This window comes from Kocuria coralli, from assembly GCF_008831305.1.
In the GTDB taxonomy this organism is placed as follows: domain Bacteria; phylum Actinomycetota; class Actinomycetes; order Actinomycetales; family Micrococcaceae; genus Kocuria; species Kocuria coralli.
In genome coordinates this window covers 1-57211 of sequence record NZ_ML708624.1, presented here as the reverse complement: position 1 = coordinate 57211, position 57211 = coordinate 1, and the positions used below count along the sequence as shown (strand labels likewise).

Annotated in this window: 49 protein-coding genes, 4 tRNA genes and 1 riboswitch (1 of these 54 cut by a window edge); of the genes, 33 read left to right on the top strand and 20 right to left on the bottom strand. The window is 70.1% G+C overall.

Annotated features, from left to right (window positions below):
• Positions 1–129, top strand: partial view of an MFS transporter gene (locus FCK90_RS12350; RefSeq protein WP_246180315.1) — the 3' portion only. 1122 nt of this gene lie to the left of the window's left edge; only the last 129 of its 1251 coding nucleotides appear in the window; its start codon lies off the left edge, out of view; its stop codon occupies positions 127–129.
• Between the two features lie 70 nt (positions 130–199).
• On the opposite strand, the gene FCK90_RS12345 is transcribed toward FCK90_RS12350, so the two are convergent.
• Positions 200–1306, bottom strand: a complete 1107-nt coding sequence (locus FCK90_RS12345; protein ID WP_246180308.1) for a BMP family lipoprotein — start codon at positions 1304–1306, stop codon at positions 200–202.
• Between the two features lie 190 nt (positions 1307–1496).
• Here FCK90_RS12345 and FCK90_RS12340 point away from each other — a divergent pair, with 190 nt between their 5' ends.
• Both FCK90_RS12340 and FCK90_RS12335 read left to right on the top strand, forming a co-directional pair.
• Positions 1497–2855: a DUF4192 family protein gene (locus FCK90_RS12340; protein ID WP_158034597.1), complete on the top strand. Its 1359-nt coding sequence runs from the start codon at positions 1497–1499 to the stop codon at positions 2853–2855.
• A 199-nt stretch (positions 2856–3054) separates the two neighbouring features.
• Positions 3055–4653, top strand: a complete 1599-nt coding sequence (locus FCK90_RS12335; protein ID WP_158034596.1) for an RNA polymerase sigma factor — start codon at positions 3055–3057, stop codon at positions 4651–4653.
• Between the two features lie 82 nt (positions 4654–4735).
• Here the strand turns inward: FCK90_RS12335 and FCK90_RS12330 are convergent, their stop codons facing one another.
• Complete coding sequence (locus FCK90_RS12330) at positions 4736–4936, bottom strand: DUF7455 domain-containing protein (protein WP_158034595.1); 201 nt, start codon at positions 4934–4936, stop codon at positions 4736–4738.
• 379 nt (positions 4937–5315) lie between these two features.
• On the opposite strand from FCK90_RS12330, the gene FCK90_RS12325 reads away from it, so the two are divergent.
• The 3 genes from FCK90_RS12325 (at position 5316) to FCK90_RS12315 (ending at position 10547) form a co-directional block, all read left to right on the top strand.
• On the top strand, positions 5316–7424 hold the full coding sequence (locus FCK90_RS12325; protein ID WP_158034594.1) for a DNA gyrase/topoisomerase IV subunit B: 2109 nt from the start codon (positions 5316–5318) through the stop codon (positions 7422–7424).
• Between the two features lie 250 nt (positions 7425–7674).
• Positions 7675–9291: an L-lactate permease gene (locus FCK90_RS12320; RefSeq protein ID WP_158034593.1), complete on the top strand. Its 1617-nt coding sequence runs from the start codon at positions 7675–7677 to the stop codon at positions 9289–9291.
• Between the two features lie 203 nt (positions 9292–9494).
• Positions 9495–10547 carry a malate dehydrogenase gene (locus FCK90_RS12315; RefSeq protein ID WP_158034592.1) on the top strand — a complete coding sequence of 351 codons (1053 nt, stop codon included), beginning with the start codon at positions 9495–9497 and terminating at the stop codon, positions 10545–10547.
• Positions 10548–10583: 36 nt separating this feature from the next.
• Here the strand turns inward: FCK90_RS12315 and FCK90_RS12310 are convergent, their stop codons facing one another.
• Positions 10584–11159: a GNAT family N-acetyltransferase gene (locus tag FCK90_RS12310; RefSeq protein ID WP_246180303.1), complete on the bottom strand. Its 576-nt coding sequence runs from the start codon at positions 11157–11159 to the stop codon at positions 10584–10586.
• Between the two features lie 59 nt (positions 11160–11218).
• Complete coding sequence (locus FCK90_RS12305; RefSeq protein ID WP_158034591.1) at positions 11219–13759, bottom strand: DNA gyrase/topoisomerase IV subunit A; 2541 nt, start codon at positions 13757–13759, stop codon at positions 11219–11221.
• Between the two features lie 148 nt (positions 13760–13907).
• On the opposite strand from FCK90_RS12305, the gene FCK90_RS12300 reads away from it, so the two are divergent.
• From FCK90_RS12300 to FCK90_RS12285, 4 genes are read left to right on the top strand one after another with little or no spacing between them, the layout of a single operon-like run.
• A complete protein-coding gene (locus FCK90_RS12300) occupies positions 13908–16574 on the top strand; it encodes a bifunctional acetate--CoA ligase family protein/GNAT family N-acetyltransferase (protein WP_158034628.1) in 2667 nt (888 codons plus the stop codon).
• 3 nt (positions 16575–16577) lie between these two features.
• The gene (locus tag FCK90_RS12295; protein ID WP_158034590.1) at positions 16578–18251 is read left to right on the top strand and encodes a serine/threonine protein kinase; all 1674 of its coding nucleotides are present in this window, start codon (positions 16578–16580) and stop codon (positions 18249–18251) included.
• Positions 18252–18302: 51 nt separating this feature from the next.
• A complete protein-coding gene (locus FCK90_RS12290; protein WP_158034589.1) occupies positions 18303–18896 on the top strand; it encodes a DUF5998 family protein in 594 nt (197 codons plus the stop codon).
• A 38-nt stretch (positions 18897–18934) separates the two neighbouring features.
• On the top strand, positions 18935–20131 hold the full coding sequence (locus tag FCK90_RS12285) for an alkaline phosphatase family protein (protein WP_246180301.1): 1197 nt from the start codon (positions 18935–18937) through the stop codon (positions 20129–20131).
• A gap of 19 nt (positions 20132–20150) precedes the next feature.
• On the opposite strand, the gene FCK90_RS12280 is transcribed toward FCK90_RS12285, so the two are convergent.
• Together FCK90_RS12280 and sepH are read right to left on the bottom strand one after the other, a co-directional pair.
• Complete coding sequence (locus FCK90_RS12280; protein WP_158034587.1) at positions 20151–20804, bottom strand: hypothetical protein; 654 nt, start codon at positions 20802–20804, stop codon at positions 20151–20153.
• An 81-nt stretch (positions 20805–20885) separates the two neighbouring features.
• Positions 20886–22634, bottom strand: a complete 1749-nt coding sequence (gene sepH / locus FCK90_RS12275) for a septation protein SepH (protein ID WP_158034586.1) — start codon at positions 22632–22634, stop codon at positions 20886–20888.
• A gap of 380 nt (positions 22635–23014) precedes the next feature.
• Between sepH and FCK90_RS12270 the strand changes: the two genes are divergently transcribed.
• Positions 23015–23314, top strand: a complete 300-nt coding sequence (locus FCK90_RS12270) for a DUF4193 domain-containing protein (protein ID WP_158034627.1) — start codon at positions 23015–23017, stop codon at positions 23312–23314.
• A gap of 88 nt (positions 23315–23402) precedes the next feature.
• On the opposite strand, the gene FCK90_RS12265 is transcribed toward FCK90_RS12270, so the two are convergent.
• Positions 23403–23951 (bottom strand): DUF3093 domain-containing protein, encoded by a 549-nt coding sequence (locus tag FCK90_RS12265; protein ID WP_158034585.1) that lies wholly within the window; start codon positions 23949–23951, stop codon positions 23403–23405.
• 159 nt (positions 23952–24110) lie between these two features.
• Here FCK90_RS12265 and dut point away from each other — a divergent pair, with 159 nt between their 5' ends.
• From dut to FCK90_RS12245, 4 genes are all read left to right on the top strand, one after another.
• Complete coding sequence (dut, locus tag FCK90_RS12260) at positions 24111–24545, top strand: dUTP diphosphatase (protein ID WP_158034626.1); 435 nt, start codon at positions 24111–24113, stop codon at positions 24543–24545.
• An 86-nt stretch (positions 24546–24631) separates the two neighbouring features.
• Positions 24632–25483: a DUF3710 domain-containing protein gene (locus tag FCK90_RS12255; protein WP_181954310.1), complete on the top strand. Its 852-nt coding sequence runs from the start codon at positions 24632–24634 to the stop codon at positions 25481–25483.
• A complete protein-coding gene (locus FCK90_RS12250) occupies positions 25480–25875 on the top strand; it encodes a hypothetical protein (protein ID WP_246180299.1) in 396 nt (131 codons plus the stop codon). Before FCK90_RS12255 ends, FCK90_RS12250 begins: the two co-directional genes overlap by 4 nt.
• Entirely contained in the window at positions 25872–26621 is a 750-nt protein-coding gene (locus tag FCK90_RS12245) for a DUF3159 domain-containing protein (protein WP_158034583.1), read from the top strand. The genes FCK90_RS12250 and FCK90_RS12245 overlap by 4 nt, the downstream gene beginning before the upstream one ends.
• Here the strand turns inward: FCK90_RS12245 and FCK90_RS12240 are convergent.
• Both FCK90_RS12240 and FCK90_RS12235 read right to left on the bottom strand, forming a co-directional pair.
• Entirely contained in the window at positions 26600–27256 is a 657-nt protein-coding gene (locus FCK90_RS12240; RefSeq protein WP_158034582.1) for a potassium channel family protein, read from the bottom strand. The genes FCK90_RS12245 and FCK90_RS12240 overlap by 22 nt on opposite strands.
• Positions 27253–27981, bottom strand: a complete 729-nt coding sequence (locus FCK90_RS12235; RefSeq protein WP_158034581.1) for a potassium channel family protein — start codon at positions 27979–27981, stop codon at positions 27253–27255. Before FCK90_RS12235 ends, FCK90_RS12240 begins: the two co-directional genes overlap by 4 nt.
• A 56-nt stretch (positions 27982–28037) precedes the next feature.
• Here FCK90_RS12235 and FCK90_RS12230 point away from each other — a divergent pair, with 56 nt between their 5' ends.
• The 5 genes from FCK90_RS12230 (at position 28038) to FCK90_RS12210 (ending at position 37121) form a co-directional block, all read left to right on the top strand.
• Positions 28038–30110: an APC family permease gene (locus tag FCK90_RS12230; RefSeq protein WP_181954309.1), complete on the top strand. Its 2073-nt coding sequence runs from the start codon at positions 28038–28040 to the stop codon at positions 30108–30110.
• Positions 30107–31627 carry a class I SAM-dependent RNA methyltransferase gene (locus FCK90_RS12225; RefSeq protein ID WP_158034580.1) on the top strand — a complete coding sequence of 507 codons (1521 nt, stop codon included), beginning with the start codon at positions 30107–30109 and terminating at the stop codon, positions 31625–31627. The genes FCK90_RS12230 and FCK90_RS12225 overlap by 4 nt, the downstream gene beginning before the upstream one ends.
• A gap of 213 nt (positions 31628–31840) precedes the next feature.
• Positions 31841–34522, top strand: coding sequence for an aconitate hydratase AcnA (gene acnA, locus FCK90_RS12220; RefSeq protein ID WP_158034579.1), 2682 nt, complete (start codon positions 31841–31843; stop codon positions 34520–34522).
• Positions 34523–34659: 137 nt separating this feature from the next.
• The gene (dxs, locus tag FCK90_RS12215) at positions 34660–36669 is read left to right on the top strand and encodes a 1-deoxy-D-xylulose-5-phosphate synthase (protein WP_158034578.1); all 2010 of its coding nucleotides are present in this window, start codon (positions 34660–34662) and stop codon (positions 36667–36669) included.
• Between the two features lie 128 nt (positions 36670–36797).
• Positions 36798–37121 carry a hypothetical protein gene (locus FCK90_RS12210; protein WP_158034577.1) on the top strand — a complete coding sequence of 108 codons (324 nt, stop codon included), beginning with the start codon at positions 36798–36800 and terminating at the stop codon, positions 37119–37121.
• Positions 37122–37261: 140 nt separating this feature from the next.
• On the opposite strand, the gene FCK90_RS12205 is transcribed toward FCK90_RS12210, so the two are convergent.
• The 3 genes from FCK90_RS12205 to msrB form a co-directional block, all read right to left on the bottom strand.
• The gene (locus tag FCK90_RS12205) at positions 37262–38560 is read right to left on the bottom strand and encodes an HRDC domain-containing protein (RefSeq protein ID WP_158034623.1); all 1299 of its coding nucleotides are present in this window, start codon (positions 38558–38560) and stop codon (positions 37262–37264) included.
• Between the two features lie 187 nt (positions 38561–38747).
• Positions 38748–39338 carry a DUF3000 domain-containing protein gene (locus tag FCK90_RS12200; RefSeq protein WP_158034576.1) on the bottom strand — a complete coding sequence of 197 codons (591 nt, stop codon included), beginning with the start codon at positions 39336–39338 and terminating at the stop codon, positions 38748–38750.
• A 156-nt stretch (positions 39339–39494) separates the two neighbouring features.
• Positions 39495–39968, bottom strand: a complete 474-nt coding sequence (gene msrB / locus FCK90_RS12195; protein WP_246180297.1) for a peptide-methionine (R)-S-oxide reductase MsrB — start codon at positions 39966–39968, stop codon at positions 39495–39497.
• A 169-nt stretch (positions 39969–40137) separates the two neighbouring features.
• Here msrB and FCK90_RS12190 point away from each other — a divergent pair, with 169 nt between their 5' ends.
• Positions 40138–41526, top strand: a complete 1389-nt coding sequence (locus FCK90_RS12190) for an alpha/beta hydrolase family protein (protein WP_246180294.1) — start codon at positions 40138–40140, stop codon at positions 41524–41526.
• On the opposite strand, the gene FCK90_RS12185 is transcribed toward FCK90_RS12190, so the two are convergent.
• Genes FCK90_RS12185 through FCK90_RS12175 form a run of 3 tightly spaced genes read right to left on the bottom strand, consistent with a single transcriptional unit; the run spans position 41501 to position 43400 of the window.
• Positions 41501–41998, bottom strand: a complete 498-nt coding sequence (locus tag FCK90_RS12185) for an aminoacyl-tRNA deacylase (RefSeq protein ID WP_158034574.1) — start codon at positions 41996–41998, stop codon at positions 41501–41503. The genes FCK90_RS12190 and FCK90_RS12185 overlap by 26 nt on opposite strands.
• Positions 41998–42492 (bottom strand): SufE family protein, encoded by a 495-nt coding sequence (locus tag FCK90_RS12180; protein WP_158034573.1) that lies wholly within the window; start codon positions 42490–42492, stop codon positions 41998–42000. The genes FCK90_RS12185 and FCK90_RS12180 overlap by 1 nt, the downstream gene beginning before the upstream one ends.
• Entirely contained in the window at positions 42489–43400 is a 912-nt protein-coding gene (locus FCK90_RS12175) for a sulfurtransferase (RefSeq protein ID WP_158034572.1), read from the bottom strand. Before FCK90_RS12175 ends, FCK90_RS12180 begins: the two co-directional genes overlap by 4 nt.
• Positions 43401–43655: 255 nt before the next feature.
• On the opposite strand from FCK90_RS12175, the gene zapE reads away from it, so the two are divergent.
• Positions 43656–44732: a cell division protein ZapE gene (gene zapE / locus FCK90_RS12170; RefSeq protein ID WP_158034571.1), complete on the top strand. Its 1077-nt coding sequence runs from the start codon at positions 43656–43658 to the stop codon at positions 44730–44732.
• A 159-nt stretch (positions 44733–44891) separates the two neighbouring features.
• On the opposite strand, the gene FCK90_RS12165 is transcribed toward zapE, so the two are convergent.
• The 4 genes from FCK90_RS12165 to FCK90_RS12150 all read right to left on the bottom strand — a co-directional run bounded on the left by FCK90_RS12165 (position 44892) and on the right by FCK90_RS12150 (position 45600).
• A complete protein-coding gene (locus FCK90_RS12165; protein WP_181954308.1) occupies positions 44892–45062 on the bottom strand; it encodes an antitoxin in 171 nt (56 codons plus the stop codon).
• Between the two features lie 218 nt (positions 45063–45280).
• Positions 45281–45355: transfer RNA gene (locus FCK90_RS12160), tRNA-Val, on the bottom strand.
• 35 nt (positions 45356–45390) lie between these two features.
• Positions 45391–45461: transfer RNA gene (locus FCK90_RS12155), tRNA-Cys, on the bottom strand.
• Between the two features lie 66 nt (positions 45462–45527).
• Positions 45528–45600: transfer RNA gene (locus FCK90_RS12150), tRNA-Gly, on the bottom strand.
• 581 nt (positions 45601–46181) lie between these two features.
• On the opposite strand from FCK90_RS12150, the gene FCK90_RS12145 reads away from it, so the two are divergent.
• The 11 genes from FCK90_RS12145 (at position 46182) to ribH (ending at position 56214) form a co-directional block, all read left to right on the top strand.
• Positions 46182–46253 (top strand) — tRNA-Val (locus FCK90_RS12145).
• 126 nt (positions 46254–46379) lie between these two features.
• Positions 46380–47225 (top strand): cytochrome, encoded by an 846-nt coding sequence (locus tag FCK90_RS12140; RefSeq protein WP_158034570.1) that lies wholly within the window; start codon positions 46380–46382, stop codon positions 47223–47225.
• 67 nt (positions 47226–47292) lie between these two features.
• The gene (gene def, locus FCK90_RS12135; RefSeq protein ID WP_158034569.1) at positions 47293–47898 is read left to right on the top strand and encodes a peptide deformylase; all 606 of its coding nucleotides are present in this window, start codon (positions 47293–47295) and stop codon (positions 47896–47898) included.
• A complete protein-coding gene (gene fmt, locus FCK90_RS12130) occupies positions 47895–48830 on the top strand; it encodes a methionyl-tRNA formyltransferase (RefSeq protein ID WP_158034568.1) in 936 nt (311 codons plus the stop codon). Before def ends, fmt begins: the two co-directional genes overlap by 4 nt.
• A complete protein-coding gene (locus FCK90_RS12125) occupies positions 48827–50497 on the top strand; it encodes an RsmB/NOP family class I SAM-dependent RNA methyltransferase (RefSeq protein WP_158034567.1) in 1671 nt (556 codons plus the stop codon). Before fmt ends, FCK90_RS12125 begins: the two co-directional genes overlap by 4 nt.
• A 65-nt stretch (positions 50498–50562) precedes the next feature.
• Positions 50563–51225 carry a ribulose-phosphate 3-epimerase gene (rpe, locus tag FCK90_RS12120; protein ID WP_158034566.1) on the top strand — a complete coding sequence of 221 codons (663 nt, stop codon included), beginning with the start codon at positions 50563–50565 and terminating at the stop codon, positions 51223–51225.
• 15 nt (positions 51226–51240) lie between these two features.
• Positions 51241–51406: riboswitch (FMN riboswitch) on the top strand.
• 153 nt (positions 51407–51559) lie between these two features.
• Complete coding sequence (gene pnuC, locus FCK90_RS12115; RefSeq protein ID WP_425481709.1) at positions 51560–52363, top strand: nicotinamide riboside transporter PnuC; 804 nt, start codon at positions 51560–51562, stop codon at positions 52361–52363.
• Positions 52360–53595, top strand: coding sequence for a bifunctional diaminohydroxyphosphoribosylaminopyrimidine deaminase/5-amino-6-(5-phosphoribosylamino)uracil reductase RibD (gene ribD, locus FCK90_RS12110; protein WP_246180292.1), 1236 nt, complete (start codon positions 52360–52362; stop codon positions 53593–53595). The genes pnuC and ribD overlap by 4 nt, the downstream gene beginning before the upstream one ends.
• Positions 53596–53606: 11 nt before the next feature.
• Positions 53607–54323, top strand: a complete 717-nt coding sequence (locus FCK90_RS12105) for a riboflavin synthase (protein ID WP_158034565.1) — start codon at positions 53607–53609, stop codon at positions 54321–54323.
• On the top strand, positions 54320–55738 hold the full coding sequence (ribB, locus tag FCK90_RS12100; protein ID WP_158034564.1) for a 3,4-dihydroxy-2-butanone-4-phosphate synthase: 1419 nt from the start codon (positions 54320–54322) through the stop codon (positions 55736–55738). Before FCK90_RS12105 ends, ribB begins: the two co-directional genes overlap by 4 nt.
• Positions 55735–56214 carry a 6,7-dimethyl-8-ribityllumazine synthase gene (gene ribH, locus FCK90_RS12095; RefSeq protein ID WP_158034563.1) on the top strand — a complete coding sequence of 160 codons (480 nt, stop codon included), beginning with the start codon at positions 55735–55737 and terminating at the stop codon, positions 56212–56214. Before ribB ends, ribH begins: the two co-directional genes overlap by 4 nt.
• 138 nt (positions 56215–56352) lie before the next feature.
• Here ribH and FCK90_RS12090 read toward each other — a convergent pair whose 3' ends face one another.
• A complete protein-coding gene (locus tag FCK90_RS12090; protein ID WP_246180290.1) occupies positions 56353–56892 on the bottom strand; it encodes a GNAT family N-acetyltransferase in 540 nt (179 codons plus the stop codon).
• Positions 56893–57211: the final 319 nt, after the last annotated feature.

The following is a 57211-nucleotide window of genomic DNA, read 5'->3' as shown; positions in this document are numbered from 1 at the left end:
GATGCCTACGACCCGGAGGGGTTCCGGGTGGCCATGGCGATGCAGCTGCTGGTCACCGTCACGGGCACGGTCGGCATGCTCGTGAGCGCTCGCCGGGTCCGGGCCAGTTTCGGCGCCGACGCCGTCTGACCGTCGTCCGCCGGCTTTCGCCTCGGTTGGGGCCGTCGTCGAGGACCGGAGCGCCCGCGGCATGAACGGCTTATGAACTCGGCGCGGAGCGGGAGTCGACCGAGAGCTCGCCGTCGATGATCTGCTGCCGCAGCTGCCCGACCTGTTCCTGCAGCTGCGGATCGACCGGGGCGGCCCCGTCGTGGAAGTCGGCGATGCTCACCCCGCCGTTCTCGAGGGTGCCCACGTAGGTCTCGGGGGAGAATTCCCCGTCGACGCTCTGGTCGAGGACGTCCACCGTCGAGGTGGTGATGCCCTTCATGACCGAGGTGAGCACACGGTCCTTGCCCCGGTCCAGGGACTCGAATCCGTCCTGATCCACCCAGACGATCTTCGCGTTCTCCGATTCGAGCACGGCATCCAGGGCCCCGTTCCCGGCCTGCCCGGCCACCGGCATGACGACGTCGGCGCCTTGATCCATCAGGTTGCGGGTCATCGTCTTGGCCGCGTTGGTGTCCGTATAGGAGTTGACGAACGTGCCCTGCTGGGTGGACTCGTTCCAGCCGACCACCTGGACGTCGGCGCCCTGCGTCTCGTTCCAGTGCGCGACGCCCAGTGCGAAACCGTCCATGAAGACCGTCACCGCCGGCTGCTGCATCCCTCCGAGAGTGCCCACGGTGCCCGTCTCCGAGGTTCCGGCTGCCAGATACCCGGCCAGGAAGGCGGCCTCCGCCGTGTTGTAGACCACCGGCTTGACGTTGTCGGCCTGGATGGAGTCGTCGTCGACGATCATGAAGTGGGACTCCGGGTTCGCGGCCGCCACTTCCCGCAGCGGGTCGACCATGGTGTAGCTCATGGCCACCGTCAGGTCGCAGCCCGAGTCGGCCATCGAGGTCAGTGCGGGATTGGCGTCCTGCGCCTCCGCGGCCTCGGCCGAGCGGACCTGGATGCCCCGGTCCTCCTCGACCTGGCGCATGCCGTTCATCGCGGCCTCGTTGAAGGAGGCGTCGTTGAAGCCGCTCGCATCGGCCACGATGCAGCCCGTGAAGTCGGAGGTCTCCCCGGCATCGTCCGAGTCCGGAGCTTGTCCGCAGCCTGTGACCACCAGGAGGGTGCCGGCGAGCGCCGCGGTCAAGGCCTTCGCCGCGCGCCCGGTTCCGGGCGTCAGGAGCGGGTGGCGGGTCGAGGTGATCGGCACGATTGTCTCCTGGACTGTCATGATCGGCTGTGGTGAGGTCGGTCATAAGGCGGCCATCTCAGGAGGCAGACTACCCCGGACTCGCCGGGATGACTCCACAGCCGGAGCGGTCCGCTGAATCCCCCCGAAGCAGCATCCACAGGCGCACGAAAGCAGACGCAGACGACGGGGCCGGGGGCAAGGTCGGGTCATGAGCGCAGAACCCGGCGGATGTCCAGAGAACCCTTACCCCACCCGCACGGCCCGGACGGTGGCCCGGACGGCTGCCGACGTGCTGGCGATCGTCCCGCATACCCTCGGGTACTGGCCGTGCCGCTCCGTCGCGATCCTGACGGCGGCCGGGAGCGGCCTGGGTCCGTGCCTGAGGATCGAACTGCCCTCGATGGAGAGGTTCACCGATCCGGAGTGGGTCGCCGCGTGGACGACGCAGCTGTCGGCCGTGTTGGAGTACGACACCGTCGGGCAGCGGATGTACGTGGTCTGCTACGGCCAGCCGCCCAGCGCATCACGGGTGAGCGGCAACCGCGCCGATGACCGGGCCGCGCCCGGGGCATGCGGTGGAAGCCAGTTCGCCGACGACGAGACGGGCCGAACGGCCCTGCAGGAGCACGCGCTCGCCGTCCTCAGGGCGATCGATGAAGCCGGGACCCTCTCCGGCCACGCCCTTCAGGACGGGTGGTGCGTGTCGGGGGAGTCCTGGTGGCCGGTCGTGGACCCCGCACGTCTGCGTTCTGTGGGTGAGATCCTGGACTCCGCCGTGTACGCGGCCATGGTCTGCAGCGGCAGCGTGGTCGGGCCCGACCCGATCGAGGAACCCGCCGAGGAGGTCCGGGGCCTCTTCGCAGGGGCCGGCGGGTTTCGCCAGCCGGAGACCGCCGGCTACGAGTGGCGGCTCGAGTACCTGGAGCAGTGGCACCGGGTTCTCGGAACGGGGCGGGGCCGGATGCCAGGCCTTCCCCGTGACAGCCGAATGCTCACGGACCTGATGCTGGGAATGGCTGACCCCCTCGGATGCGAGCTGATCCTGGCCATGGTGCTGACCGGGGATCCGGCCGCCTCGCGGGAGGCGTGGGCTGAAACGGCGCATGCGGCGGGCGGCGCGGAGATGCCTGGGGTCCTCCAGATCGCACACGTCATGTCCGGTATCTGGCGGGGGAGACCGGACTGGCGACGACTGGATCGGTGCGTCGTCGTCCTTCAGGAGTTGATCCCCATGGCACGGGCCATGCTGGCGGGGGTCAGCGGATCCGCTCAGGGCCTCCCGCCGGAGGGTGTCGGGGGAGACGACGGACGGACGTTCCTGCCCACGATGCTGGCGGGGCTCTGGCTGGCGCTCGGGCATGCAGAGCACTTCCGGGCGCGGGGCTCGCTGGTGGAGAGGTACGTCGCCGAGGCGGAGCAGGTGGCGCCGTGGCACCCCGGGATCGAACGGTTACGGCAGCTCGCGGCGTCGCGGCCGGTCCCCGTGTGGGCCACCGACCCGGTCACGGCATGGCGGCGCAGCGCCCCGGCTCCATGGGGGGATGGACCCCACGAGGAGCGCATCTGACGAACATGAGGGAGCGTCTCCGACAAACACGGGATATTTTCTGCGGGTTCGGGAACAACCTCGACGGGTGCATGGTTGCAAGCACCTGAAGACCCTTCAGGTCCTGAGTGCGAGCTATGATCGCCGGCGGGACTTGACAGGGTCATAGGTGTTATGACCAGACGTCAAGAACACCGCGTCGAGCAACGAAAGGTTCCCAGTGTCACCAGCTGTCACGAATGAGACGACTGCAACCGTCGAGTCCACTGAGACCGTGGGAGCAAGCCGGGAGTCGTCGGGCACCACCAGTGCTACCAAGACCGCGGCGAAGAAGACCACCGCCGCGAAGAAGGCCACGGCCGCCAAGAAGAGCACTGCGGCGAAGAAGACCACCGCCGCCAAGTCATCGGCCGCGAAACCCGCGGCCGCCGCCTCCACCGCTCGGACCTCGGCCAAGAAGGCCGCAGGGAAGGACACCGCGGCCGAGAGCACCACGGCCGAGTCGGACGACGAGGCCGAGGCGACCCCCGCCAAGGCGCCCGCGAAGCCTCGCAAGACCAGGGCGAAGACCGCGGCCCCCAAGAAGAAGGCCACCGGCTCCCGGGGGGGCAAGAAGGCTTCCGCGGCAGCCGCCGACGACCTGGACGATGACGAGGAGTTCGACGTCGACGACTCCATGAGTTCCGACGCCGCTGAGGATTCCCAGGACTCCGCGGACGAGGCGGAGGAGGGCGAGGAGACCGACGGGGTCATCGCCCCCGAGGATGCCGAGAACGCGAAGTCCGGCACCGAGGTGGTCGCCAAGCCCACGGGCAAGACCACCGCTTCGCAGGAGGCAGCCCGCGGGTTCGTGCTCTCCACCAACGACGACGACGACGCGCCCGCGCAGCAGGTGGTCTCCGCCGGCGCGACCGCTGACCCCGTCAAGGACTACCTCAAGCAGATCGGCAAGGTCGCCCTGCTGAACGCCGAGCAAGAGGTGGACCTCGCCCTCCGTATCGAAGCCGGCCTGTTCGCCGAGCACAAGTACAAGGACGAAGCCGACACCCTGACCCGCGAGCAGAAGAAGGAACTGCGCTGGGTCATCCACGACGGCAAGCGGGCCAAGAATCACCTGCTGGAGGCCAACCTGCGTCTGGTGGTCTCGCTGGCCAAGCGCTACACCGGCCGCGGCATGCTGTTCCTGGACCTGATCCAGGAGGGCAACCTGGGCCTGATCCGTGCAGTCGAGAAGTTCGACTACACCAAGGGCTTCAAGTTCTCCACCTATGCCACCTGGTGGATCCGGCAGGCGATCACCCGTGCCATGGCGGACCAGGCCCGCACCATCCGCATCCCCGTGCACATGGTCGAGGTCATCAACAAGCTGGCCCGTGTGCAGCGCCAGATGCTCCAGGACCTCGGGCGTGAACCGACTCCGGAAGAGCTCGCCCAGGAGCTGGACATGACCCCGGAGAAGGTCGTGGAGGTGCAGAAATACGGCCGTGAGCCCATCTCCCTGCACACGCCCCTGGGTGAAGACGGCGACTCCGAGTTCGGCGACCTGATCGAGGACTCCGAAGCGGTCGTCCCCGCCGACGCCGTGAGCTTCACGTTGCTCCAGGAGCAACTGCACTCGGTGCTGGATACCCTCTCCGAGCGGGAAGCGGGCGTCGTGGCCATGCGGTTCGGCCTGACCGACGGCCAGCCCAAGACCCTGGACGAGATCGGCAAGGTCTACGGGGTGACCCGCGAGCGCATCCGGCAGATCGAGTCCAAGACCATGTCGAAGCTGCGCCACCCCTCTCGCTCCCAGGTGCTGCGCGACTACCTGGACTGAGCAGCGGAAACACGATGGCCCCGGTACGGATCCGTACCGGGGCCATCGTCTGTCAGCGGGTCAAGACCGCGCTGGTAGTGGATCAGGCGTCAATGCGCTCCGTTTCGTCCTGCCACGTGGCGGCCATGGGACGAAGCTTCTCTTCGTTGGCACGCGCGTGGTGAGCGCAGAACAGCAGCTCTCCGCCGCTGGACTGGAGGACGACCCGCACATAGGCCTGTGCGCCGCAGGCATCGCAGCGGTGGGTGGCGTTCAACTCTGGGGTCTCGAGCGTGGCGTTCACGACATCCTCCTTCAAGCTCAGACTTCATCCCACTGGCGGTTCCCGTCGATGCGGTCACCGGCCAGTGCCCCTTCCGTCCTGGTGCCCAGGTCACGGTGTCGGAGCCCTCGATCGGGGAAGTGCTCTTTCGAGTACGTCAATACAACCACGCGAGCCGTGCGTTGCATTCCACCCGGAGGGTGTTTTCGCCCACCGCGCACGCCCGGCCCTCCGGGGACGTCTCCGGATGACGCGCCGTCGTCCGTCGTCGTCCCTGCTCCGTTTCCCGGCGGATTAGAGTAAGGGCGCCCGTCCCAACCGGTACGGGCGATCATGCCCGCCTGTCACGGGCATCGACCCGATGCCCCGCCCCGATATGCCAGCAGGAGTTCCACGCGCCGTGTCGCCCACCAGATCCGAATACAACGCCCGTCACCTCTCCGTCCTGGAGGGGCTGGAGGCCGTTCGTAAGCGCCCGGGGATGTACATCGGTTCCACCGACTCCCGCGGCCTCATGCACTGCCTCTGGGAGATCATCGACAACTCGGTGGACGAGGCCCTTGCGGGCTACGGGCACCAGATCACCGTGATCCTGCACAAGGGTGGTTGCGTGGAGGTGCACGACGACGGACGCGGCATCCCGATCGACAAGGAACCGCGAACGGGGCTGTCCGGTGTCGAAGTGGTGTTCACCAAGCTGCATGCCGGCGGAAAGTTCGGCGGCGGCTCCTACACGGCCTCGGGCGGTCTGCACGGCGTGGGCGCGTCGGTGGTCAACGCGCTGTCCTCCCGGCTGGACGTCCAGGTGGACCGCGGTGGCAAGACCTATCAGATGTCCTTCAGGAGGGGGGAGCCGGGCGAGTTCACGGACCGGGGAACTCCTTCACCCGACGCGCCGTTCGAGCCCTTCGTCTCGGGCTCCGAGCTCGAGGTGGTCGGCAAGGCGCGCCGCGGGGTCACCGGGACCCGCATCCGCTACTGGTCGGACCGGCAGATCTTCACCCCGGACGCCCAGTTCTCCTACGACGAGCTGGCCACCCGCGCCCGCACCACCGCGTTCCTGATCCCGGGCCTGCGGATCACGGTCCGCGACGAGCGCCGGGTGCCGGGTACGGCGGGAGAGGCGGGCCCCCACGAGGAGGTCTTCCAGCACGACGGCGGCATCTCCGAGTTCGCGGAGTTCCTGGCCACCGACGAATCAGTGACGGACGTATGGCGCTTCCAGGGCGAGGCCTCCTTCACCGAGACGGTGCCGGTCCTCGACGACGGGGGGCACTCGCGACTGCAGGAGGTCGAACGCGACTGCGAGGTGGATCTCGCGCTGCGGTGGGGGATCGGCTACGACACCACCGTCCGGAGCTTCGTCAACATCATCTCGACGCCCAAGGGAGGCACCCACCAGACGGGTTTCGAACAGGCGCTCGTCAAGGTCTTCCGCAAGCAGATCGAGGCCAATGCCCGCCGGCTGAAGGCGGGCAACGACAAGATCGACAAGGACGACGTGCTCGCCGGGCTCACGGCGGTGCTCACCGTCCGTCTCGCGGAGCCGCAGTTCGAGGGTCAGACCAAGGAGATCCTGGGCACTCCCGCGGTGCGCCAGATCGTGTCCAAGGTGGTGGAGCGGGAGCTCACCAAGGCGCTGACCGCGACCAAACGCGATCAGAAGAACCAGGCCAACGCCGTGCTGGAGAAGGTCGTGGCCGAGATGAAGTCGCGCATCTCCGCGAGACTCCACAAGGAGACCCAGCGGCGCAAGAACGCCCTGGAGACCTCCTCCATGCCCACCAAGCTGGTCGAATGCCGTTCCACTGACGTGGAGAAGTCCGAGCTGTTCATCGTGGAGGGGGACTCCGCCCTCGGCACGGCCAGGCTGGCCCGCGACTCCGAGTACCAGGCGCTGCTGCCCATCCGCGGCAAGATCCTCAACGTCCAGAAGGCCTCGATCACGGACATGCTGGCCAACGCCGAGTGCGCCGCCCTGATCCAGGTGATCGGCGCCGGGTCCGGGCGCTCCTTCGACGTCGACGCCGCCCGCTACGGCAAGGTCATCATGATGACCGACGCGGACGTCGACGGAGCCCATATCCGCACCCTCCTGCTGACGCTCTTCTACCGGTACATGCGCCCGCTCGTGGAAGCCGGGAAGGTCTATGCCGCCGTGCCGCCGCTGCACCGGGTGGAGATCGTCAACCGCGGCTCCAAGGCCAACGAGATGGTCTACACCTACTCCGAGCGCGAGCTGATCACCCTGCTGCGCAAGCTCGAGTCCGAGGGGCGGTCGTACAAGGAGCCCATCCAGCGCTACAAGGGCCTGGGTGAGATGGACGCGGACCAGCTCGCCGAGACCACCATGGACATCCGTCACCGCATGCTGCGCCGTGTGACCGTGGAGGGCGCCGAGGCGGCTGAGAGGGCCTTCTCCCTGCTCATGGGCTCGGAGGTCGCCCCGCGCAAGGAGTTCATCATCGCGGGTGCGGCCCAGCTGGACGCCGAGCAGATCGACGCCTGACGGCAGCCGGCGTGCTTCCGGTGCGCCCCGGCGTCGGCTGGGCGAACGGCACATGAACAATAGTTGTTTCGCGTTGTTTTCCGTTGGAATATATGGCAACTTCGGGCGCTTTTCCAGCAGTTTTCTTAGGTTTGAGAGTGTTCGTCGGGACGTTGCAACATAAACGCAAGGTGGCTTTCGATACCAGAGTCTCGGAGCCACCCTTGTCCGGCGATGTCCTCTCATCACTTCCCGAAGGGCTATCGAACCCATGTGGCTCCAGGATTACGACCCGCTCGGGTCGCCTGTTCTCTCCGCTCTCGTCGCTGCAGTCCCCATCGTCGTCTTCCTGCTGGGACTGACGGTCTTCAAACTCACGGGCATCAAAGCCTCACTGATCGCACTGATCCTTGCCGTCGGCCTGGGCACCCTGGTCTTCGGGCTGCCCGTGGCGGCCACCGGCTCGGCGGTCGTCTACGGCTTCCTGGGCGGCCTATGGCCCATCGGCTGGATCGTGCTGATGGCTGTGTGGCTCTACCGCATCGCCGTGCGCGCCGGTTACTTCGACGTCATCCGCTCCTCGATCTCGGCGATCTCCGAGGATCAGCGCATCCAGGTGCTGCTGATCGCCTTCTGCTTCGGCGGCTTCCTGGAAGGCGCGGCCGGCTTCGGCATCCCGATCGCCATCTGCGCGGCGCTGCTGGTCAACCTCGGTTTCCGTCCCTTGCGGGCGGCCGGCATCTCCCTGGTCGCCAACGCCGCCTTCGGCGGATACGGTGCCATCGGCATCCCCGTCATCGTCGGAGCCGCGCAGGGCGAGGTCCCGCTGACGGACCTGTCCCAGATGATGGTCCTGGCCATCCAGGGGATCATGGTCTTCATCCCGCTGCTCCTGGTGGCGATCCTGGACGGCTGGCGCGGTCTGCGGGAGACGGGCGGTATCGCCCTGGCGATCGGCCTGCTGGTCTCCGGCCTCCAGTCGCTGCTGCTGTGGTTCGCCGGCCCCGAGCTCGCGGACATCATCCCCCCGCTGATCGGCATGGCCGCGCTGGCCCTGATGCTGCGCCGCTGGCGGCCCCGCAGCATCTACCGCGAGGCCAACGCCCCGGCGCTGGAGGAGCTGCACGCCGATCAGCAGCCCATCACCTTCGGGAAGGTGGTCCAGGCCTGGTCGCCCTTCTACATCCTCTCCGCCTTCATCCTGCTGTGGTCGGTGCCCGCTGTGGTCGGGTTCCTGGCCCGGGCGAGCGTGGGCGTGCCGATGCCGTTCCTGCATCAGGAGATCGCCCGGACGGCGCCGATCGTGGCGGAGACCACCCCCGTGGAGGTGCTCTGGAACTGGGGCATCCTCGCCGCCTCCGGAACCGCCATCCTCTTCGCCGCGCTGGTGACCCTGCTCGTGACGCCCAGCATCACGTGGCGCCAGGGCTTCGAGGAACTGGGCGGGGCGGTCCGGCAGCTCTGGGTCCCCATCCTCATGATCTGCATGGTGATGTCGGTGGCCAACGTCATGAACTTCGCCGGCATGTCCTCGTCCATGGCCCTCGCCCTGTCGGCCGCCGGTGGCGTGTTCCCCCTGCTCTCACCCATCATCGGCTGGATCGGGGTGTTCGTGACCGGATCCGTGGTCAACAACAACACCCTCTTCGCCTCCCTTCAGGCGGTGACCGCCGAGCAGATCGGCACCAGCCAGACGCTCCTCGTGGCCTCGAACACCGCGGGCGGCGTGATGGCCAAGGTGATCTCCCCGCAGTCGATCGCCATCGCCACGGCGGCCGTGAAGGAGCAGGGCAAGGAGGCCGACCTCACCCGTCAGGTGCTGCTCTACAGCCTCGGCCTGCTGGCCGTGCTGTGCGTCTGGGTGCTCATCCTCTCGCTGGTCCTCTGAGCGCTCGGGTGAGAGCTCTGCGCCCTTGCAGGGCGGGCAGGTGTCGGCAGGCCATTGCCGGACCGGCTGATCCGGGTCGATAGGATGAAGGGGTCATCGTGATCTGCATCACGGTGGCCCCTCGTCTCGAGGTTCTGCCCCCACGGGCAGCCGATGACCCCAGTACGTTCCCCATATGTTCGCAGTACGTTGAGGAGTGAGTCATGGTCGACGTCGCCCAGTCCATCACCCGGGATCCCGTGGGCACCACGCCCGCGGCTACTGTCACCGTCACCGGCGCGGCCGGCCAGATCGGCTACGCCACGGTCTTCCGGGCCGCGGCGGGAGCCCTGCTGGGCCCGGCGACCCCGGTCCGCCTGCGCCTGCTCGAGGTTCCCCAGGCAGCGCGCGCTGCCGAGGGGGTGGCCATGGAGCTGCTCGACGGGGCCTTCCCCCTCCTGGCCTCGGTGGATGTCTTCGACGACCCGGCGGCCGCCTTCGAGGGGTCGGAGGTCGGTCTGTTGATCGGGGCCAAACCGCGCTCCCAGGGGATGGAGAGGGCAGACCTGCTCAGCGCCAACGCGGGGATCTTCTCGGTCCAGGGACGTGCGATCAACGACGGCGCGGCGGATTCCTTCCGGGCCGTCGTCGTGGGCAACCCGGCCAATACGAACGCCCTGATCGCAGCCTCCCACGCCCCGGACGTTCCCGCGGAGCGGTTCACGGCACTGACCCGGCTGGATCACCACCGGGCCGAGGCGCAGCTGGCCATCGCCTGCGACGTCTCGGTCAACGACGTCGACGGGATCGCCATCTGGGGCAATCACTCAGCGTCCCAGTACGTGGACCTGACCCGGGCCACGGTCCAGGGGCGTCCCGCGGAGGAGGTCCTGGCCGAGAGGGGACTGGACCGGCAGTGGATCGACGATTTCTTCATCCCGAAGGTGGCCAAACGGGGAGCGGAGATCATCAGGGTCCGGGGCGGCTCGTCGGTGGCCTCCGCGGCGCATGCCGCGCTGCGGCACGTTCGCACCTGGCTGCGCGGCACGGACGAGGGCCGCTGGACGTCCATGGCCGTCCCGTCGACGGGGGCTCACGGCATCCCGGAGGGCGTGGTGAGCTCCTTCCCGGTGACGTGCTCGCAAGGCGGGTACGCCATCGTCGAGCCGTGGGCCGTCGACGAGTTCTCCCGGGCCCGCATCGACCGCTCGGTCGCCGAGCTCCTGGCCGAGCGGGAGGCCGTCGCGGAGCTGGGCCTGCTGGGCCCCAGGGCATGACGGGCGAGCACCCGTTCGCGGTCAGAGGCTGATCAGTCAGAGCCTGGTCAGCCTGACGAAATCGTCGTGCACCATGTTCCCCATGGGGAAGGTGGCCGTGCCCACGATGCCGAGCCCGCTGCGCTCGTAGAAGGCGTTGGCCCGGGCATTGAGCTGGTTGACCGTCAGCCATAGCCGCGTCGCGCCGCTCTCCGCCGCCAGGTGCTTTGAGGCCTCCAGGAGCCGGCTCGCAGCGCCCGTTCCCCGGTGGTCTGGATGGACGTACAGCTTGGAGAGGAACCAGGTCGCTCCCCGGTGCCCGGCCACGGCCTGCTTCGCCGGGACCGTCCCTCGGATCGGCTCGTCCTGGACCAGCATCGCGTATCCGGCGGGGGAGGCCTTCCCCTGCTCCACCGGGGAGGCGAGCAGAACCAGAAGGTGGTACCGGGGGTCCGCCAGCCAGCTCTCGAACCTCTCCGCGGACAGCTCTCTCGCCACGTGGGCATCGGACACGGCACGATCCGTGCCCGGCGGGCAGGCGTCGTGGAAGGTCACCGCCGCCAGGGCGTGCAGCGACGGCCCGTCCCCGGGCACCGCGGGGACGATCTCGTAGGGCATGGGCTCATGGGGCATGGAGCATCGTCTCCTTCGATCCGTCGGCTGTCCGGCGGCATCCCGCCGGCCTGCCACCGTTATTCCGAGGACGGCCGTTCCGGAGACGGCTGTTCCGAGGACGGCGCCGAGGGCGACCAGGCGGGACCGATCGCATCCATGGCCTGCTCCAGCGGGATGCCGGACCCGTCGCGCCGGCCGAACTCGGCGGGCAGGGGGCGGGCCACGCCGGTGGCGGAGACCGCCTTGGCGGGGCCGTGCCCTGCCCAGGCCAGGGCCAGCCCGGATTCCCCGCGCAGCAGGCGCTGGCACCGGACGCCGCCCGTGGCCCTGCCCTTGCCGGGGTACTCGGCCAGGGGAGTGATCTTGACGGAGTGCTCGGGCATCCCCGGCAGCGCATCCTCGGTCCTGGCCACGGTGACCACGACGGCCTGCGGATCCTGGGGGAAGGCGGGGCCGAAGAAGATCGCACGATCGTCCTCGGTCAGCTTCACCCCGGCGACGCCTCCGGCCGTACGGCCCTGCGGGCGCACGGAGGACGCGGGGAAGTGCAGCAGCTTCGCCTCCCGGGTGATGAAGACCAGCTCGGAGTCGTCGGGGGACTCACCGACCCCGATCACCTCGTCGCCGTTCTTGCCCTGGCCCTTGAGCGTGATGACCTCCCACTCGTCGCGGTTCAGCGGGTAGTCCGGGTTGAGCCGCTTGACCACGCCCTGCCTGGTACCCAGTGCGATCACGGCGTTCAGGGGAGCAAGGCCCACCAGGGTCTCCCCGCGCTCCAGGGACAGGAAGTCCTTGGCCGCGACGCCCTCGGCGAGCTTGGGCGCGCCGTCGTAGCCGGTCAGGGCGGGGACGTCCAAGACCGGGACGCGGATCATGCGTCCAGCGGAGGTCACGGCGCCGATCTCCCCGCGCGCGCTCGTGGCCACCTGCGACCGGAGGGCGTCGTGCTTGAGGCGCCGGCCCGGTTCGGCCAGCGGGGTGCGGTCCGTCGAGCGTGCCAGCTGACCCGAGGTGGAGAGGAACACCCAGCAGGGGTCGTCCGCGATCTCCAGGGTGGGGCCGGCTTTCGCAGTGCTCGCCGTGGCCGTGACCTCGGGGAGGTCCTCGGAGGCGAGCAGCTTGGTGCGCCGGTCATCCCCGTGCTGCTCTGCAACGGCCGACAGCTCGTCGGAGACCACCTCGCGCAGTCGCGCGTCCGAGCCCAGGATCTCCTCGAGCTCGGCGATCTCCCGTTGCAGCTCGTCGCGTTCCGCCTCCAGCTCGATCCGGGAGAACTTGGTCAGCTGCCGGAGGCGCAGCTCCAGGATGTGATCGGCCTGGGCCTGGGTCAGGTCGAAGATCTGCATCAGCCGCTCGCGTGCTTCGGCGGTCTGCTCCGAGGACCGGATGATCTGGATGACCTCGTCGATGTCCAGGATGGCGATCAGCAGGCCCTCGACCAGATGCAGCCGGTCCCGGCGCTTGCCCAGCCGGAACTCGGTGCGACGGCGGACCACCGTCAGCCGGTGATCCACGTAGACGCGCAGCAGCTCCATGAGGCCCATGGTGCGGGGCTGCCCGTCGACCAGGGCCACGTTGTTGATGCCGAAGGACTCTTCCAGGGGGGTGTGCTTGTAGAGCTGGGCCAGGACGGCCTGCGGATTGAAGCCGTTCTTGAGTTCGATCACCAGCCGCAGGCCGTTGGCCCGGTCGGTCAGGTCGACCACATCGGAGATCCCGGAGACCTTCTTGGCCTGGACCGCGGTCTTGATCTTCTCGATCACCTTCTCCGGGCCCACCATGTAGGGCAGGTCGGTTACCACGATGCCCTGTTTCCGCGCCGTGACCTGCTCGATCGACACGGTCGCGCGGGTCTTGAAGGATCCCCTCCCGGTCTCGTAGGCGTCCCGGATCCCGCCCAGGCCGACGATGCGCCCACCCGTGGGCAGATCGGGGCCCGGGATGAACTTCATGATCTCCTTGAGGGTGGCCTCCGGATGGGAGACCAGGTGCCGGGCGCCGGCGACCACCTCGCGCAGATTGTGCGGGGCCATGTTCGTGGCCATGCCCACGGCGATGCCCGACGCCCCGTTGACCAGCAGGTTCGGGAACGCGGACGGCAGGACCGCGGGCTGGGTGAACTGGTTGTCGTAGTTGGGCACGAAGTCGACGACGTCCTCGCCCAGGTCCGCCGTCAGGGCCAGGGCGGCCGGTGCCAGCCGGGCCTCGGTATACCGGGAGGCCGCCGGTCCGTCGTCGAGGGAGCCGAAGTTGCCGTGCCCGTCCACGAGCGGCGCCCGCATGGCGAAGGGCTGCGCCAGTCGCACCATCGCGTCGTAGATCGCGGAATCGCTGTGGGGGTGCAGCTTGCCCATGACCTCGCCGACCACGCGGGCGGACTTGACATGACCACGGTCCGGGCGCAGGCCCATGTCGTCCATCATGTAGAGGATGCGCCGCTGCACCGGCTTGAGGCCGTCGCGCGCATCGGGCAGCGCCCGGGAATAGATCACCGAGTACGAGTACTCGAGGAAGCTCGTCTCCATCTCGCTGGTGACGTCGACGTCGACGACGTTCTCCCGGAAATCCGCGGGAAGCTCCTCGCGTGCGGAACGTGATCCTGACCTGCGTCGGGCCATAGGGGCGGGCTCTCCTTTGCTACTTCTTAGGTGGGTGCCCACTGCCGGGTCACACGGGATTGTCGATACGCTGAAGTCTATGGTCTCCGAGTCCACACCAGAGGGTGGCGACACCCGCGCCCAGGCCCCCGACACCGCCGCGATCGCCATGCAACAGGGGTATCCGGCCCACTGGGAAGCGGATGTGGTGCTGCGCGACGGCGCGACAGCCCATCTGCGCCCCGTCACTCCCGACGACCAGGACGCCCTCCTGGAGATGTTCCACGGCCAGTCGCAGAACACGATCTACCTGCGGTTCTTCTCGCACAAGACCACGCTGACCAAGCGCGAGCTCGAACGGTACACCACCGTGGACCACCACGACCGGGTGGCCTTCGTGATCATGCTGGGCTCTTCCATGATCGGCATCGGCCGCTACGACCGGACGCACGACCCACACGATGCCGAGGTCGCGTTCCTGATCTCCGACGCCCACCAGGGCCGGGGGATCGGCTCTATCCTGCTCGAGCACCTCAGCGCGGCGGCCCTGGAGAACGGCATCGACCACTTCTCGGCCGAGGTGCTCCCCGAGAACCGGGCGATGCTGCGCGTGTTCGTCGAAGCGGGCTACGACGTGACCAGGCGGTTCGACGACGGCGTGGTCGCCCTGGAGTTCTCGATCGACCCCACGGAGAAGCAGCGTTCGGTGATGGTCGCCCGCGAGCACCGTGCGGAGGCCCGCTCCACGGCCCGCATCCTGACGCCCGGCAGCATCGCCGTGATCGGCGCATCCGCCGATCCCACCAACGGCGGGCACGCGGTGGTCCGCAACATCGTCGAATCGGGCTTCACCGGAGCCCTGTACGGCATCAACCCGGTGCCGTTCGACCAGGAGGGCATGACCTACAAGTCCTCGATCGAGGAGATCGGCCAGCCCGTCGACCTGGCCGTGATCGCCGTGCCCTACGACGCCGTGCTGGACGTGGTCGACCAATGCGGCCGCGCCGGTGCCCACGCCGTCGTGATCGTGACGGGCGGGTGGGCCGAGGCGGGCCAGGAAGGCGCCCGCCGCCAGCGGCAGCTGGTCAGGCTCGCCCGCGGCCACGGCATGCGGGTGGTCGGTCCGGCGAGCCTGGGGGTGCTGAACAACTCGGGCGAGCACGCGTTCAACGCCACGGTGCTCCCGGCGCGGTTCAAGGCCGGCAACATGGGTCTCTTCGCCCAGTCGGGGGCGCTGGGGACCCTGCAGACGTCCGCCGCGATCCGGCACGGGCTGGGGATCTCCACCTTCCTCTCGGCCGGCAACCGCGCCGATGTCTCGGGCAACGACATGATGCAGTTCTGGGAGGACGACGCCGCCACCCAGGTGTGCGGCATGAGCCTCCAGTCCTTCGGCAATCCCCGCAAGTTCTCCCGCATCGCCCGGCGGCTGTCACGGCTCAAGCCCCTGATCGTGGCGAAGTCGGAGGTCACCGGCCTGCGCCTGCCGCCGGGTCACACGGGCCGGACCACGGAAGCCCCCGCCGGGGCGCTGAACGCGATGCTCCAGCAGGCCGGCGTGCTGCAGGTGGCCACCTCCGATCAGCTCATGGACCTCGCCGCCGTGGCCTCCGGACAGCCCCGGCCCGCCGGAAGGCGGACGGCGCTGATCGCCAACGCCATGGCGCTGGGCCGGCTCATGGAGGACACCGCGGCGATCCTGGGTATGGAGGTCACCGCGGTCCGGGACGACCTGGACACGGCCGGCGGGGGCGCCGATGCGGTGGAGGCCGTGCGCTCGGCGCTGGCCGACGTGCTCGCCCGCGACGACGTGGATGCCGCCGTCATCGCCCTGATCCCCGCACCGGGGGTCACCGAGGACGAATGGGCCGACACGGTCACGGCGGTGGGAGCCGAGGCCGGCAAGACCGTGGCGTTCGCCATGACCGGCAGCACCGAGGCCCGGGCGCCGTCCCATATCCACCGCGACTCCGAGGGCCGCGAGCTGCCCATCTTCCTGGCCCCCTCCTCGGCGGTGGAAGCCGTGCACCGGGTCCAGGAATGGATGGCCTGGCGCGACCGCGAGGACGACTCGGTGACGCTGCCCGAGGACATCGACGCCGACGCCGCCGAGGAACTGCTGGCGGAATGGTCGGCCGAGGTGCCCGGCGAGTCCCTCCTGCCGCTGGACGGTGAGCGCGCTCGCAAGCTGCTGGCCACCTACGGGATCACGGTCCTGCCCACGGTACGGTTCCGCGACGTCGAGGACGCGCTGGAGGCCGCCGGGAAGCTGGGCTACCCCGTGGCGCTGAAGAGCACCGACCGGAACCTCCGGCACCGCCTGGACCTGGGCGGGGTGCGCCTGCAGATCGATTCTCCCGAGCAGCTGCGCGAGGCGATCGCCTCCATGCGCCGGACCCTGCCGATGGGGTCCGAGCAGCTGGATCTGCAGGCGATGGCGCCGACGGGCCAGGCCGTCGTCGTGACTGCCACGGAGGACCCGCTCGTGGGCCCGGTGGTCTCGTTCGGGATCGCCGGGGACGCGGTCAAGCTGCTGGACGACCGTTCCCACCGGGTGCCGCCGCTGACGGACCAGGACGTCCAGGACATGGTCCGTGAGCCCAAGGCCGCGCGGAAGCTCTTCGGCTACGAAAGCCAGCCGCCCGTGGCGGTGACCGAGCTCGAGGACCTCCTGATCCGGGTCGCCCTCCTGAAGGACCGCCACCCGCAGATCGCGAGGCTGGATTTGAACCCGGTACTGTTGTCCAGCGAACACCTCACCGTGCTGTCCGCGGACGTACGGCTGGGGGATCCGAAAGAACGAACGGACAGCGCCAGGCGAGCGATGCGGAGGTGACCTATGAGCGACACGATCGCTGGCAGGTACACCCTCATCGACCCCATCGCCCGTGGCGGCTCCGGCACGGTATGGCGGGCCTGGGATCAGAGGCACGGCAAGCTGTGCGCCGCGAAGGTCCTGCGGCAGCGGGATTCCGCTGATCTGCTCCGGTTCGTGCGCGAGCAGTCGGTCAAGCTGGAGCATCCCCACGTCCTGGCCCCGTACGGCTGGGCGGCCGAGGACGAGCACGTGGTGATCGCCATGGACCTGTGCGACGGCGGCACGCTGGAGAGCGTCCTGCAGGATCACGGGGCGCTGTCGGACGAGGTCGTGGAGGAGGTCATGCTCCAGCTGCTGCGCGCCCTGCAGTTCGTGCATGCCGAGGGCTGGATCCACCGCGACGTCAAGCCGGCCAACCTCATGATGAACGCCACCGGGACCGGCCGTCCGCTGGCGCGCCTGGCCGATTTCGGAATCGCCACCCAATGCGAGGACGCGCGACTGACCCGGCTCGGCACGGTGGTGGGCACCCCGGGGTACATCGCACCGGAGCTTCTGGAAGGGGCGGATCCCGCTGCCGCCCAGGACCTCTTCGCCGCGGGCGTCGTCGCCATGCGCATGGTATGCCCGCACGAGGGCCGCGGTGAGACGCCGCAGCCGGAGTCGGCGCTGCAGAAATTCGGGGCCGGTTCCCTCCTGGGCGCCGAGATCGCGGCCCTGCTCGATCCCGAGCCGGCCGTCCGGCACGACGGTGCCATGGCGCTGCTGGAGCGGCTGGCGCCGGCCTCCGAGGGCCGGTCCTTCCAGCCCGCCCGGACCCGTCACGGCGAGCCCCTGGAGATCTTCCAGACCCTCGACCCCTTGCCGGAGGAGTGGAGCCGGATCGTCGAGGGCGACGGCGCGGCAGCCCGGCAGCCTCTCACCGGCGCGGTGACCGCTCCCCGCTCGGGTGACGTATCGGACCCCGTGCCGACCTCCACCGGCGGTGCCCCCTTGGCGGCGAGTGCGCCGCAGGCCGAGCCGCTCGACTCCGGCCTGATCCGCACCAACTACGGCATGGTCTCCACCCCGCCACCCGGCGGAGAGCCGCTGATCGGCCCGGCAGCCGGGCCCGCCGGCGCCTCGCTGCACGGCATGCCCTCCGGTCTGACCGGGGACGGGGCGGTGGCACCCGCCTCGCCGGGCCCTGTGGGCGGAGCGGGCCGGGGCGCCATGGTCCAAGGGCCGTTGCCCCGCGGCCAGCAGTCCCGGGCGACCCTGCTGGAGGGCGCGGTCTCCTCGGGATGGAATGCACAGGCGCGGCCGGGCGTTTCGCATCTGACGGTCGACGAGAGCACGGGCGAGACGACGGGCGGTGACGGCCTCACCGCGCCGGGAACAGGGTCGGTGGCAGGCGGGTCCGTTCCGTCGGCACCGGCCAGGAACGGGCCCCTGGAACGGCTCGGGATCCACGGGACCGCCACGGGGTGGATGCTCATCGCCGTCGTCTTGCTGGTGCTCGTGCTCGCCGTGCTGCTGATCGTCCTCGCCTTGACCGACGACGGCGGTACGGCTCCCGTCCCGCCCGCCGAGACGGCCTCCTCGTCCCCGGCCACCAATAACGGCACCCCCGGTGGTGCCGGCAACAACTTTCAGAACTCGGATCCGACGATCGGCAGTCTCGACGGAAACGGTCCGGGCCGCATCGGTGACTGACACCGATCCGCGCCCGGCAATGCATCGGACGGCCCAGGAAGCAGGAGACAGATGACCAAATCGGGACCGCGCGGCGAGCAGCTGCACCAGGACATCGAACGGGCGGGGTTCTACCCGCAGCTCGTGCACGACGTCGTCGCCGATGCCCTGGACGGCGCTGCGCCTGATTCGCATCTGGTCCAGCTGGAGACCACCTTCGACCGCGACGAGATCCACCGGCACATCACCGCGCTGGTCCTGGCCGGCGAGGTCCTGCACATCACCCACGTGGACGACCAGCAGTACGACGAGGCCGGCAACGAGGTGGTGGCGCTGGTGTCCACCGAGTCGGTGGCCGCAGCCCGGGTGCACTCGGTGACGCTGACCTACGCCTACTACAAACCGCAGCAGTATCGGCCGGGGCACCCGATCAGCGAGGTCAACCTCTCCGTCGCCTGGACGGGGACCCGGAACCTGGACCTGCAGCCGGCCGCCTGCGAGGATCCCCAGTGCGAGGCCGACCACGGCTACACGGGCATGTCCGCCGTCCAGGACGTCGTGCTGCGCATCAGCGCCGAGGCCGACGGCATGGAGGCCGTCGAGGGCGCCCGGGAGTTCGCCCGCCGCCTGCGCCGGGCCGCACTGCACCGCGCGCCCGTCCAGTGACGTGGCCCGGTGACGTGATGGACGATGACGGACGCGCGATGACGGACGAGACCTCCCGGACCCCCGCTCCCGAACCGGGTTTCCCGCCGGCGCCGCGCTACGGCTCCGCCTCGGTCGCGGACGTGCTGAGCTCGGCGGCGGGCGCCCTGGGCGTTGCCGGCTGCCAGGACGTCCTGGGGCTGCCCCAGGCGGAGCGGTTCGTCGTCGTCATGGTGGACGGGCTGGGGCTGGAGCAGCTGAAGGCGCGTTTCGGCTACGCCCCGCTGCTGCGCAACGCCGCCCTGCTGGGGGAGCTGGATGCCGCCTTCCCGACGACGACCGCCTCCTCCCTGGCCTCGCTGGGCACGGGCCGGCCGGTCGGCGAGCACGGGCTCACGGGCTACGACTCCTACTCCCCGGAACTCGGCCAGACGGTCAACATGCTCGGGAACTGGGACTCGCGGGTCGACCCGCTGCGGTGGCAGCCCCTGCCCACCGTGCTGGAGAGGGCCGAGCAGGCGGGGATCGACGTCGTCACGGTGAGCCGGAAGAAGTTCCGGCAGTCCTCGCTGACCACCGCCGCGCTGCGTGGCGGCAGATTCGTCGCGGCGGACTCGACCCACGCCAGGGTGCGGGCCGCCCAGGAGAACCTGCGGTCGGGACGGCGCAGCCTGATGTATTTCTACTGGGATGACCTGGACAAGACCGGTCATCAGGCCGGCTGGGGTTCCGCCGAGTGGAGCGAGCAGCTGGAGGAGCTCGACGGCTGCCTCAGACGGCTGATCGCCGGCCTTCCGCCCCGCACCGCCGTGGTGCTGACCGCGGACCATGGGATGGTCGACATCCCCGCCGAGGGGCGGTTGGACGTGGCCGCGATTCCCGGCCTGCTGGATGACGCCGTGACGACTTCCGGGGAGCCACGGTGCCTGCAGCTGCACCTGCACCCCGTCGCCGCCTCCGCCCGGGCCGAGGCGCAGCAGCGCACGATGGAACGCTGGCGTGCGGAGTTCGGGGAGCAGGTGCACGCGGCCACCCGTGAGGAACTGCTCGACGGCGGGTGGTTCGGGCCGCGCGAGCGCATCCGGCCCGCCGTCGTGGATCGTATCGGCGACGTGCTCGTGCTGCCGGCCACGGAGGACCTGGCATTCCACGACCTCTCCCGGATCGGAGCCGGGACCCTGACCATGGTCGGCCAGCACGGGGGACTGACCCGTGCCGAGGCGAGCGTTCCGCTGCTCGGGCTCGCCGGCCTCTAGGGCGCGGCCGGACCCGGACCTACCGCCCGGCGCCGGATGACGCCGAGGCGGTGTCCTGCGCCGACGGCGTGGCGTCGGCGGTCGCCCCCGGTCCCGCGGCTTCGGTGGCACCGTCGTCCGGATCGTCGGTGCCCGAGTTGTCACCGGTGTCGTCGCCTACGTCATCGTTGCCCGGATTCCCCGGCTCCGGGGCCGGGGCCTGGGGAGGTGCGGGCTGCTCCGGGATCGCGGGCACGGCCGGCGGGGCCTGTTCAGCCGGCGGCGCCTCCTCCGCGGGAGCGGGCACGACCGGATCCTCGGCTGCCGGGTCCTCCTGGACCGGGACGGTTTCGTCGGGAGCCGGTTGAAGCACCGCTGGGTCTTCTTCGCCGGCGGGCAGGCCCTCGTCCGTGGCGTCCGGTGTGGCGGTCCTGCTCGGGCTGGGCGTGGCGACGGTTCCCGATGGCGACGGTGTGGCGGCCGAGGTGGACTCCGAGGTGTTCTCGGTGTCCTCTCCGTCTCCCGATCCGGCCAGGAACAGCAGGTAGACGGCCCCGACCAGGACCGCGGCGGCCACGAGCGCCAGGACCGCCGCGGCGGCTGCCTTGCTCCGGCCGGAGACCTTGCCGCGATAGGGGTCCTGCTCGGGTTCCCGGGATCCGGGCGGGGGAGTGCTCTGGGGGGAGTACGACATCGTGGGGGTCCTTGCTCGGTTCCGCCGGTCAGGTGGTACTGGCGGGCCCGTTGGCCGATGATCGGGTCGTGGGGGACGGTATCAGGTGTCCGTGTTCTTGGCGCCGAAGACGATCTCGTCCCAGCTGGGCACGGAGGACCGCGAGCGCTTGGCGTTCGTGCGCCCTCGCGGGCGGGGGCGGGAGGGCTGTTCGGGCTCGGGCGCCTCCTCGGCGCCCTCCGGTTCGGCCGCTTCCGCTGCCGTGTCGTCCATGGTGGTCGATTCGGGGACTCGCCCGGAGTCGGGATCGGAGACAGCGGGATCGGAGTCGGCGGGATCGGAGTCGGGCCGGGATTCCGGGGTCGAGGGCCCCGCACTGCCGGCGTCACGCAACGGAGCGACTCCGGCTTCCCCGTTCCCGGGCGGCGGCATCGCAGCCGCGGTCGAACCCGGCGCGGCCTCCTCCGGGTGCGGCGCTGACGACCCGTCCTCCTGCTGAGCGGGTTCGGCGGCATCGCCGTCCAGCGGACGGGAATCGTCATCCATGATCTCGATGACCGGTGAGGTGGGCTTGTCCTGGGCGTCGGCTCGGCCCAGATGATGCACCGCGGCCTCCTCGGACCGGTCCTGGCCGGCGGGCGACGGGTCCGCCCCTGCGATGCCGCCGGAGGGCACCGGGGTTCCCGGCTCACCGGCGTCGGGGGTACCGGCCTGCTCGCCGTGTCCGTTCTCGGCCTGTGCCGGGGCGGGCTGCTGGCTCACGGGGCGTGAGGGATGCATGGGCTGGTCGAAGAGCGGAGAGTCCTTGGGAGCCGAGATGGGCCGGGGCCTGCGGTCGACGTGACCCATGCTGCGGCCCAGGATCGCCGCCAGCTGATCGTCCGAGTCGGAGTCCTGGCCGAGCCGCTGGCCGCGACGGGCATCCAGGACATCCAGGAGCTCGTCGGTCTCCTGCCCCGCCTGCCCCGTCGAGGCGCCGGCACTGTCTTCAGTATGCGGCGCGCTCTGGGCATGAGAACCGGCCTGAGCCGCCGGAGACCCGGCCGGAGACCCGGAGGAATGGTCGGCGGGCCGGGAACGCTCGTCGACGCCCGATGCCGCAGCCGACGGATGACGATGGCCTCGCGCCGTATCTCCACCGGCCGATGCGGGCGCGGACGCGGCGCCGGTCGAGGAGGGTGCGCCGAACAGGCTGTCACTGCCGGCGACGACCCCGTTCGCATCGGGGGCCGCCGTCAGGTGACCGGCCCAGCCGTTGTCGGGGGTCACCGTGAGACTGGCCGGATTGAAGATCCAGAGCGCGGCCGGCTGCTGGTCGACGAGGTCCTGCGGCGCCGCACCCGGGTTGGCGACGCGGAACCGGGCCGTGATCTGCCACTGCTGGTCCGGCCGCTGCCAGGCGTCCCAGTCCAGGGACGTGGGAGCGATGCCGAGGTCGCCGGCGTGCGCGGCCACGATCTCCGCCAGGCTCTGCGCCTCGCCGTCGAAGACGGACCGGTACCCGCCCGACCGGGACGTGCGGGCCACCACCTCGACCTTCTGCGCCTCCCTCGCGATGTGGGCGCGCTCGGCCAGGATCGGCCATTCGTAGCGGCGGACGCGTTCGGGCTCCCAGCCCGATTCCTCGACGATCTCCTCGACGGTGGCCCCGGCACGGAAGCGAGCCTGGATGTCACGCGGACCGAAGTCGCCGGACTGGTTCCCCTGGCGGCGCGGGGCGACGCGGCGCGCCCGCTGGACGGTCCCGCGCAACTGCTGGTCGATGCGCAGCACGTGACGGGTTCCGGAGGCGTCCTGGAGCACCAGATGCTCGCCGTCATCGTGCACGCCTACTAGGCGCAGCTCGTCCATGCTTCTCCAGCCTCCGCTACGGGTCTACGTGTTCTAGAGTGCGGGCGAAACCGCTGTCCGGCCCTCGACGGTGACACGGGATGTCAGGGCGGGTCGCGACTGGTCGCGGGAAGTGGCACTCACTCTCGGTTCAGCAGTCTAATGGTGATCCGTACGCTGACACATTTCCGCCCGGGTCACCGGGTATCAGCACGCTTAGCAGTGAATTGCAGCACATTCCTGGAAACTGGTTCCGTTGTGAGCGTACGAGGTTGGATTTTTGGGTCCCCATGGTGAACAATCCTTCCGACACAGGGGCGCTGGCGCCCCCGAGACCCCCCGTTTCGGGCGCCCGGTTCGCGACCCCGATCAGCACAGTTCTTCGCATGGATGGGAACGAGATGGCCACAGACTACGACGCACCGCGCAAGCAGGACGAGGAGCTCAAAGAGGACTCCATTGAGGAGCTGAAGTCGCGACGCGGAGGACAGCAGTCCTCCAGCGTCGACGAGGACGAGGCGGTGGCCGCCGAGAGCTTCGAGCTGCCGGGTGCGGACCTCTCCCACGAGGAGCTGTCCGTCGTCGTGCTGCCCGCCCAGGAGGACGAGTTCACCTGTGGTTCCTGCTTCCTGGTCCGCCACCGCTCGCAGATCGCAGAGGAGCGCAACGGGCTCAAGATCTGCGTGGAATGCGCAGGCTGATCGATCCGGGGAGTGAGATGCGAGTCGGGCCGCCCATCAGTACTGATGGGCGGCCCGACTCGCATCTCGGCCTCATGCCGCGGGTGATCTACGACGACGCCCCGGTGAGGACGTCGGCGAGCTGCTGCGGCCGCCGGGTCGAGGTCAGCCAGTAGGGGGTGGGGTCGACCGGGTCGGTGATCTCGATCCGGCAGATCGGCCCCACGGAGGCGCTGAAGCTCATGAAGGCGCGGGCATCCAGCTCCGGCCCGCGCACCCGGCGGATCTCACCGGCCTCCGTGAAGGGCTCCACCTCGCCCACGAAACGGCGCTCGATCCGTGCCCGGCCGACCTGCAGCTCCTCTTCGGTGACGACGATCTGCGCGGCGCGCGCGTAGGCCACCGTGGCCGTGATCCCGATCGCCAGCACGAGTCCCAGCGCGCCCAGCCAGAGCGAGATCGGGGACAGCGCCAGGAGCACCGACAGCCCGAAGCCTGCATACAGCAGCCACATCCACCAGGCGGGGTTGAGGCGTTCCCGGTACAGGACGCGGTTGCCGTACTCCTCGGCCTCCGGGAAAGCGGGGGAGCCGGGATCGCCGGCGTCGTCCGGTCCCGGGTGCAGGCTCTGAGAACCGTTGGTGCCGTGTTCGTTCATGGGCCCATCTTCGCACGGAGCCCGTAGCCCGCGAACCGGGGCGGTCCGGGTGCAACGCACCGGTGGCTCGGGGCGGGCGACCCGGGGCGGCTAGAGTGGGGCACTGTGTTTGACGACCGCCCCGATACCCGCACAGCACCCGCCGACGGCGCGGAGCGCCTGGACCTGAAGATCCAGCGCCTGGACCCGCACCTCCCCCTGCCGGCTCATGCCCGCCCCGGTGACGCAGGCATGGACCTGAGGGCGAGGACCGACGTCGTCCTGCAACCCGGGCAGCGCGCCCTGATCCCCACCGGCATAGCGATCGCGGTGCCGGCGGGATGGGCCGGGTTCGTCAACCCGAGGTCGGGGCTGGCGGCCAAGCACGGGATCACCGTCGTCAATGCACCGGGGACGGTGGATTCCGGCTACAGGGGTGAAATCAAGGTCACCCTGCTCAATACTGATCTCACGGAAGCCTTCGAGATCTCGCGAGGCGATCGCATCGCTCAGCTGGTGCTGCAGCGGGTGGCCGTCGTCGACGTCGTCGAGGTGGACCAGCTCGACGAGACCGAACGCGGCCGGCAGGGGTTCGGCTCCTCCGGACGGGACTGACGGCTTCCCGACGTGCTGCCCCGGGGCCCGGCCGGACAGGTCCGGCTCGCGTGGGCACCCAGAGACCGACTGCAGAAGGAAAGACAGTGTTCGGACGTAAGAAGAAGCAGACCGAGGAGGCACCCTCGGGTGCGCCCGCAGGGACGGGCGCAGGAGCAGAGGCAGGCGCGGAGGCCCCGGAGACGGACGATCCCCGCGCCGAGGGCCCCTTCGACGTCTCCGAGATCGAGTCCCGGGACGGGTACCTGGACCTGGGCGCCATCCTGATCAAACCCCAGGACGGAGTGGGAGTGCGCCTCGAGGTCGACGAGAAGTCCAAGCGGCCCCGCGCGGTGAGCCTGGACATGGGCGGCTCCATGGCGCAGATCCAGGCATTCGCCGCGCCGCGGACCACCGGGCTGTGGGAGGAGATCCGCAATGATCTCAAGGACTCCCTCAAGCGCAACAACGGGGCCCCGGAATTCGTGGAGGGCACTTTCGGCACGGAGCTCCGGGCGCGCTTCGCGGCCAAGACCTCCGACGGCACCAACGGCTACCGTCCGGCCCGTTTCGTCGGGATCGACGGTCCGCGGTGGTTCCTGCGGACCGTGATCTCCGGGGCGGCCGCGATCGACCCCGAGGCCTCGGCGAAATTCGATGCGATCATCCGCAGCGTGGTGGTGGTGCGCGGCAGCGACCCCATGCCCCCGCGGGATCTGCTGCCCCTGAACGTGCCGGAAGGAGCCCAGCGAGCCCCCGCCGGCAAGACCGTCCGGCGTGCCGCCTTGCGTCCGCAGGGCGGGGCCGCCAAGGCACCCGGTCACGCGGAGACCGCGGGCCAGAAGCCGGCTCGACCGGCCGCGCCGGGAGCCGGCGAGGGAGCGCAGGAGCGCACCAGCGGTGAGCGGGGCGGCCTGCAACCGCCTGAACGCGGTCCCGAAGTGACGGAGATCCGATGACCGGGGAACCGCCTCCCGTGACCGCCCCCGTCACCTTGGTGGGAACCGGCCCCTCGCCCTCGGCGGAGCCGGCGAACCTGTGCTGCCCGGAGGCCGACGCGGAACCGGGCGCGGGGCGGCGCAGGGTCCGTGTCACGGGAGTGGTGACCGAGGTCAGGATCGCGCCGGTCCACGATCGCGCCGAGTTCTCCGCCCTGGTCATCGCGCACGACCCCGCAAGGCCGCGCGCCGAGAGGAAACAGGTCCGGCTCGTGTGGCAGGGCCAGCGTGCGGTGCCCGGAGTGACCGTCGGCGTGGCGCTGGAGTGCGTCGGGCTGCTGTGCGACCGCAGATCCGAGCCCACCATTTTCAACCCCCGCTACGAGATCGTGGCCAAGAAGGTGCAGCGATGACCGAGCCCACCCCGGACGGGTCCCAGCCGAAGCCGGGTACGTCCCAGTCCCAGGACGGCCCCTCCGTGGAGGCCGCCCTGAGCACGTACGCCCAGCGTTCGGGCATGCGGCGCGATGCGAGCGGGCAGCTCGACGTGATGCATGCCATCGGAGGCTGGAGGGGCCTGGTCGAGGCCGTCCTGCCGGGCGCGCTGTTCCTGGCCGTGCTGGTCCTGGCGGGCAGCCTCGGACCGGCCCTGATCAGCGCCCTGGCCGTGGCGGGCGTGTTCACCGTGATCCGCCTCATCCAGCGGCAGACCCTGGTCCAGGCCGTGTCGGGGCTGGTGGGCGTGGGGATCTGCGCGCTATTCGCCAACGTCTCGGGTCAGGCCCGGGACTACTACCTCCCCGGTTTCTACATCAACGCCGTCTACGGCGCGGCCCTGCTGCTGTCGATCGTGGTGCGCTGGCCCGTCCTCGGCCTGATCTTCGGCTACATCCGCGGGGAGGCCACCCGCTGGCGGGCGGTTCCCGTCCGGATGAAGGCCTACCGCCTGGCCACCCTGTTCGTGGTGCTCATGTTCGCCGCGCGGCTGGTGGTGCAGGTACCGCTGTACTTCGCGGACGAGGTCGCCGCCCTGGGCATCGCGCGCCTGGTCATGGGCGTCCCCCTGTACGCCCTGGTGCTGTGGCTGGGCTGGATGGTCTCCCGTCCGCAGGCGGTCCGGCCCGGGGGCGAACCCGCTCAGGGGGCGAGCAGTTCCTGAAGGTGCTCCTCCCCGTCGTCGGTGGCCAGGAAGAACAGCTCGTCCTCGGCTTCGATGACGTCGTCGCGCGTGGGCGCGATGGCGGCGCCGTCGCGCAGAATGGCCACCAGGGTGGCATCGGGCGGCCAGGGGACCTCGCCGACCGTCGTGGCGATCATCCCGTGGCCGTGCGGCACGGTGTACGCGTTCAGCGTGGCCTTGTCGGACTGCAGGTTGAGCAGCCGCACGACGTCGCCGACCTCGACCGCCTCCTCGACCAGGGCCGTGATCAGCCGCGGCGTGGAGACGGCGACGTCGACGCCCCAGGCGGGGTCGAACATCCACTCGTTCTTGGGGTTGTTGACCCGGCCCACGGTGCGCGGCACGCCGAACTCCGAGCGAGCCATGAGCGAGACCACCAGATTGACCTTGTCGTCGCCGGTCGCCGCGACCATGATGTCCACCTGCTCGAGCTGGGCCTCGCGCAGGACATGGGGATCGCAGGCGTCTCCCACGATCCAATGACTGTTGCGCAGGTCCGCCCGGCCGATGGCGTCGGGCTTCTCGTCGATCACGACGACCTTGTGACCGTGACCGGAGAGCTCCCGCACGATCGAGGCTCCCACGGAGCCGGCACCCACCACGGCGACCTTCACGCCTCACCGCCCCCTTCGACGTCGTCGTCCGGCCGCAGCGACTGGGCCAGCTCGCGGATCCGGGACGACGGCGGCCTGGCCAGGATGCGCGCGACCTCGTCGACGTCGTCGATCCGCATCATGGCGTGCACCACGTCCCCCTTCTGGTAGCTCGTCGACGGACCCGGCAGGATGCCCTCCCCGAAACGGGTCAGGAACGCGATCCGGACCCCGGTGGCCTCGGCGATGGCATCCAGGTGCAGGCCCGACCAGGAGTCGTCCAGGCTCAGCTCGCCCAGCTGGAGACGCCCGGAGGCCTCGCGCCAATCCCCGGCGATGCTCTGCTCGGGGAGCATGCGCCGCAGCACCTGATCGGCCGTCCAGCGCACGGAGGCCACGGTGGGGATGCCCAGCCGCTGGTAGAACTCGGCGCGGGCGGGGTCGTAGATCCGCGCCACCACGCGCTGGACCCCGAAGGTCTCCCGGGCCACCCTGGCGGCCAGGACGTTCGTATTGTCGCCGCTGGACACCGCAGCCAGGGCGTAGGCGGTCTCCACGCTCGCCCGCCGCAGGACATCCCGGTCGAAGCCGTGCCCCGTGACCTTCTTCCCCTGGAACCCGCTGCGCAGACGGCGCAGCGATCTGTCGTCCTGATCGATCACGGCCACGGAATGGCCCGCGTCCTCCAGGGCATGGGCCAGCATGACGCCCACGCGCCCGGCACCAACGATCACAAAGTGCGGCATGTGCCCAGGGTAGTGCCCGGGCACGTAACGTGTCCCGACAGGACTAGCCTGAGCGCGTGAGCATCTTCCGAGCGGTACGCGCGACCCTGGTGGGCCGGCCGCTGCACAACGAGCGGTTCGCGGAGACGGCCCTGCCCAAGCGCACGGGGCTGCCCGTCTTCTCGGCCGATGCGCTGTCCTCCGTGGCCTATGCCCCGGACGAGATCGTGCTGACGCTGGCTCTGGCGGGCGTGGCGGCGGTGACGATCTCCCCATGGGTCGGTCTTGCGGTCGTCCTGGTCACTGCGGTGGTGGTCGCGGCCTACCGGCAGAACCTGCGCGTCTATCCCTCGGGCGGCGGGGATTACGAGATCGCCTCCAAGAACCTCGGCCGCCGCGCCGGGGTGGCGGTCGGTGCCGCCCTGATGGTGGATTTCATCCTGGTGGTGGCGGTCTCCACCTCGGCCGCCGCCCAGTACCTGGCGGCGGCGTTCCCCCGCCTGGTCGACCACCGCATCGAGGTGGCCCTGGTCGGCATCCTGATCGCCGGGCTGCTGAACCTGCGCGGTATCCGTTTCATGGGCCGCGCCGCGGTGGTGCCGACCTACCTGTTCGTCGTCGTGATGCTCGCGCTGATCGGGACGGGGCTGGTCAAATCCGCCACCGGGACCTTGGCGCCGGTGCCGTCGGCATCGTGGGAGGTGCTGCCCGCGGGCTCCGGGGACACCGCATGGACCACCCTGGCCGTGATCATGCTCATCCTCCGGGCGTTCTCCTCGGGAGCCGTCTCCGTGACCGGTGTGGAATCGGTGACGGGCGCGGTGGCCTATCTCAGGAAGCCGCGCGCGCAGAACGCCTCGACCATTCTCACCATCATGGGAGCGATCTCCTGCGTGCTGCTGCTGGGCACCATGTACCTGGTGGGGCGCACCGGAGCCGTGGTGGTCCTGGACCCGGTGGCCCAGCTGCGGATCGACGGCCAGGCCCCGGCGGAGGACTTCTACCAGAATCCGCTGCTGGGTCAACTGGCCCGCGCGGTCTTCGGTCTGGAGACGCCCCTCTTCTACGTCGTGATCCTGGCCACGGTCATGGTGCTCGTCTTCGCCGCCTCCACCGCGTTCTCCGGCTTCCCCTCCCTGGGCTCCAGGCTGGCCCGGGACTCGTTCCTGCCCCGCCAGCTCAAGTCACGCGGCGACCGGTTCGCATTCACCAACGGCGTCATCGCCCTGCTGGTGGCCGCCGCGATCCTGACCCTGGTCTTCCGCGCCAGCGTCAACGACCTGGTGCAGCTCTACGTCGTGGGGGTCTTCGCCTCCTTCACCGTGACCCAGGCCGGCATGGTGCGTCACTGGCGGCGTCAGCGACGGCATGTGCACGCCCCGGAGCAGCGCCGCCGGATGATCGGGCCCGTCGTGCTGGCCCACGTCGCGCTCGTCCTGTGCGCCACCGTGCTGGTGATCGTCCTGGTGACCAAGTTCGCGCAGGGTGCCTGGATCACCCTGCTCGCCATGTCGGTCCTCGGCGGTCTGATGCTGGCCATCCGCCGCCACTACGACTCCGTGGACCGCGAGCTGAGGCTGGTGGCCGGGTCGCCCGTCCGCGCCCTCCCGTCGAGGGTGCACGCCATGATCATCGTCGCCTCGGTGCGCAAGCCCGTGATGCGGGCGCTGGCCTACGCGCGGGCCTCCCGCCCGTCCACCCTGGAGGCGCTCGTCGTCGATGTCTCGCAGACCGCCACGGACCGGATCCTGCAGGACTGGGAGCGGCTGGAGATCCCCGTTCCCATCACCGTGCTCGACGCCCCCTACCGCGACTCGGTCCAGCCCGTGATCGACCACCTACGCCGGATACGCCGCCGCTCGCCGCGGGACCTGTTCGTGGTCTACCTCCCCGAGTACGTGGTGAGCAGCCGGTGGGAGCAGGCCCTGCACAACCAGTCCGCGCGCGCCCTGGCCAACCGCCTCCGCCTGGAGCCCGGGGTGATGATCGCCTCCGTGCCCTGGCAGGTGGACTCCTCGCACGTGGACTCGCCGCCTGCCGGCTCGCAGCATCCCGTCTCGCAGCAGGCCGAGTCGCAGGATCAGGGGCACTCGGGCGAGAATGTGGCGCAGACCGGCACCCAGCACCCGACCAGTACGGAGCGCCCTTGACTTCCCCCGCACCCGATCGATCCCCGAAGGACCTCGTGCTCACCCCCGGTCCCTGGGCGTACGGCGGTCACACGGTGGCCCGCACGGACGAGGGCCGGGTGGTCTTCGTCAGGCACGCGGATTCCGGCGAGCGAGTGAAGGCCCGGCTCACCGACGCCGACCCTGGCGCGAAGTTCTGGCGAGCGGATACCGTCGAGGTCCTGGAGGCGTCCCCCCATCGCCGCGACCGTCATCCATGGCAGGCCGCCGATGCCCTGCTGACCGCGGCCGGGGGCCTCCCTCCCGTGGGAGGTGCGGAGATGGGCCATCTGACGCTCGAGCGTCAGCGGGAGGTCAAGACCGGGGTGCTGCGCGAACTGCTCGGCGGCATCGGCCGGCTCGCGCCGGCGGAGCTGGACGCCCTCGACCCGGCCGTAGAGGCCCTCCCCGGTGAGGACCCGCGCGGACTGGGGTGGCGCACGCGAGCGCATTTCGCCGTCGACGCCGCCGGGTCGATCGCCATGCACCCGCACCGTTCCGAGGCGCTCGTCCCGGTCGCCGGGTTCCCGCTCATGGTCCCGGCACTGGAGGCGCTGGGCCTGGCCGAACTCGACTTCACGGGAGCCGAGCGAATCGACCTGGTCGCACCCTGCGGGGGAGCGGACGGCGAGGCCCCGGCGATCGTGGTGACCCCCGCAGCCGGCGACTCCGCTGCCCTGAGGGAAGCACTGAGGGAGCGGCTGGCGGGGGAACTGCTCGCGCGCCTGGAGGAGGCCAGCCCCGGGCTCTCCGTGCTGCTCGGCCCCGCTGAAGGGGAACGCGGGCCGGCGGAGGTGCTGGCCGGGACGGCAACGGTCCGGGAGCGCGCCGGCGGGTTCTCCTGGGAGGTCTCGGCAGCCGGTTTCTGGCAGATCCACCGTCACGCTCCCGCGACCCTCCTCGAGGCTGTCGGCGAGGCCGCCCAGCTCACCGGGGGGCAGACCGCTCTCGACCTCTATTCCGGGGCCGGGCTGTTCACCGCCGCGCTCGCGGAGGGGGTGGGGGCATCCGGTCACGTCCTGGCGGTGGAGGGCTCGCCGCTCACCAGCGCCGACGCGGCCAGGAACTCCGCCCCGCAGGAGCAGGTGGAGGTGGTGCGGGGATCGGTGGACGAGGTCCTGGCCGAACGCTGGCCGGGCGTGGTGCGGGCGCCGCGCCGACGGGCGCATGGCTCCCGGCAGAGGGGCGGCGGGCGGGCACGCCGGACGGCCTCCCGGGCGGGGAGCCGTGCTGCGTCCTCGACCCGTTCCGCGGCGGAGACCGCCCGCCCCGGCGTCGTCGTGCTGGACCCGCCGCGTGCCGGTGCCGGCAAGAACGTGGTCGACGCCCTGAATGCCCTGGGGCCCTCCCGCATCGTCTACCTCTCCTGCGACCCCGCCACCCTGGCCAGGGATCTGGCCCGATTCCGGCACCACGGATGGCAGTTCGAATCGGTGCGGGGATTCGACCTCTACCCCAACACCCACCACCTCGAGACCCTGGTGGTCCTCACCCGGTGAACGCCCCGAGACGCTGGCTGGACCTGTTCGATACCACCCGGTCCGAGCGGTGACAATTTGTCGTCAAACGACCTCCCGGGCCGGCGTCGCTGAGGATCCTGGGGCCTGGAAGCGGTATATTGGGCGGCGACTGCCGGGACGTCGTCGTCGTCGCCAAGCGGCTCATGACGTCTGCGGTACTTCACAACCGTGGCGAGAGGAGTTCCGGGCAATATGAGCACCGTGGACAGTTTCGGGGCCAAGGGCGTTCTTGACGTCGATGGCACCGAGTATGAAATTTACCGTTTGAACGCGCTGGACGGAGCGAAGGAGCTTCCCTTCAGCCTCAAGGTCCTGCTGGAGAACCTCCTGCGCACCGAGGACGGCGCGAACATCACCCAGAGCCATATCGAGGCACTGGCCAACTGGGACGCGACGGCCCAGCCCAACACCGAGATCCAGTTCACGCCCGGTCGCGTGATCATGCAGGACTTCACCGGTGTCCCCTGCATCGTGGACCTTGCCACGATGCGCGAGGCCATCGCCGACCTGGGCGGCGATCCGACCCGCGTCAACCCGCTCGCTCCCGCCGAGCTGGTCATCGACCACTCCGTGCAGATCGACTCCTTCGGCAACGCCGAGGCGATCGAGCGCAACATGGACATCGAGTACCAGCGCAACGGCGAGCGCTACCAGTTCCTGCGTTGGGGCCAGACCGCGTTCGACGACTTCAAGGTCGTCCCCCCGGGCATGGGCATCGTCCACCAGGTCAACATCGAGAACCTGGCTCGCGTGGTGATGACCCGCGAGGTCGACGGTGTGCTGCGCGCCTACCCGGATACCTGCGTGGGCACCGACTCCCACACCACCATGGAGAACGGCATCGGCGTCCTCGGCTGGGGCGTGGGCGGCATCGAGGCCGAGGCGGCCATGCTGGGTCAGCCGATCTCGATGCTGATCCCGCGCGTCGTGGGCTTCAAGCTCACCGGCGAGATCCCCTCGGGCGCCACCGCGACCGACGTGGTGCTGACCATCACCGAGATGCTGCGCGCCCACGGCGTGGTCGGCAAGTTCGTGGAGTTCTACGGCGAGGGCGTCGGCGCTGTGCCGCTGGCCAACCGCGCCACGATCGGCAACATGAGCCCCGAGTTCGGCTCCACCGCCGCGATCTTCCCGATCGACGACGTCACCCTGGACTACCTGCGTCTGACCGGGCGTCCGGACGAGCAGGTCGCCCTGGTGGAGGCCTACGCCCGCGAGCAGGGCATGTGGCACGATCCCTCCCGCGAGATCGAGTTCTCCGAGTACCTCGAACTGGACCTGTCCACCGTCGTTCCGTCGATCTCCGGGCCCAAGCGCCCCCAGGACCGGATCGAGCTGACCAAGTCCAAGTCGCAGTTCGAGAAGGACGTGGCCAACTACCAGTCGTCCCAGGGCGCCGACTCGGCCGCCGTGTCGATGCCCGACGGCCGTGAGTTCGAGCTGGAGACCGGTGCGGTCTCGATCGCTTCGATCACCTCCTGCACCAACACCTCCAACCCCTCGGTCATGATGGCCGCGGCCGTCCTGGCCCGCAACGCCGTGGACAAGGGGCTCAAGGCCAAGCCGTGGGTCAAGACCTCGATCGCCCCGGGCTCGAAGGTCGTCACCGAGTACTACGAGAAGTCCGGTCTGGTCCCCGCGCTGCAGGAGCTCGGCTTCTACATCGTGGGCTACGGCTGCACGACCTGCATCGGCAACTCCGGTCCGCTCGAGGACGAGATCTCCCAGGCGATCCAGGACAAGGACCTCGCGGTGACCTCGGTGCTCTCGGGCAACCGCAACTTCGAGGGCCGCATCAACCCGGACGTCAAGATGAACTACCTGGCCTCCCCGCCGCTGGTCATCGCGTATGCCCTGGCCGGCAACATGGACTTCGACTTCGCCTCGGAGCCCCTGGGGCAGGACCAGGACGGCAACGACGTCTTCCTCAAGGACATCTGGCCGGACCCCACCGAGGTGCAGAAGATCATCGACGCCTCGATCGAGACCGAGATGTTCACCCGCGAGTACGGCACCATCTTCGACGGCGACGAGCGCTGGCAGAACCTGGACACCCCCACGGGCAAGGTCTTCGAGTGGGACGACGCCTCGACCTACGTGCGCAAGCCACCGTACTTCGAGGGCATGAGCATGGAGATCTCCGAGGTCGGCGATATCGAGGGCGCCCGCGTACTGCTCAAGCTGGGGGACTCGGTCACCACCGACCACATCTCCCCGGCGGGCTCCTTCAAGTCCGACACCCCGGCCGGCAAGTACCTGGTCGAGCACGGCGTGGAGCGCAAGGACTTCAACTCCTACGGCTCCCGCCGCGGCAACCACGAGGTCATGATCCGCGGCACCTTCGCCAACATCCGCATCAAGAACCAGCTCCTGGACGGCGTCGAGGGTGGCTTCACCCGCGACTTCACCCAGGAGGGCGGACCGCAGGCGGCGGTGTACGACGCGGCGATGAACTACCAGGCCGCCGGGACCCCGCTGGTCGTGCTGGGCGGCAAGGAGTACGGCTCCGGGTCCTCGCGCGACTGGGCGGCCAAGGGCACGTCCCTGCTGGGCGTCAAGGCCGTCATCACCGAGAGCTACGAGCGCATCCACCGCTCCAACCTGATCGGCATGGGCGTCCTGCCGTTGCAGTTCCCCCAGGGCGAGTCCGCCGACTCCCTGGGCTTGGACGGCACCGAGACCTTCTCGATCACCGGCGTGACCGCCCTCAACGACGGCGTCACCCCGGAGACCGTCAAGGTCGTGGCGGAGAAGGAGGACGGGCAGACCGTCGAGTTCGACGCCGACGTCCGCATCGACACCCCAGGTGAGGCCGACTACTACCGCAACGGCGGCATCCTGCAGTACGTGCTGCGCCAGATCGCAGCCGGCTGACCCACGCGGATCCAGGGCCCGCTCCGTCACCCGACGGGGCGGGCCCTTACCGTTGATGCGTTCCCGGCAATATCCCCTGGTGGGCGTACGATCGACGAAAAGACGGTGAACCATGACGGGGAACCAGGAGGAGAACCATGACCCTGCTTGAGCGTATCCACGGCCCCCGGGACCTCGACGCATTGTCGCAGCAGGAACTCGACCAGCTGGCCGGCGAGATCCGGGAGTTCCTGGTCACCAATGTGTCGGCGACCGGGGGGCACCTGGGCCCGAACCTGGGCGTGGTGGAACTGACTCTGGCTCTTCACCGCGTCTTCGACTCGCCCCAGGACCCGGTGGTCTTCGACACCGGCCACCAGTCCTATGTCCACAAGCTCCTGACCGGGCGCCACGACTTCTCCACCCTGCGCCAGTCGGGCGGCCTGGCCGGCTACCCGGACCGCGGTGAGTCCGCCCACGACGTCGTCGAGTCCTCCCACGCCTCATCGTCGCTGTCCTGGGCAGACGGGATCTCCCGGGCGTTCTCGATGACCGGCCAGGACGATCGCACCGTCGTCGTCGTGGTCGGCGACGGCGCCATGACGGGCGGCATGACCTGGGAGGCGGCCAACAACATCGCGGGCGACCCCGACCGCAGGGTGGTCATCGTGGTCAACGACAACGGCCGCTCCTACGCCCCGACCGTGGGCGGCCTGGCCCGCCAGCTGCACAACCTCAAGGCCGACGTGCAGCAGGGCGTGGACGCCGTGCGCACGGACCGCCGGTACGAGGAGCTCCTGACCACCGTCAAGGACGGCCTCAAGAACGCCGGCCCCCTCGGCCAGGCGGCCTATCGCGGTCTGCACGGCATGAAGGTCGGCATCAAGGACGTCGTGGTCCCTCACGGGCTGTTCGCCGACCTGGGGATGAAGTACGTGGGTCCCGTGGACGGGCACGACCAGGAGGCACTGGAGCAGGCGCTGCGCAACGCCAGGAACTTCGGCGGGCCGGTGATCGTGCATGCGATCACGGAGAAGGGTCACGGTTATGCTCCCGCGGTGGCCGACGAGGCCGACATGTTCCATGCGGTGGGCACGATCAACCCGGAGACCGGCCAGCCCATGAAACCCAGTTCGGGCCGGTCGTGGACCGCGGTCTTCCGCGACGAGATCGCCGCGATCGCCGACGAGCGGGAGGACATCGTGGGCGTCACCGGTGCCATGCTGATCCCCGTCGGCCTGGAGAAGATGCAGGCCGCCCATCCGGACCGGGTCGTGGACGTCGGGATCGCGGAACAGCACGCCCTCACCATGGCGGCAGGCATGGCCTTCGGCGGCCTGCACCCCGTGGTGGCCCTCTACGCGACCTTCCTGAACCGCGGGTTCGACCAGCTGCTCATGGACGTCGCCCTCCACAAGGCGGGGGTGACCGTGGTCCTGGACCGCTCCGGCGTGACCGGGCCCGACGGACCCAGCCACCACGGCATGTGGGACCTGGCCCTGCTGCAGATCGTCCCCGGCCTGCACCTGGCTGCCCCTCGCGACGAGCCCAGCATGATCGAGCAGCTCCGGGAGGCGGTCGCCGTCGACGACGCACCCACCGTGATCCGCTATCCCAAGGGCGACGTGGGCCAGGAGATCCCCGCGGTCGAGCGGCTGGAGGACGGCGTCGACGTCCTCCTGCGGACGGGGACCGGCAGGGAGGTCCCGGACCACGACCGGGACGTGCTGATCGTCGCCGTCGGCGCTATGGCAGGGACCTGCCTGGAGACCGCCCGGCGCCTGGAGGCCCACGGCGTGACCGCCACCGTAGTGGACCCGCGCTGGGTGCTTCCCGTGCCGTCGTCCCTGGGGGATCTCGCCCGCCGGCACCGGATCGTGGTGGTCGTGGAGGATGGCGTGCGATCGGGCGGTATCGGTTCGCTCTTGCGCCAGAGTCTGCGTGATGCGGGTGTGGACACCGCCCTGAACGAAGTGGGCCTGCCCACGGAGTTCCTCGCCCACGCCTCCCGGGCGGAGATCCTGGAACGGGTGGGTCTCACAGCCCAGCGGATCGCTCACGACACCCTGGCCTCGGTGCTGGGTACCAAGGTGCCCTACGCCAGGCCGGTGGACGAGGACGACGACGCGCAGCGATTCCCCTCACGGACTCCGTCCGGACGGTCGTGACCGGGACCGGGGTTGCCGCGAGGGCGCGACACGGCCGGTGAATCCGCTTTGTCGGCCGGATCACAGATCAGTAGGCTTAGATACCGAGGGCGGGCAGACTGCCCGCCACGGCTGAGAAAGGGACCATCATGATCAAGAAGGCTGCATTCCTGGTCGGCTTCGGAGCCGGCTTCCTGGTCGGCTCGTACATGGGCCGGGAACCGTTCGAGAAGGTCCAGGCCAAGGTCACCGGCGTCTACGAGGACCCCGAGGTCCGCCGCAAGGTGCACGAGGGCGCTGAGAAGGCCGCCGCCGCGGTCAAGGAGCAGGCTCCGGTCGTCAGCGAGAAGGCAGCCGACGCCGCCAAGACCGCCACCGCCAAGGTCAAGGAGGCCACCGGTGGCAGCGGCAAGGGCGATGCCACCGACAACCTGGACGGCTCGACCCAGCCGACCCCCGGTTCCACGAGCTGAGCGGATCCAGCACCGGCCGAGTCGGCGCGCACCGCTACGGCAACGGGCCCCGGAGACGTCTGAGCGTCCCGGGGCCCGTTGCCGTGCGCGCGGGGGTTCCGGTGGCGAAGCCGCGCAGCTCATGACGTGCGCGAGCTCTTCTAGGCGCCGGAGACGGTCTCCTGGGGCTCCCCGGTGAGGTCCTCCGCCTTCTGCGCCTTGGCGCGTCTGGCGGCCCGGAGCTGCCGCCAGGTCTTGCCCAGGGCGGGCGCGCAGATCGCGATCTGCCACTGACGTGCGCCCAGCTCGGCCAGCTGAGCGGCAACGGCCTCGTCCGTGGTCGACCGCGGGGGCGACCACGCGAAACGGCGCAGGTGCTCCGGGACCAGGAGATTCTCCGTGGGCATCCCGTGCTGGGCGGCCAGTTCGGCGATCATGGGCTTGAACTTCTTCAGCCTCGTGGCCGCGTCGGGCCGCTTGGTGTCCCAGGCCTTGACCGGCGGCAGGGCGTCCGATGCGACGGTGTAGGGCACCAGGTCCTCCGCGCCGCGCGCCTCTTGCAGAGCCGCCAGCCACCGGGGGGCCTCCCGAGCGGCAGCCCGGCCGTGGAACCCCTGGGTCTTCAGCAGCTGCGGCACCGTCCGCGGCATGGTGGTCGCCGCGGCCACCAGGGCCGAGTCGGGCAGGAGCCTGCCGGGGGAGATGTCCCGGTTGCGCGCCAGGTCCTCCCGCGCCGTCCACAGGTTGCGCAGCGCGGTCAGCTGGCGCCTGTTGCGGACCTTGGTGATCCCGGAGGTCCTGCGCCAGGGGTCCTTCCGCGGAGGCGCCGGGGGAGCGGTGCGGATGGCCTCGAACTCCTCGAGGGCCCAGTCGAGCTTTCCCTGCTCGCGCAGCAGGTCCTCGACCGCCCAGCGCAGCTGGACCAGGACCTCGACGTCCAGGGCCGCGTAGGTCAGCCAGGGCTCGGGCAGGGGGCGCTTGGACCAGTCGACGGCCGAATGCTCCTTGGCCAGCGTGAAACCGAGCAGTTCCTCGGTCTCCGCGGCCAGTCCGACGCGAGGCAGGCCCGCCAGCCGGCCGCCCAGCTCCGTGTCGAAGAGCCGGTCCGGCCACATGTCCAGCTCCCGCAGGCAGGGCAGGTCCTGCGTGGCGGCATGCAGCACCCATTCCACCCCGGCTAGGGCCTCGTTGATGATCCCGAGCGAGCCGACCGCTTCGGGGTCGATCAGGATGGTGCCCGCGCCCTCGCGCCGCAGCTGGACCAGGAAGGCGCGCTGGCCGTAACGGAACCCGCTCGCCCGCTCGGTGTCGATGGCCAGGGGCCCGGTGGCCACGTGCAGATGCTCCGCGGCCCGTTCGAGCTGGGACCGGGTGTCCAGGACTCGCGGGAGGCCGTCGTGCGGGCGATCCAGGGGCACCGTGCGCGGAACGGTGTAGTCCTCGAAGCCGTCGACGACGATCCCGGGGCCCCGTGCGCCGCCGCGGACATCGCGAGAGGCCGAGCCCGTACCACCGGATGGCCCGCTCTCACGGGGGCGTGCCCCGTTCAGGGGCTTCTGCGAAGGGCTCGGGGTGTTCACAGGTCGGTCAATTCCTCGTATTCGTCGCGTGGGGCTCGGGTGGCGGGGGCCGGGTCGGTACAGGCGGTCAGCGTCCGGTGAGGCTGATGATGCCGTCGGAGACCGGTGGAAGACCCGCGAACGTGCAGACCATGTCAGCCCATGCCTCCAGGTGTTTTCCGAACTCCTCGTCGTGGGGGGTCCACGATGCGCGCAGTTCGACGTCGATGACCTCGCCGGTGTCCGCGAGCTGCCCGAATCCCTCGGCCAGGACCCGCGAGGCGGTCCCCCCTTCACGGGTGTACGCAGCCCCGTTGCGGTCCAGGGCCTCCAGGAGCCAGCTCCAGGCCACGGAGGCCAGGAGCTCGTCGTGGCCGAGCTCGCGTTCCACCTGCGCCTTGACGTAGGTCACGATGCGGAAGGCGCCGTTCCATTCGTGCCGGCGGGCGGGGTCGTAGCTCAGGATGAAACGTCCGGTGGCCAGCTCGTCCGGGCCGGTACGCCCGATCGAGGCCGTCCCATCGGTGACGGTGGCGGCGAAGGCCACCGCATCGCTGGGGCCCATGGGTACGGGGATCTCCGTCAGTTCGATCTCCGGGCGGCACCGAGCACTGCGCAAAGAAGCCGACGCCGATCGGAATCGGCCCGGGCCTCCATGCAGATCGGTAACCGCGCTCACGGCTTCAAGGGTAGGTCGATAGTTCACGCGGGAAGCGGTGGCACGCCGCCGACGGTGCCCATGATCTGCACTTTTTAATGATTTTCCATATATTGAGACACGGGCTGGCGACCCGCCCCCTCACCGTCATCGCTGCCGCCGCCGCGGGATGGAGCCTCAGGACTGAGCCGGCTCCAGGCGCATCGAGACCGAGTTGATGCAGTACCGAAGATCCGTGGGCGTGGGGTAGCCCTCGCCGGAGAACACGTGCCCCAGATGGGAGTCGCAGGATGCGCAGCGGACCTCCACCCGCTCCATGCCCAGGGTCGAGTCCCGGATGTAGCGCACCCGGTCCTCGGCCAGAGGGGCGTAGAACGACGGCCACCCGCAGTGCGATCCGAACTTGGTCTCCGAGCGGAAGAGCTCGGCCCCGCACCCCTTGCAGGAGTAGACCCCTTCCGTCTCGGTATCCCAGTACTCACCGGTGAAGGGGCGTTCGGTGCCGGCCTCCCGTAGGACGTGGAACTCCTGAGGGGTGAGGACGGCGCGCCATTCGTCGTCCGAGCGTTGGACGACGGGCCCGGAGGCCTGCCGGTCGGCAGGCGGCGGGGATGAGTTCTCTGCGGCGTTCCGGGTCGCATCGTGAGCCATGGTCTTCCTCCGTAGTGCTCGAAGTCGTGGTCGAGAAGTCGTGCTCGAACTGGTGCGCCGAGTCGTTCCCTGTCCGTTCCCTCGGGCGGCACCAGACAGTGCAACGCCCCTCGGGCGGAGAATATGCCGCGGGCCGCGGGAGGGCGCATGCGAGGATGGCGGTATGCACTTGCGTGAACCCTTAGGGGCCTCCCGTACCGGCGGCACCGTCGCGACCCCGCGGCTGAAGACCCCGGCAGGGGCACCGGCGGCCGTATCCGCACGCCAGCACCAGGCGGGGTGGAAGCGCGGTGCCGTGATGGGAGCCGCGGCGACCGTGGGGGCAGCCTCCTTGACCTTCGGGCTGTCCTCGGCACTGGCCACCTACCTGGCCCGCAAGGTCGTGGTGCCCCCGCGCTACCGTTCCGAGGACCTCGCGATTTACCGCTACGTCCCGGAGCCCCCGGCGGATTCAGCCGCCCCGGCCGCTCCGGCAACCCCGGTCGCTCCGGGGGCGGGGGAGATCGTGCTGGCCGCGACCGTGGAGACCACGGTGGACGGCGTCTACAGCCTGCGCTTCGACGGCGGGCGGGGTCACGCGCGCATCGGTGCGATCATCTCGCTCTCTCCCCGGGACGGCCGAGTGGTGCGGGAGGTCGAGGAGGTCTACAGCGGCGATCTCTCCCGGGCGTCCAGGGGCTGGTGGTCGGGGACCGTCTACCCGGATCCCGGCAGGCTGGACCTGGCCTACGAGGAGGTCGAGATCCCGATCGAGGTGGGGCTCGCCCCGGCATGGGTGATCCCTGCCGACGGCCGGCCGAGCCCCGAGGAGAGCCAGCGCCCTCGCATGCTCGAAGGCCCCTGGGCGATCATGGTGCACGGGCGGGGAGCCCAGCGCCTGGAAGGCCTGAGGGCTGCCAGGACCGCCCGGGAACTCGGCCTGACCTCCATGCTCATCTCCTACCGCAACGACCGTGAGGCGCCGTCCACCCCCGACAACCGGTACGGCCTGGGGTTCACGGAATGGAAGGACGTCCAGGTCGCGATCTCCTACGCCAAGTCCCGCGGGGCCACCCAGATCGTGCTCTTCGGCTGGTCCATGGGCGGGGCGATCTGCCTGCAGACCGCGGATCTCTCCTTCTACCGCGACGACATCGCCGCCATGGTCCTCACCGGCCCGGTGGTGGACTGGTTCACCCTCTTCGCCCACCACACCACGGATCACGGGGTGCCACGGCGCATCGCGACGATGGCGACGAGTTTGATCAGCTCACCCAGGGGGCGGTATCTCACCGGCCTGACGGCTCCGGTGGATCTGGCCAGCCTGGACTGGGTCACCCGGTATCGGGAGCTGCGCACCCCCACGCTGATCCTGCACTCCAAGGACGACGAGTTCGTGCCGGACACGGCCTCCCGCGAACTCGCGCGGCTGTCGCCGTGGGTGGACTTCGTGGGGTTCTGGCATGCTCGGCACACCAAGGAATGGAACGTCTCACCACGCCGGTGGGAGGACGCCGTGCGGCGGTGGCTGAAGCCTCGTCTCGAGGAGACCCTCAGGCGCTCAGCGGAGCGGGCCTAGCCTCGAGCGCGTCCAGCAGATCCTGAGGGGCCACCTCGAGATCGAGACCTCTGCGGCCGCCGGAGACGAAGATCGTGGGGTGACCGAGCGCCGAGTCGTCCAGCAGGGTCGGTGAGGGCGTCTTCTGCCCGAAGGGCGAGATGCCGCCCACCACGTAGCCGGTCCGGCGTTCGGCGGCCGAAGGGTCGGCGAGCACCGCCTTCTTCCAGCCCAGGCCGGAGGCTGCGGCCTTCATGGCCACCCGCCGGTCGACCGGCAGCACGACGACGCCGAAGTCCTGCCCTCCCGGCTGGCTGACCAGGAGGGTCTTGAAGACCCGGCCGGGGTCGACCCCCAGCGCCCTGGCGGCTTCGGCGCCGTAGTCGGTGACGGCGTCGTCGTGAACGTATCCCGCCTCCCGGAAGGGCACCCCGCGCGCGGAGAGGAACTGCAGGGCCGCGGTGGCTCCGGAGGCCTTCCGCTTCTTCGACATCAGGTCCGGGGCAGCTGCGCCACGCGGCGGCGGACGCGTTCGAGCATGGCCGACATACCGCGCATCCGCAGCGGGGAGACCAGCTGGGTCAGGGCGAACCGCTCGGTGAGATCGGCGGGGAGATCCCTGATCTGCGCCGCGGTGAGTCCGTCCAGGCCCTCGTGCAGGATGGAGGCGAACCCCCGCGTGGTCGGCGCTTCCTGGGGAGCCGAGAAGAACAGGCGCACCGGGGTGTCGTCGGATCCGGTTTCGGCCTGCCGGTCCCACTCCACCGTGAGGAACAGCGGGGACTGGCACTCGACCACCTGTTCCAGCTCCTCGGGGTGCTCGCCGTAGCGGTCGGGAAGCTCGGGCAGCTGCCGTGAGAACTCCAGCAGCAGCTGCAGGCGGTCCTGCTGGGGAACGGCCTGGAAGTCCTCGACCAGCTCGGCCACGGCCTCCGGCAGGTCCTTCGTGAGATCCTGGCCGCTGATGAGATCCTCGGCGGTGCTCATCGGGTGCCCCCCGGAGCCTCGCCGCGATCGGGGCCGGACACGATGGGCACCCGGACGGAGTTGCCCCATTCGGTCCATGATCCGTCGTAGTTGCGCACGCTGGGGAAGCCCAGCAGGTGCTCCAGCACGAACCACGTGTGCGCCGACCGCTCACCGATGCGGCAGTAGGCGATCACCGGCTCCTCCGGGTCCAGCCCGATCTCGTCGCGGTAGATGGCCTCCAGCTCCGTGCGGGTCTTGAAGGTGGAATCCTCCGCCGCCGCACGGGCCCACGGAACCGACGCGGCCGTGGGGATATGGCCGCCGCGCAGTACGCCCTCCTGCGGATACTCCGACATGTGCGTGCGCGCCCCCGTGTATTCGGGGCCGGAGCGGACGTCGATGAGCGGCACGGTTCCCAGGGCCTCGAGGACCTCGGGCTGGAAGGCACGGATCCGGGAGTCGTCGCGCTCGACCTCCGGGTACTGCGTCTGCTCGCGCTGCGGAACGTCGGTGGTGAGTTCCCGTTCCTCGGCGATCCACTTGTCCCGCCCGCCGTCCATCAGGCGGACGTCCTCGTGGCCGAACAGGGAGAACACCCACAGCGCGTAGGCCGCCCACCAGTTGGACTTGTCGCCGTAGACGACGATCGTGTCCTCGCGGGAGATGCCCTTGTCGCTCATCAGGCGCGCGAACTGTCCGCCGTCGAGGTAGTCGCGCATGTCGGGGAGGTTCAGATCCGTATGCCAGTCCACCTTGACGGAACCGGGGATGTGGCCGGTCTCGTACAGCAGGACGTCCTCGTCGGACTCGATGACGACGACGCCGGGGTCCTGGGCATGGTCGGCCACCCACTGCGTGGAGACCAGCCGTTGCGGATGGGCGTACTCGGCGAATTTGGCGTCTGTGGTGTCCACACCGACGGACATGATCACTTCCTCGTCTCCCGGTCGTTGATGGGCCCCGGCCTGCCGCTGCCTGTGCTGCGACGTGGACGGCCGGTGACCCGCTGAACTGTGCTCCAGAGTAGCGCCGTCGCCGGTGAATCGTCGGCCCGGCCCTGCCATGTGCGCGACGGGCGAACCCCGGCGCCGCGGAGCCGGGTAGGCTCGTGCACATCCGCCCGCCCACACCCGTGCAAGAGAGCCTGACGCCGTGAGGACAGGCCAGAAAGAGGTAGCAGCGTGAGTCCGCAGATCGAGCGCCTCGTGGAACGTCGTCCCGCTGTATCCGCGGAGCAGCTGCTGGACGGGTTCCGTCCCTCGGAACGTTTCGGCGAGGTCTCCTTCGGCACCTACCGTCCGGACCCGTCCCAGCCCTCGCAGGCTCAGGCCGTCGAGGAACTGCAGCGGTTCGCCCGCAGCATCTCCGGTCCCGGGAGCGGCTCCAAGGGCGGAGGGTTCTTCTCCCGGATGTTCGGGGGCTCGAACGGCGGGGGAGACAAGGGCTCCAAGCAGGGGATCTACCTCGACGGCGGGTTCGGTGTGGGCAAGACCCACCTCCTGGCGTCCCTCTGGCACGCCTCACCGGGGCCCAAGTCCTTCGGCACCTTCGTGGAGTACACCAACCTGGTCGGTGCGCTGACTTTCCGCAAGACGGTCGAGGCGCTCAGCGGCTATGCGCTGGTGTGCATCGACGAGTTCGAGCTCGACGATCCCGGCGACACCGTGCTGATGTCGCGGCTGATGCGCGAGCTGGCGGATGCGGGCGTGCGCCTGGCTGCGACCTCCAACACGCTGCCCGGATCCCTGGGGGAGGGCCGGTTCGCAGCACAGGACTTCCAGCGCGAGATCCAGGTGCTCTCCGACCAGTTCGAGGTCCTGCGCATCGACGGCGAGGACTACCGCCACCGCGGCCTGCCGGAGGCGCCTGCCCCGTTGGCCGACGATCAGCTCGAGGCCGCCGCGGACGAGCGCTTCGGCGACGACCAGGTCGTGTCCGCCGATGACTTCGAGGACATCCTGGAGCACCTGATCCGCGTGCACCCCTCGCGCTACCGGGCCATGGTCCAGGGGCTCGACGGCATCGTGTGGCGCGGTGTGCGCACGGTGGACGAGCAGGCTCTGGCTCTGCGTCTGGTGGTGATGGCCGATCGCCTCTACGACCGCGACCTGCCGATCATCAGCTCGGGGGTGCCGTTCGATCAGATCTTCACCCCGGAGATGATGGCCGGCGGCTATCAGAAGAAGTACTCGCGCGCCGTCTCGCGCCTGACGGCTCTGGCTCGCGAGGGGCAGATGCCCGCGCAGCCGTTGCTGTGAGCGGCTGAGGGACCGGCCGACGTCGTCGGCTGCGGCGATCTCCGGCACTGCGCCAGGTCGAGTCGGCCGGGAAGCACTGAGGGGCGGCACCGTGATGGTGCCGCCCCTCAGGCGCACGAGGGCCGACCCTCTCGGGCCGGCCGAGCGCTGATCCGGGGATCAGTTCTCGTCGTCGCCGCCGCCAGTGAGGTTGTCCTTGGCGGAGTTGATCTGATCCTCGTACTGGCCGCCGGTCTTGTCGTTGGCCGTGTCAGCAGCCTTGTCGACGGCCTCGGGGTTGTCCGAAGCTGCCTGCTTGGCCTTGTCTGCCATTCCTCCGAGATCCACCATGATGGTCTCCTCTCGTTCGATGTCATCTGACGAGACCACTATCCACTGCCCGCGGTCCATGTCGCAACATCGGAAGTCCCCGGGCGCGTCGCCCCCTCCCGCCGAGTGGATACCTAGTTGCGCTGTCGGGCCCCTTGGCGCAACTAGGTATCCACTCGGCGGGGGTGTGGGGGTACGACGAAGGCCCCGACTGAAGCTTCAGTCGGGGCCTTCTGTGCTGGTGCGCGATACTGGGATCGAACCAGTGACCTCTTCCGTGTCAGGGAAGCGCGCTACCGCTGCGCCAATCGCGCTCATGCTCCCGGGGGAGCGAGCTGGGTGGGAACCGAGGTGGAGACGGGATTCGAACCCGCGTAGACGGCTTTGCAGGCCGCTGCCTAACCACTCGGCCACCCCACCGGGACCTGTGTCCTTGCGGACCTGGCCTTCTCATTGATCGCATGCATCCGAAGATGATGCTCTCCGAGCGGTTGACGGGAGTCGAACCCGCGACCCTCACCATGGCAAGGTGATGCTCTACCAGCTGAGCTACAACCGCGAACCATCTGCCTTTCGGCTGACGTTCGATCGGAAACTGTATCACAGCCTTTTCCGTGCTCTCGCCCGGTGCCTCGGCTGCGGACAGTGCGTGCAGCCGCGCTCCGCAGGACTGTCGCTCTGCGTCCTTCGGGCTGCTCGCCGTTCCGACAGGCGTAGACATTAGGCCACCTGAATCGCGCCGCGCAAATCGAGCCGCGGGGCCCGTGGGGATCCGCCCGATCCCGCGGGCGCAGTCCCTTGGACAGTCCCTCGGGTGCGGCTCCAGAGCGCGACGCTCCCTTCTCGAACGGCCCCGCCGTGTTCCCTCAGCGATCGAGTGGTCCTGTGGTGTGCGTCTGAGGCGTGGAGCGCACTCCAGGAGGTCGCTTGAGGCGCGCAGGGGCGTGAACGCACTCTCTTGGGCCACTCGAGGAGTTCTGCCGGGTGGGGCGCGCATCGCGGGTGCTGGCCGTGGGGAACCAGGAGGGAATGGATGGCGCACCTGTGCGTCGTGTGCCCACTCAGGGGTGGCAGATCCGGGGCCGGCGCGGCCGAATTGGCGAGCAGGCTCGTGGTGCGCTATGGTTTCCAGGTCGAAAGGCGCGATTAGCGCAGCGGTAGCGCGCTTCGTTCACACCGAAGAGGTCACTGGTTCGATCCCAGTATCGCGCACAAGATATGCAAGAGCCCCACCCCCAGACGATCTAGCTGGGGGTGGGGCTCTTGCCGTACCGGAGTCCCTGGAACAGCACCCGTCCCAGCTAGATCGTGTGGGGCGGGTAGATCGTTGGAGAAGCGATGACCCAACCCCGATTGGCCGAGCAGACCGAATCCGGGCGCATGTACGCCCGGGTGGCAGGAGGCGTGGCCACCGTCCCGTCGATCACCACCGTTCTGGGATGTGCAGCCAACGACCTGGGGGGCTGGCACGGATGGCTGGCGGCCCAGGCCGTGATCGGGGACGACCGCCTGCCCGGCGCGCTGGGCTCGCCGTCGCGGATGAAGACCGTCGCCCGGGACGCGGCGGGGGCGGCCGAGCGCTACCGGGACCGGGCCGCCGAACGCGGCGACAGGGTGCACGACTACTGCGAACAGGTCGCCCTGGAGGCGATGGGCCTGCCGCACGAGAGGCAGCGGGCCCGCGAGATCCTGGCCACGCACCGGGAGGACGCCTACGCGGCGCGGTTCGACGAATGGTGGCAGCTGTACTCGCCCAAGCCGCTGGCAGCCGAGATCACCGTCTGGAACCACACCGTGGGCTACGCGGGGACTCTTGACCTGGTGGCGGAGATCGCCGGGAAGGTGTGCCTGATCGACTACAAGACGAAGGCCACGGACCGCAACGGCCGGGTCAAGTCCCTCGACCCGAAGGTGGTCACCCAGCTGGTGGCGGGTCTCAAGGCGGAGGAGCAGCTCGTGGACGCCGAATCCGGGGAATGGGAGCCGTGGCGCTTCGGGCAGGCCGACCTGCTCCTGGGCGTGGCGGTGGGCACCACCGAGGTGGTCGCCCAGCAGGCCATCCCGGAGGTCCTCGAAGCCCACTGGCGGAAATTCTGCGCCCTGCAGCGCGTCTGGACCCATGAGCGGCGACTCGCGGGAGCCGGAGCGCAGCTGCGCCCGGTGCCGCCGCCACCGGCGTCCTAAACTCTGCCCTGTCAGCTCCGTCCGTTCCACGCCACCCACGCCGTCAACCCGAGGAGGCCCTCGCCTCATGGCAGTCCGCCCCATCCGTACCATCGGCGACCCGGTCCTGCGTTCCCAGGCCTCGCCCGTCCGAGACTTCGACGACGCAGGCACCCACGATCTGCAGGACCTGGTCGACGACATGATCGAGACCATGCACGACGTCGAAGGGGTGGGCCTCGCAGCCCCTCAGATCGGCGTGGGGCTGAGGATCTTCGTCTACGACGTCGAAGGCCAGATCGGGCACGTCGTCAACCCCGAGCTGACGGTCGGCGAGGAGCCCCAGGACGGCTCGGAAGGCTGCCTGTCCGTTCCCGGGATGGGCCACCCCACGCCCCGGGCCCGAGCGGCCACGGTGCACGGGTTCACGGTGGCGGGTGAGCCCCTCACCGTGAGCGGCGAGGGGCTGCTCGCGCGCTGCCTGCAGCACGAGTACGACCACCTGAACGGAACGCTCTACGTCGACCGGTTACGCGGAGCGGCCAAGAAGGAAGCCATGAAGGCCATCCGCCAGCGGGAGTACGCCGACGTGGTCGCGGACGTGCAGGGCCAGCGCGCCGCCTCCCTCGGGTCGGGACGCGGCTCCAGTTTCGGCGGCTCCTCCACGACCGGCTTCCCGGGTGGTGGGCGATGAAGGTGCTCTACGCGGGGACCCCCGATGTCGCCGTAGCCCCCCTGCGGCACCTGGCCGCTGCGGAGGACATCGACGTGGTGGGCGTGCTGACGCGCACGGACGCGCCGGTCGGCCGGAAGAAGGTGCTCAGGCCGTCACCGGTCGCCGCGGCGGCGGACGAGCTGGGACTGCCCGTCATCAAGGCCAACCGGGTCGATCAGGAGACCGTCGAGCGGATCCGGCGGACGGGCGCGGAGGCAGCGGCCGTCGTCGCCTACGGCGCGCTGCTCAAGCGCGACGCGCTCGACGCCGTGCCCCTCGGATGGGTGAACCTGCACTTCTCGATCCTGCCGGCCTGGCGCGGGGCCGCACCCGTCCAGCGGTCGCTGCTGGCCGGCGAGATGACCGCGGGGGCCACCACCTTCGTGCTCGAAGAGGGCATGGACACCGGCCCCGTCCTGCGGACCTTCACGGAGCCGGTCCGCGACGACGACGTGGCGGGCACGGTCCTGGCCCGCCTGAGCGATCTGGGAGCGCCGGTGCTGCTGGATTCCCTCAGGGACCTGGTCGCAGGCGTGCAGCCTCGCCCCCAGGCCGGGCAGGCCTCCCTGGCGTCGAAGCTGACCGGGCCGGACGGCCGCATCGACTGGGGTCGCCCGGCCCCGGAGATCGCGGCACGCGTTCGCGCCGTCACCCCGGAACCGGGAGCATGGACCGAGATGGACGGTGCCCGGTTCAAGATCACCGACCGGGTGGCCGAGCACCCCGGGGTCACCGACCTGGCACCCGGCGCGGTGACCCTGCGGGACAAACGAGTGCTGGTCGGCACATCGACGCATGCCGTCGAACTGCTGCAAGTGCAGCCCGCGGGTAAGAAGACCATGGCCGCCGGCGACTGGGCCCGAGGGCGGCTCGGTGCGGATGGCACGACCGGAGGAGCGGAGTTCGTATGAGCCAGGACCACAGGGACTCGCGGGGGCCCCGGCACAGCCGTGACGATCGCCGTGACGACCGCCGTGACGATCGCGGGAGCGACCGGCGGGACAGCCGCGGCAGGCAGCGCAACCGCCGGGGCATGGCCGATCGGCAGTTCTCCTCGTCGGCGCCCTCGCAGCGCAACCGGGGCGCTGACCCGGCGCGGCTGGCCGCCTACCGGACCTTGCGCGCCGTGGAGGCCAATGACGCGTACGGGAACCTGGTCCTCCCGGAGCAGATCCGGAGGCTGGGCCTGAACCGGCGCGACGCCGCGCTGGCCACGGAGCTCGCCTATGGTGCCCTCCGCCAGCAGGGCACCTGGGACGCGGTCCTGGCCCGGTGCGTGGACCGGCCCCTGGCGAAGATCGACCCCTCGGTGCTCGATGCCCTGCGTCTGGGCACCCACCAGCTGCTGGCCATGCGGATCCCGGATCACGCGGCCATCGACCAGACCGTGGGACTGACGCGCTCGGAGATCGGGGCCGGACCCTCCGGCCTGGTCAACGCGGTGCTGCGCAAGGTCGCCGCCGAGGACCTCACGCAGTGGCTCGCGAAGCTGACCGACGGCGCCGATCAGCTCACGAGGCTGTCGCTGGAGACCTCGCACCCGGTGTGGATCGTTCGTGCCATGAAGCAGGCGCTGACCGTCCACGGACGGCGCAGCGGCGAACTGACCGATCTGCTGGCCGCTGACAACGCGGCTCCTTCGGTGCACCTGGTGGCCCTGCCCGGGCTGGGGGAGCTGGAGCCGGAGATCGAGCACGGGGCGCAGCCCAGCACTCTCGTCCCGGGCGCTGCGATCAGCGGCGGCGGGGATCTCCGCCGGTCCCCGCAGGTCAGGGAGGGCCGGGTGCGCGTCCAGGATGCCGGCTCCCAGCTGGTGGCCCGTTCCGTGGTGGCGGCTGCCCCGGTGCAGCCCGGCGAACGCTGGCTCGACCTGTGCGCCGGGCCCGGGGGCAAAGCCGCCCTCCTCGCTGCGGCGGCCGCGGAGACCGGAGCGCACCTCCTGGCCAATGAGGTCGCAGGACACCGGGCCGACCTGGTCCGCCAGGCACTGGCCGTGGTCCCCGACCGGGCCTGGAGCGTGCGGGCCGGTGACGGGCGTGAGATCACCGCGGCCGATGCCGGGCGTCGGGCATTGTCCGATGGCTCCGACGAAGGGAGCCGGGAGGGGAGCCAAGAGGCGGGCCCCACGGGCTTCGACCGGATTCTCGTGGATGCCCCGTGCACGGGACTGGGCGCCCTGCGTCGTCGTCCGGAGTCGCGCTGGCGGCGCACGCCCCGGGACCTCGCGGAGCTGACCGTCCTGCAACTGGAGCTGCTGCAGGCTGCGGCGGATGCGCTCGCCCCGGGCGGCCTGCTGGTCTATGCCACCTGCTCCCCGCACGCCGCGGAGACGACCGTGGCCGTCGACGACCTGCTGCGGACCCGCCCCGGACTGCAGCTCGTGGACGCCGGAGCCCCCGTGCGGAAGGCGGCCCTGCCCGGCGCCCTGGCCGGCGACGCCGACCCCGCGAGGCCGTACGCCGGAGCGCAGGGGGCGCACGCGGCCGCGGACGCCGCCACCGTGCAGCTGTGGCCCCATGTGCACGGCACCGATGCCATGTTCATCGCCCATTTCCGTCAGACCCGGATCTCGGAGTAGCACCACCGCAGAAGAGAAACCGGCCGCATCCCGCTCCGACGGGCGGCCGCCGACGAGGAGGAACCGTGTCCCGCTGTTGCATCAACCCGTCCATTCTGTCGGCGGATTTCGCCAATCTGGAGTCCGAACTGGCCCGGATCGCCACTGCCGACGCCGCGCACGTGGACGTCATGGATCAGCATTTCGTGCCCAACCTGACCCTTGGGCTGCCGGTGGTCGAACGGCTGAAGGCGATCTCACCGGTGCCGTTGGACGTGCACCTGATGATCGAGGATCCCGACCGGTGGGCCCCTGCCTACGCGGAGGCAGGATGCGACTCCGTGACCTTCCACGCCGAAGCCGCGGCGGCACCCGTGCGCCTGACTCGCGAGCTGCGTGCCAAGGGCGCCCGGGCGGGTCTCGGGCTCCGGCCGGCCACGGCGGTGGATCCTTACCTGGACCTCCTGCCGGAGATCGACATGCTGCTGATCATGACCGTGGAGCCGGGATTCGGCGGGCAGAGCTTCCTGGAGGTGACCCTCCCCAAGATCCGCCGTGCTGCACAGGCCATCCGTGCGGGCGGCGGACAGGTCGCCCTGCAGGTCGACGGCGGCATCACGGAGGAGACCATCCTCCGCGCCGCCGAAGCCGGTGCCGACGTGTTCGTGGCCGGTTCCTCGGTCTACGGCACCGACGACCCTGCCGCGGCGATCGATGCGCTGCGCGTTGCGGCCTCGAACGTGCCATAATCGGGCTCACGACACGACGTGCTCCGAGATCGGTGAAATTCCGAGCCGGCGGTGACAGCCCGCTAACCGAGCGCAGCGTCCGGCCTCCCTCAGCATTCGCGGGAGAGCCGGCCGCAGGCGTTTCGGCCTGACCGGTGAGATTCCGGTGCCGACAGAACAGTCTGGATGGGAGGAGCACTAGCGACCGCCCGTGTGGCGTGTTGCTGCCCTCCCATGCCATCAGTCTCGAAGCCGCCGGTCGGCTTGGCCGGCGCCCGTACCAGCGCGGCGGAGCCCGCGCAGAACGGCCGTTCCTCGGCCGGTACAGGTGGTCCGGGTACGGGCGGGAGGCGAGATGTTGGACTTTCTGCGGTGGCTCTTCGACGCCCAGCTGCATATCGGCTCCGGGTTCATCCTGTGGCGCGAGGTCCTCGGCAATGTCTTCGGCCTGCTCTCGGCGCTGGGCGGCATGCGCCGGAAGGTCTGGGCTTGGCCCATCGGGATCGTCGGCAACGCTCTGCTCTTCACGGTCTTCATGGGCACCGTCTTCGGCTCGCCCAACCCCGTCAATCTCCTGGGCCAGGCGGGCCGCCAGATCATGTTCATCGCCGTCGCCGTGTACGGGTGGGTGCGCTGGCGGCAGAGCCGCGGCGATGCCGGGGCCGCGGTCACCCCCCGCTGGGCCAGCGGCCGCGAACGAGTGCTCCTCGTCGCGCTGCTGCTGATCGGGACGGTGGCGCTGACCCCGGTCTTCCGTGCCATGGGCTCGTACGAGCCGGTGTGGGCGGACGCGTGGATCTTCGTCGGCTCCCTGATCGCCACCTGGGGTATGGCCCGTGGCTGGACCGAGTTCTGGCTGGTCTGGGTGGCCGTGGACATCGTCGGGGTCCCGCTGCTGGTCAGCGCCGGATACTGGGCGTCGGCGGCCATGTACCTGTTCTACGGCGCCTTCACCCTCACCGGATTCTTCGTATGGTGGCGGGTCCAGCGCCGTGAAGCCGCGACCGGAGGCGACGAAGGTGCTCCGGCCCCGGCGGGCGCCGTGGTCTCGGTGGAGACCGCATTCCCCGATGTATCCGTGAACGTGCACCGTCCCGGGACGCACCCGGACGGGGCTCCTGCGGAGGATCCGGGCAGATCTGACGGCGGCGGCTCATGAGGGCCGGTTCCGGCGGAGCAGCCGCCGACCGTGATTTCAGCGAGGCGGAACACCGAGCCATGGACGCCGCGCTCTCCGCGGCGTGGCGCGGCCCGCGGGGATCGAACCCGCTGGTGGGCGCCGCACTGCTCGACCAGGACGGACGGGTGCTGCATCGTGGGTTCCATCGTGGTGCCGGCACGGAGCACGCCGAGGTCGATGTCCTGTCCCAGGCGCGGAAGTCCCGCGCGGACCTGAGCCGCACCACCCTGCTCGTGACCCTGGAGCCGTGCAACCACCAGGGGCGGACCGGTCCGTGCTCGCACGCCGTCCTCGAGTCGGGAATCCCCCGGCTCATCTACGCCACCGCGGACACCACCCCGGCCGCCTCGGGCGGAGCGGCCTACCTCCGCTCCCACGGCGTCGAGGTCCGCTCGGGGCTGCGGGCGGAGCCCGCGCTCGAGCTGAACCACCGCTGGACGGCGGCGCAGCGAGCAGGCCGGCCTTTCGTGACCGTGAAGACCGCCCAGAGCCTCGACGGCCGGATCGCCGCCGTCGACGGCACCAGCCAGTGGATCACGGGTGCCGAGGCACGGGCCCACGCCCACGGAGTCCGGGGGCGAGTGGACGCCATCGTGGCCGGGACCGGGACGATCCTCACCGACGACCCCCGCCTCACCGTGCGCGGGGCCTCGGCCCCGGCACCGGCGACGCTCACCGGCGAACGGGGCGCGCCGGCGGGGAACGCTCCCGCGGGGGATACTCACGCGACAGCAGGCACCGTCGCGCCGGCTCCGCTGCGAGTCGCCATGGGCCTGCGCGAGGTTCCGGCCGCAGCCAGGGTCCGGGGCGAGGACGGGCGCTTCCGCCAGGTGCGCAGCCGGGACCCGCACGAAGTGCTCCGAGCCCTCACGGCCGAGGGCGTGCGCCATGTCCTGATCGAGGGCGGGTCGGAGATCGTCGGGGCGTTCCTCGCCGCCGATCTGACCGACGAGCTGATCGTCTACCAGGCACCGGTGCTGCTCGGAGCGGGGCAGCCCGCCTACCCGGATCTGGGGGTGACCACCTTGGCCCAGGCCCGCCGCTTCCTTCCGGACCCCAGCGACGGCGGTGCCGTGCAGCGTCTCGGGAGTGACCTGTTATGGCATCTGCAGCCGGCTCCCAACGCCCCGACCGCGCCGCCGGGTAACGACGGACCGCCCGGTCCGGCCGGGCACCGCATAGCGCACCACGACAGAGCATCCGAGAGCTAGGAGAGCACATCATGTTCACCGGTATCGTCGCCGCGACGGGCACGGTCATCTCCCTCGAGCGCGACCCCAGCGGAGAGGAGGACGGTTCGGCGCGCCTGCGCATCCAGGCAGGCCCCATCGTCACCGATCTGCCTCCCGGCGGATCCTTGGCCGTCGACGGCGTCTGCCTCACCTCCGCTCCGGCTCCCGCGCAGGGCGGGACCAGCCCGGAGGGCGGCGGAACGGAGGTACTGACCGCCGACGTCATGGGGGAGACCCTGAGACGCACCACCCTGGGGAGCCTGCGGCCCGGGGCAGTGGTCAACCTGGAACGCTGCCTGCCCGCCGACGGCAGGCTGGACGGCCATATCGTCCAGGGACACGTGGACGGGACGGGGCGCATCCTGTCCCGTATCCCGCACGGAGCATGGCAGACCGTGAGGGTGGGGATTCCCCATGACCTGGCGCCGCTTCTGGCGGAGAAGGGGGCCATCGCCGTCGACGGCATCTCGCTGACCGTCACGGCAGTCAGCGCCGCGGGCGCCACCGAGCCGTGGTTCGAGATCGGCCTGATCCCCGCCACGCTGGCAGCCACGGGCCTGGGCGCCAAGACCGAGGGGGACCCCGTGAACCTCGAGGCGGACGTCATGGCCAAGTACGCCGCCAGGCTAGCGGCGTTCCGCGGCCCTGGGCGGCCCCCCGAGACGACCCCCGAGACCTCTCGTGAGACGAGCGGGGAAGCACGATGACGGCGCCGCGCCCGGACGATGACAGTGTGGTCCTGGACCCCATCGAGAACGCGGTGAAAGCCATCGCGGCCGGGGGAGCGGTCGTCGTCGTGGACGACCAGGACCGGGAGAACGAAGGGGACCTGATCTACGCCGCCCAGTTCGCCACCCCGGAGCTGACCGGTTTCACCATCCGGCACACCTCCGGTGTGCTGTGCGTCCCGATGACCGCGGGACGTGCGGACGCCCTGAGGCTGCCGGCCATGACCGAGGTCAACGAAGACGCCAAGACCACGGCGTACACGGTCACCTGCGATGCACGCGAAGGCGTCACCACGGGGATCAGCGCAGAGGATCGGGCCCGGACCGCCCGGGTCCTCTCGGCCGATCAACCGGACCCGGGCGCCATCACCCGCCCCGGCCATATGCTCCCGCTGCGTGCGGTGGATGGCGGCGTCCGCGAACGCGCCGGCCATACGGAGGCCGCGGTGGACCTGTGCCGCCTGGCGGGGCTCACGGAAGCGGGGGTCATCGCCGAACTGGTGCATGACGACGGCTCGATGATGCGGCTGCCGGCCTTACGGACCTTCGCGACCGACCACGGACTGCCGCTGGTCAGCATCGAGGACCTCATCATTCACCTGGACCTCGCCGCCCACCCCGGGGAAGAGCATGCGAGCCCTGCCGTGCCCGCGCCCATCGCGCCAGGGGCGGCAGCGAGGACACGGCCCGTGCTGGCCACCTCCGAGGCGGTCGTGATCCCCATGCCAGAAGGGAGCTTCTCCGTCCGCGGATGGCAGGTTCCGGATGCCGACGGCACGACGGCGGGGGAGCACCTGAGCGTCACCGCGCTGGACCCCGGCACGGAGCTGCCGCTGGAGGGGGACGGGCCGCCCCTCGTGCGCCTGCACTCCGAATGCCTGACCGGAGACGTCTTCGGATCCTTCCGCTGCGACTGCGGTGCCCAGCTGCATCAGGCCCTGGCCGAACTGGCGGCGCACGGGGGCACGCTCGTCTACCTGCGGCGCCACGAGGGACGGGGCATCGGGCTGGTTAACAAGCTGCGGGCCTACCGGTTGCAGGACGGAGGTGTGGACACCGTGGAGGCCAACGAGCTCCTCGGCCTGCCGGCCGAGGCACGCGACTGGGGCGCGGCAGCGGCGATCCTGGAGGAGCTGGGCCTGCACGAGGTCAGATTGCTGTCCAACAACCCCGCCAAGGCCGTCGCCCTGGAATCCTGGGGGATCAGGGTGCAGGCCATGGTTCCCAACGAGGTGCCGGCGCGGGCCGAGAACCGCACCTACCTGGTCACGAAGCGCGACAAGATGCATCACCACCTCCTGCACCTCGACGATCCCGGCGAGGATCCCCACGATCTCGCCGCCCACTCCGCCCACCCCCACGGGGGACCGATCGACCTGGAAGGAAGACCATGAGCGGCCACGGAGCACCCACGACCCGGCTGAGCGAACTGAACACCGAGGGCCTGTCGGTGGCGGTGATCGCATCGAGCTGGCACGACACGATCATGGACGGTCTCCTGGCGGGGGCTGCGAGAGCTCTCGGCGATGCCGGCATCGAGGACGCCGTGACCCTCCGGGTACCGGGTTCCTTCGAACTGCCGGTCGCCGCCGCCCGCCTCGCCCCCCAGTTCGACGCCGTCGTCGCCCTGGGGGTGGTGATCCGCGGGGGGACGCCCCACTTCGACTATGTGTGCCAGGCCGCCACCGAGGGGCTGACCGAGGTGTCGGTCAGCACGAGGACCCCCGTGGGCTTCGGGGTGCTGACCTGCGATACGGAGCAGCAGGGACTGGACCGCGCCGGGCTGCCCGGCTCCCAGGAGGACAAGGGGTACGAAGCCGCGGCCGCGGCGATCCAGACGGCAGCCACCCTGCGCGACCTCAAGGCCTGAGCCGAATACCCGAGCTCCGCATCCGGGCCGAAGGGTACGACGACGTGCGGAGGGCCGGTCGATACCGACGAGCCCTCCGCACGTCGTCTTTCACCTCAAGCTGTCCCCGGGGATACCCCGGGACAGCTTCTGCACGGGTCAGAGTTCGTCGTCCTCGGCCTCCGGCTGCCACCGGTTGAAGTCCAGGGTCAGGTAGAGAGCCAGGGCGGGGGAATTGTCCTCCCGGATGCGCAGGCTCACGCGTTCGTGTCCGGATTCCTTGAGGGCCGCCACGGACTCGCGCACCAGACGTTCGGCCAGGCCCTGGCGCCGGTGGGCGCTGTGGGTGAACAGCTCGAAGATATACGGGGCATCGGGCAGGCCCTCACCCCTGCGGCGCTCGACCACCAGGGACGCCGCGATGATCTCCCCGCTGTCGTTCACGACCACGGGGGAGGCCTCCGGCAGGAACGGCCCGTACTCGCCGTCGAACAGACCCTCGACTACCTCGCGGGCTTCGTCCAGGGAATCCACGCCGCCGTTGGCGCTGTCCAGGCCCACCGCCTCGTACGCGGAGTAGAACAGCTGCGCCAAAGCGTCCTTGTCCTCCGCCTGAGCGCGACGCGTGGGCAGATCGGCCTTGGTGCCGCGGGGGATGACATCGGCGGTGCGTGCAATCAGGATGATGGTTCCGGTCAAGATGCCCTCCGTGTGAACTCGTACGAACGATAATCCGCTAATCGAACCCTGTTGTGATGCCGATTGCATCAAGCCTACTCAAAGGACATGGGCGAGCCATGGGTTGCCATGGATCGTTCTCAGGTCGTTGTGCTCCGCGCGGTGCTGTGTGCCACGAACGGGGGAAGCCCCGCCTGAGCGTGTCAGGCGGGGCTTCCGGGCGGTGGCGGCGGCGTCGTGGCCGCCGACACCGACGGGCGGGTCAGCGCTCGGTCGAGGAACTACTTCCGACCGATTCCAGTTCGTCCAGGTCGTGTTGGTGTTGGTGGTGGGCGTTGTG

Excerpts from the sequence above, each read along its gene's own strand:
- FCK90_RS12340 (WP_158034597.1), top strand. The coding sequence starts at position 1,497 with ATGAGCGCAGAACCCGGCGGATGTCCAGAGAACCCTTACCCCACCCGC.
- FCK90_RS12320 (WP_158034593.1), top strand. The coding sequence starts at position 7,675 with ATGTGGCTCCAGGATTACGACCCGCTCGGGTCGCCTGTTCTCTCCGCT.
- FCK90_RS12315 (WP_158034592.1), top strand. The coding sequence starts at position 9,495 with ATGGTCGACGTCGCCCAGTCCATCACCCGGGATCCCGTGGGCACCACG.
- FCK90_RS12310 (WP_246180303.1), bottom strand. The coding sequence starts at position 11,159 with ATGCCCCATGAGCCCATGCCCTACGAGATCGTCCCCGCGGTGCCCGGG.
- FCK90_RS12305 (WP_158034591.1), bottom strand. The coding sequence starts at position 13,759 with ATGGCCCGACGCAGGTCAGGATCACGTTCCGCACGCGAGGAGCTTCCC.
- FCK90_RS12300 (WP_158034628.1), top strand. The coding sequence starts at position 13,908 with ATGCAACAGGGGTATCCGGCCCACTGGGAAGCGGATGTGGTGCTGCGC.
- FCK90_RS12295 (WP_158034590.1), top strand. The coding sequence starts at position 16,578 with ATGAGCGACACGATCGCTGGCAGGTACACCCTCATCGACCCCATCGCC.
- FCK90_RS12290 (WP_158034589.1), top strand. The coding sequence starts at position 18,303 with ATGACCAAATCGGGACCGCGCGGCGAGCAGCTGCACCAGGACATCGAA.
- FCK90_RS12285 (WP_246180301.1), top strand. The coding sequence starts at position 18,935 with ATGACGGACGAGACCTCCCGGACCCCCGCTCCCGAACCGGGTTTCCCG.
- FCK90_RS12280 (WP_158034587.1), bottom strand. The coding sequence starts at position 20,804 with ATGTCGTACTCCCCCCAGAGCACTCCCCCGCCCGGATCCCGGGAACCC.
- sepH (WP_158034586.1), bottom strand. The coding sequence starts at position 22,634 with ATGGACGAGCTGCGCCTAGTAGGCGTGCACGATGACGGCGAGCATCTG.
- FCK90_RS12270 (WP_158034627.1), top strand. The coding sequence starts at position 23,015 with ATGGCCACAGACTACGACGCACCGCGCAAGCAGGACGAGGAGCTCAAA.
- FCK90_RS12265 (WP_158034585.1), bottom strand. The coding sequence starts at position 23,951 with ATGAACGAACACGGCACCAACGGTTCTCAGAGCCTGCACCCGGGACCG.
- FCK90_RS12250 (WP_246180299.1), top strand. The coding sequence starts at position 25,480 with ATGACCGGGGAACCGCCTCCCGTGACCGCCCCCGTCACCTTGGTGGGA.
- FCK90_RS12245 (WP_158034583.1), top strand. The coding sequence starts at position 25,872 with ATGACCGAGCCCACCCCGGACGGGTCCCAGCCGAAGCCGGGTACGTCC.
- FCK90_RS12235 (WP_158034581.1), bottom strand. The coding sequence starts at position 27,981 with ATGCCGCACTTTGTGATCGTTGGTGCCGGGCGCGTGGGCGTCATGCTG.
- acnA (WP_158034579.1), top strand. The coding sequence starts at position 31,841 with ATGAGCACCGTGGACAGTTTCGGGGCCAAGGGCGTTCTTGACGTCGAT.
- dxs (WP_158034578.1), top strand. The coding sequence starts at position 34,660 with ATGACCCTGCTTGAGCGTATCCACGGCCCCCGGGACCTCGACGCATTG.
- FCK90_RS12210 (WP_158034577.1), top strand. The coding sequence starts at position 36,798 with ATGATCAAGAAGGCTGCATTCCTGGTCGGCTTCGGAGCCGGCTTCCTG.
- msrB (WP_246180297.1), bottom strand. The coding sequence starts at position 39,968 with ATGGCTCACGATGCGACCCGGAACGCCGCAGAGAACTCATCCCCGCCG.
- FCK90_RS12185 (WP_158034574.1), bottom strand. The coding sequence starts at position 41,998 with ATGTCGAAGAAGCGGAAGGCCTCCGGAGCCACCGCGGCCCTGCAGTTC.
- FCK90_RS12180 (WP_158034573.1), bottom strand. The coding sequence starts at position 42,492 with ATGAGCACCGCCGAGGATCTCATCAGCGGCCAGGATCTCACGAAGGAC.
- FCK90_RS12175 (WP_158034572.1), bottom strand. The coding sequence starts at position 43,400 with ATGTCCGTCGGTGTGGACACCACAGACGCCAAATTCGCCGAGTACGCC.
- FCK90_RS12165 (WP_181954308.1), bottom strand. The coding sequence starts at position 45,062 with ATGGTGGATCTCGGAGGAATGGCAGACAAGGCCAAGCAGGCAGCTTCG.
- FCK90_RS12140 (WP_158034570.1), top strand. The coding sequence starts at position 46,380 with ATGACCCAACCCCGATTGGCCGAGCAGACCGAATCCGGGCGCATGTAC.
- def (WP_158034569.1), top strand. The coding sequence starts at position 47,293 with ATGGCAGTCCGCCCCATCCGTACCATCGGCGACCCGGTCCTGCGTTCC.
- fmt (WP_158034568.1), top strand. The coding sequence starts at position 47,895 with ATGAAGGTGCTCTACGCGGGGACCCCCGATGTCGCCGTAGCCCCCCTG.
- FCK90_RS12125 (WP_158034567.1), top strand. The coding sequence starts at position 48,827 with ATGAGCCAGGACCACAGGGACTCGCGGGGGCCCCGGCACAGCCGTGAC.
- pnuC (WP_425481709.1), top strand. The coding sequence starts at position 51,560 with ATGTTGGACTTTCTGCGGTGGCTCTTCGACGCCCAGCTGCATATCGGC.
- ribD (WP_246180292.1), top strand. The coding sequence starts at position 52,360 with ATGAGGGCCGGTTCCGGCGGAGCAGCCGCCGACCGTGATTTCAGCGAG.
- FCK90_RS12105 (WP_158034565.1), top strand. The coding sequence starts at position 53,607 with ATGTTCACCGGTATCGTCGCCGCGACGGGCACGGTCATCTCCCTCGAG.
- ribB (WP_158034564.1), top strand. The coding sequence starts at position 54,320 with ATGACGGCGCCGCGCCCGGACGATGACAGTGTGGTCCTGGACCCCATC.
- ribH (WP_158034563.1), top strand. The coding sequence starts at position 55,735 with ATGAGCGGCCACGGAGCACCCACGACCCGGCTGAGCGAACTGAACACC.